The organism is Streptomyces sp. NBC_00354 (assembly GCF_036106915.1).
In the GTDB taxonomy this organism is placed as follows: domain Bacteria; phylum Actinomycetota; class Actinomycetes; order Streptomycetales; family Streptomycetaceae; genus Streptomyces.
In genome coordinates this window covers 7,213,789-7,268,664 of sequence record NZ_CP107983.1, presented here as the reverse complement: position 1 = coordinate 7,268,664, position 54,876 = coordinate 7,213,789, and the positions used below count along the sequence as shown (strand labels likewise).

53 protein-coding genes and 1 pseudogene (2 of these 54 cut by a window edge) are annotated in these 54,876 nt (G+C 73.2%); 25 read left to right on the top strand and 29 right to left on the bottom strand.

The window, feature by feature from the left end:
• Together lnt and OHT74_RS33375 are read right to left on the bottom strand one after the other, a co-directional pair.
• On the bottom strand, positions 1-641 hold the beginning of the coding sequence (gene lnt, locus OHT74_RS33380) for an apolipoprotein N-acyltransferase (protein WP_266669714.1). Its footprint begins 982 nt before the window's first position; only the first 641 of its 1,623 coding nucleotides appear in the window; its start codon is at positions 639-641; its stop codon lies beyond the left edge, outside the window.
• Between the two features lie 44 nt (positions 642-685).
• Complete coding sequence (locus OHT74_RS33375; protein WP_443047611.1) at positions 686-1,201, bottom strand: hypothetical protein; 516 nt, start codon at positions 1,199-1,201, stop codon at positions 686-688.
• 173 nt (positions 1,202-1,374) lie between these two features.
• Here OHT74_RS33375 and OHT74_RS33370 point away from each other — a divergent pair, with 173 nt between their 5' ends.
• Positions 1,375-1,851 carry a VOC family protein gene (locus tag OHT74_RS33370; RefSeq protein WP_328622241.1) on the top strand — a complete coding sequence of 159 codons (477 nt, stop codon included), beginning with the start codon at positions 1,375-1,377 and terminating at the stop codon, positions 1,849-1,851.
• A 27-nt stretch (positions 1,852-1,878) separates the two neighbouring features.
• On the opposite strand, the gene OHT74_RS33365 is transcribed toward OHT74_RS33370, so the two are convergent.
• A complete protein-coding gene (locus tag OHT74_RS33365; protein ID WP_443047610.1) occupies positions 1,879-2,700 on the bottom strand; it encodes an FAD-dependent monooxygenase in 822 nt (273 codons plus the stop codon).
• 69 nt (positions 2,701-2,769) lie between these two features.
• Here OHT74_RS33365 and OHT74_RS33360 point away from each other — a divergent pair, with 69 nt between their 5' ends.
• Both OHT74_RS33360 and OHT74_RS33355 read left to right on the top strand, forming a co-directional pair.
• Complete coding sequence (locus tag OHT74_RS33360) at positions 2,770-3,084, top strand: hypothetical protein (protein ID WP_443047609.1); 315 nt, start codon at positions 2,770-2,772, stop codon at positions 3,082-3,084.
• Positions 3,054-4,001, top strand: coding sequence for an ADP-ribosylglycohydrolase family protein (locus OHT74_RS33355; RefSeq protein ID WP_443047608.1), 948 nt, complete (start codon positions 3,054-3,056; stop codon positions 3,999-4,001). Before OHT74_RS33360 ends, OHT74_RS33355 begins: the two co-directional genes overlap by 31 nt.
• On the opposite strand, the gene OHT74_RS33350 is transcribed toward OHT74_RS33355, so the two are convergent.
• Together OHT74_RS33350 and OHT74_RS33345 are read right to left on the bottom strand one after the other, a co-directional pair.
• A complete protein-coding gene (locus tag OHT74_RS33350) occupies positions 3,977-4,366 on the bottom strand; it encodes a cytidine deaminase family protein (protein WP_328622240.1) in 390 nt (129 codons plus the stop codon). The two genes, OHT74_RS33355 and OHT74_RS33350, sit on opposite strands and share 25 nt — an antisense overlap.
• Before the next feature lie 7 nt (positions 4,367-4,373).
• Positions 4,374-5,174 (bottom strand): glutamate racemase, encoded by an 801-nt coding sequence (locus OHT74_RS33345; protein ID WP_266669706.1) that lies wholly within the window; start codon positions 5,172-5,174, stop codon positions 4,374-4,376.
• 1,856 nt (positions 5,175-7,030) lie between these two features.
• Here OHT74_RS33345 and OHT74_RS33340 point away from each other — a divergent pair.
• The 5 genes from OHT74_RS33340 to OHT74_RS33320 all read left to right on the top strand — a co-directional run bounded on the left by OHT74_RS33340 (position 7,031) and on the right by OHT74_RS33320 (position 13,286).
• The gene (locus tag OHT74_RS33340) at positions 7,031-8,200 is read left to right on the top strand and encodes a glycosyltransferase (protein ID WP_266669704.1); all 1,170 of its coding nucleotides are present in this window, start codon (positions 7,031-7,033) and stop codon (positions 8,198-8,200) included.
• Between the two features lie 246 nt (positions 8,201-8,446).
• A complete protein-coding gene (locus OHT74_RS33335) occupies positions 8,447-8,959 on the top strand; it encodes a DUF6643 family protein (protein WP_266669702.1) in 513 nt (170 codons plus the stop codon).
• Positions 8,960-9,013: 54 nt separating this feature from the next.
• Positions 9,014-9,838, top strand: a complete 825-nt coding sequence (locus OHT74_RS33330; protein ID WP_266669700.1) for an MOSC domain-containing protein — start codon at positions 9,014-9,016, stop codon at positions 9,836-9,838.
• Between the two features lie 259 nt (positions 9,839-10,097).
• The gene (locus OHT74_RS33325; RefSeq protein ID WP_266669698.1) at positions 10,098-10,703 is read left to right on the top strand and encodes an Rv1733c family protein; all 606 of its coding nucleotides are present in this window, start codon (positions 10,098-10,100) and stop codon (positions 10,701-10,703) included.
• 132 nt (positions 10,704-10,835) lie between these two features.
• Complete coding sequence (locus tag OHT74_RS33320; protein ID WP_328622239.1) at positions 10,836-13,286, top strand: right-handed parallel beta-helix repeat-containing protein; 2,451 nt, start codon at positions 10,836-10,838, stop codon at positions 13,284-13,286.
• On the opposite strand, the gene OHT74_RS33315 is transcribed toward OHT74_RS33320, so the two are convergent.
• Positions 13,228-15,771, bottom strand: coding sequence for a hypothetical protein (locus OHT74_RS33315; RefSeq protein WP_443047607.1), 2,544 nt, complete (start codon positions 15,769-15,771; stop codon positions 13,228-13,230). The two genes, OHT74_RS33320 and OHT74_RS33315, sit on opposite strands and share 59 nt — an antisense overlap.
• A gap of 228 nt (positions 15,772-15,999) precedes the next feature.
• Here OHT74_RS33315 and OHT74_RS33310 point away from each other — a divergent pair, with 228 nt between their 5' ends.
• Complete coding sequence (locus tag OHT74_RS33310; protein WP_328622238.1) at positions 16,000-16,497, top strand: SRPBCC family protein; 498 nt, start codon at positions 16,000-16,002, stop codon at positions 16,495-16,497.
• Positions 16,498-16,534: 37 nt separating this feature from the next.
• Here OHT74_RS33310 and OHT74_RS33305 read toward each other — a convergent pair whose 3' ends face one another.
• Positions 16,535-17,671 carry a PLP-dependent cysteine synthase family protein gene (locus OHT74_RS33305; RefSeq protein ID WP_266669693.1) on the bottom strand — a complete coding sequence of 379 codons (1,137 nt, stop codon included), beginning with the start codon at positions 17,669-17,671 and terminating at the stop codon, positions 16,535-16,537.
• A gap of 198 nt (positions 17,672-17,869) precedes the next feature.
• On the opposite strand from OHT74_RS33305, the gene OHT74_RS33300 reads away from it, so the two are divergent.
• Positions 17,870-18,418, top strand: coding sequence for an ATP-binding protein (locus tag OHT74_RS33300; RefSeq protein ID WP_266669691.1), 549 nt, complete (start codon positions 17,870-17,872; stop codon positions 18,416-18,418).
• 112 nt (positions 18,419-18,530) lie between these two features.
• Here the strand turns inward: OHT74_RS33300 and OHT74_RS33295 are convergent, their stop codons facing one another.
• Positions 18,531-19,766 carry an ROK family protein gene (locus tag OHT74_RS33295; RefSeq protein ID WP_266669689.1) on the bottom strand — a complete coding sequence of 412 codons (1,236 nt, stop codon included), beginning with the start codon at positions 19,764-19,766 and terminating at the stop codon, positions 18,531-18,533.
• Positions 19,767-19,810: 44 nt separating this feature from the next.
• The gene (locus OHT74_RS33290) at positions 19,811-20,506 is read right to left on the bottom strand and encodes an alpha-ketoglutarate-dependent dioxygenase AlkB family protein (RefSeq protein ID WP_328622237.1); all 696 of its coding nucleotides are present in this window, start codon (positions 20,504-20,506) and stop codon (positions 19,811-19,813) included.
• Positions 20,507-20,542: 36 nt separating this feature from the next.
• On the opposite strand from OHT74_RS33290, the gene OHT74_RS33285 reads away from it, so the two are divergent.
• From OHT74_RS33285 to OHT74_RS33275, 3 genes and pseudogenes are all read left to right on the top strand, one after another.
• Positions 20,543-21,289, top strand: coding sequence for a maleylpyruvate isomerase family mycothiol-dependent enzyme (locus OHT74_RS33285; protein ID WP_328622236.1), 747 nt, complete (start codon positions 20,543-20,545; stop codon positions 21,287-21,289).
• A 55-nt stretch (positions 21,290-21,344) separates the two neighbouring features.
• Positions 21,345-21,596 (top strand): DUF6332 family protein, encoded by a 252-nt coding sequence (locus OHT74_RS33280; protein WP_266669683.1) that lies wholly within the window; start codon positions 21,345-21,347, stop codon positions 21,594-21,596.
• A gap of 146 nt (positions 21,597-21,742) precedes the next feature.
• A pseudogene (locus OHT74_RS33275) lies at positions 21,743-22,333 on the top strand (phosphatase PAP2 family protein); the annotation flags it as partial.
• Between the two features lie 87 nt (positions 22,334-22,420).
• Here the strand turns inward: OHT74_RS33275 and OHT74_RS33270 are convergent.
• The 4 genes from OHT74_RS33270 to OHT74_RS33255 form a co-directional block, all read right to left on the bottom strand.
• Positions 22,421-23,167, bottom strand: coding sequence for a response regulator (locus tag OHT74_RS33270; RefSeq protein WP_443047745.1), 747 nt, complete (start codon positions 23,165-23,167; stop codon positions 22,421-22,423).
• A gap of 35 nt (positions 23,168-23,202) precedes the next feature.
• Entirely contained in the window at positions 23,203-24,645 is a 1,443-nt protein-coding gene (locus tag OHT74_RS33265) for a sensor histidine kinase (RefSeq protein ID WP_328623442.1), read from the bottom strand.
• Positions 24,646-24,728: 83 nt separating this feature from the next.
• A complete protein-coding gene (locus OHT74_RS33260) occupies positions 24,729-25,673 on the bottom strand; it encodes a spherulation-specific family 4 protein (protein WP_328622234.1) in 945 nt (314 codons plus the stop codon).
• 140 nt (positions 25,674-25,813) lie between these two features.
• Entirely contained in the window at positions 25,814-26,512 is a 699-nt protein-coding gene (locus OHT74_RS33255; protein WP_328622233.1) for a TetR/AcrR family transcriptional regulator, read from the bottom strand.
• A gap of 147 nt (positions 26,513-26,659) precedes the next feature.
• On the opposite strand from OHT74_RS33255, the gene OHT74_RS33250 reads away from it, so the two are divergent.
• Complete coding sequence (locus OHT74_RS33250) at positions 26,660-27,121, top strand: nitroreductase/quinone reductase family protein (RefSeq protein WP_328622232.1); 462 nt, start codon at positions 26,660-26,662, stop codon at positions 27,119-27,121.
• A gap of 152 nt (positions 27,122-27,273) precedes the next feature.
• Here the strand turns inward: OHT74_RS33250 and OHT74_RS33245 are convergent, their stop codons facing one another.
• Positions 27,274-28,497, bottom strand: coding sequence for a geranylgeranyl reductase family protein (locus OHT74_RS33245; protein ID WP_328623441.1), 1,224 nt, complete (start codon positions 28,495-28,497; stop codon positions 27,274-27,276).
• A 284-nt stretch (positions 28,498-28,781) separates the two neighbouring features.
• Here OHT74_RS33245 and OHT74_RS33240 point away from each other — a divergent pair, with 284 nt between their 5' ends.
• Both OHT74_RS33240 and OHT74_RS33235 read left to right on the top strand, forming a co-directional pair.
• Positions 28,782-30,146: a dipeptidase gene (locus tag OHT74_RS33240; protein WP_328622231.1), complete on the top strand. Its 1,365-nt coding sequence runs from the start codon at positions 28,782-28,784 to the stop codon at positions 30,144-30,146.
• A gap of 74 nt (positions 30,147-30,220) precedes the next feature.
• Complete coding sequence (locus tag OHT74_RS33235) at positions 30,221-30,922, top strand: MBL fold metallo-hydrolase (RefSeq protein WP_328622230.1); 702 nt, start codon at positions 30,221-30,223, stop codon at positions 30,920-30,922.
• Between the two features lie 47 nt (positions 30,923-30,969).
• Here the strand turns inward: OHT74_RS33235 and OHT74_RS33230 are convergent, their stop codons facing one another.
• Complete coding sequence (locus tag OHT74_RS33230) at positions 30,970-32,028, bottom strand: NUDIX hydrolase (protein ID WP_266669670.1); 1,059 nt, start codon at positions 32,026-32,028, stop codon at positions 30,970-30,972.
• Positions 32,029-32,200: 172 nt separating this feature from the next.
• On the opposite strand from OHT74_RS33230, the gene OHT74_RS33225 reads away from it, so the two are divergent.
• Positions 32,201-33,193 (top strand): LacI family DNA-binding transcriptional regulator, encoded by a 993-nt coding sequence (locus OHT74_RS33225; RefSeq protein WP_266673249.1) that lies wholly within the window; start codon positions 32,201-32,203, stop codon positions 33,191-33,193.
• Between the two features lie 616 nt (positions 33,194-33,809).
• Entirely contained in the window at positions 33,810-36,287 is a 2,478-nt protein-coding gene (locus OHT74_RS33220; RefSeq protein WP_328622229.1) for an ATP-binding protein, read from the top strand.
• A 73-nt stretch (positions 36,288-36,360) separates the two neighbouring features.
• Here the strand turns inward: OHT74_RS33220 and OHT74_RS33215 are convergent, their stop codons facing one another.
• The 6 genes from OHT74_RS33215 to OHT74_RS33195 form a co-directional block, all read right to left on the bottom strand.
• The gene (locus OHT74_RS33215; RefSeq protein WP_328622228.1) at positions 36,361-37,659 is read right to left on the bottom strand and encodes a DUF6986 family protein; all 1,299 of its coding nucleotides are present in this window, start codon (positions 37,657-37,659) and stop codon (positions 36,361-36,363) included.
• Between the two features lie 185 nt (positions 37,660-37,844).
• Positions 37,845-38,807, bottom strand: coding sequence for an electron transfer flavoprotein subunit alpha/FixB family protein (locus OHT74_RS33210; protein ID WP_266669666.1), 963 nt, complete (start codon positions 38,805-38,807; stop codon positions 37,845-37,847).
• A gap of 92 nt (positions 38,808-38,899) precedes the next feature.
• Complete coding sequence (locus OHT74_RS33205; protein WP_266669664.1) at positions 38,900-39,685, bottom strand: electron transfer flavoprotein subunit beta/FixA family protein; 786 nt, start codon at positions 39,683-39,685, stop codon at positions 38,900-38,902.
• A 203-nt stretch (positions 39,686-39,888) separates the two neighbouring features.
• Positions 39,889-40,422 (bottom strand): flavin reductase family protein, encoded by a 534-nt coding sequence (locus tag OHT74_RS33200; protein WP_328622227.1) that lies wholly within the window; start codon positions 40,420-40,422, stop codon positions 39,889-39,891.
• Positions 40,423-40,493: 71 nt separating this feature from the next.
• Positions 40,494-40,574, bottom strand: a complete 81-nt coding sequence (locus tag OHT74_RS42200) for a putative leader peptide (protein ID WP_353962368.1) — start codon at positions 40,572-40,574, stop codon at positions 40,494-40,496.
• Between the two features lie 98 nt (positions 40,575-40,672).
• Entirely contained in the window at positions 40,673-41,005 is a 333-nt protein-coding gene (locus OHT74_RS33195; RefSeq protein ID WP_443047606.1) for a thioredoxin family protein, read from the bottom strand.
• Between the two features lie 208 nt (positions 41,006-41,213).
• On the opposite strand from OHT74_RS33195, the gene OHT74_RS33190 reads away from it, so the two are divergent.
• Entirely contained in the window at positions 41,214-41,936 is a 723-nt protein-coding gene (locus tag OHT74_RS33190) for a lysophospholipid acyltransferase family protein (protein ID WP_267001163.1), read from the top strand.
• A gap of 88 nt (positions 41,937-42,024) precedes the next feature.
• Here OHT74_RS33190 and OHT74_RS33185 read toward each other — a convergent pair whose 3' ends face one another.
• Together OHT74_RS33185 and OHT74_RS33180 are read right to left on the bottom strand one after the other, a co-directional pair.
• Positions 42,025-43,236 (bottom strand): alginate lyase family protein, encoded by a 1,212-nt coding sequence (locus OHT74_RS33185; RefSeq protein ID WP_328622225.1) that lies wholly within the window; start codon positions 43,234-43,236, stop codon positions 42,025-42,027.
• A 125-nt stretch (positions 43,237-43,361) separates the two neighbouring features.
• The gene (locus OHT74_RS33180) at positions 43,362-43,934 is read right to left on the bottom strand and encodes a CGNR zinc finger domain-containing protein (RefSeq protein ID WP_328622224.1); all 573 of its coding nucleotides are present in this window, start codon (positions 43,932-43,934) and stop codon (positions 43,362-43,364) included.
• Between the two features lie 82 nt (positions 43,935-44,016).
• Here OHT74_RS33180 and OHT74_RS33175 point away from each other — a divergent pair, with 82 nt between their 5' ends.
• The gene (locus tag OHT74_RS33175) at positions 44,017-45,306 is read left to right on the top strand and encodes an MFS transporter (protein WP_328622223.1); all 1,290 of its coding nucleotides are present in this window, start codon (positions 44,017-44,019) and stop codon (positions 45,304-45,306) included.
• Here the strand turns inward: OHT74_RS33175 and OHT74_RS33170 are convergent.
• The 5 genes from OHT74_RS33170 to OHT74_RS33150 all read right to left on the bottom strand — a co-directional run bounded on the left by OHT74_RS33170 (position 45,242) and on the right by OHT74_RS33150 (position 50,568).
• Positions 45,242-45,841, bottom strand: coding sequence for a transglutaminase-like domain-containing protein (locus tag OHT74_RS33170; protein WP_266669651.1), 600 nt, complete (start codon positions 45,839-45,841; stop codon positions 45,242-45,244). The genes OHT74_RS33175 and OHT74_RS33170 overlap by 65 nt on opposite strands.
• 90 nt (positions 45,842-45,931) lie before the next feature.
• Complete coding sequence (locus tag OHT74_RS33165; protein ID WP_266631753.1) at positions 45,932-46,993, bottom strand: threonine aldolase family protein; 1,062 nt, start codon at positions 46,991-46,993, stop codon at positions 45,932-45,934.
• Positions 46,990-47,754 (bottom strand): SDR family NAD(P)-dependent oxidoreductase, encoded by a 765-nt coding sequence (locus OHT74_RS33160; protein WP_328622222.1) that lies wholly within the window; start codon positions 47,752-47,754, stop codon positions 46,990-46,992. Before OHT74_RS33160 ends, OHT74_RS33165 begins: the two co-directional genes overlap by 4 nt.
• A 26-nt stretch (positions 47,755-47,780) precedes the next feature.
• The gene (locus OHT74_RS33155; RefSeq protein WP_267001155.1) at positions 47,781-49,187 is read right to left on the bottom strand and encodes a DUF6421 family protein; all 1,407 of its coding nucleotides are present in this window, start codon (positions 49,185-49,187) and stop codon (positions 47,781-47,783) included.
• 259 nt (positions 49,188-49,446) lie between these two features.
• Positions 49,447-50,568 (bottom strand): LLM class flavin-dependent oxidoreductase, encoded by a 1,122-nt coding sequence (locus OHT74_RS33150; protein ID WP_328622221.1) that lies wholly within the window; start codon positions 50,566-50,568, stop codon positions 49,447-49,449.
• A gap of 49 nt (positions 50,569-50,617) precedes the next feature.
• On the opposite strand from OHT74_RS33150, the gene OHT74_RS33145 reads away from it, so the two are divergent.
• Together OHT74_RS33145 and OHT74_RS33140 are read left to right on the top strand one after the other, a co-directional pair.
• Positions 50,618-51,265, top strand: a complete 648-nt coding sequence (locus OHT74_RS33145) for a PadR family transcriptional regulator (RefSeq protein ID WP_328622220.1) — start codon at positions 50,618-50,620, stop codon at positions 51,263-51,265.
• A gap of 188 nt (positions 51,266-51,453) precedes the next feature.
• Positions 51,454-52,146 (top strand): glycerophosphodiester phosphodiesterase, encoded by a 693-nt coding sequence (locus OHT74_RS33140; protein WP_328622219.1) that lies wholly within the window; start codon positions 51,454-51,456, stop codon positions 52,144-52,146.
• Positions 52,147-52,174: 28 nt separating this feature from the next.
• On the opposite strand, the gene OHT74_RS33135 is transcribed toward OHT74_RS33140, so the two are convergent.
• Positions 52,175-52,714: a GNAT family N-acetyltransferase gene (locus tag OHT74_RS33135; protein WP_328622218.1), complete on the bottom strand. Its 540-nt coding sequence runs from the start codon at positions 52,712-52,714 to the stop codon at positions 52,175-52,177.
• Positions 52,715-52,859: 145 nt separating this feature from the next.
• Between OHT74_RS33135 and OHT74_RS33130 the strand changes: the two genes are divergently transcribed.
• The 3 genes from OHT74_RS33130 to OHT74_RS33120 form a co-directional block, all read left to right on the top strand.
• A complete protein-coding gene (locus OHT74_RS33130; protein ID WP_328622217.1) occupies positions 52,860-53,387 on the top strand; it encodes a DUF5134 domain-containing protein in 528 nt (175 codons plus the stop codon).
• A gap of 91 nt (positions 53,388-53,478) precedes the next feature.
• Complete coding sequence (locus tag OHT74_RS33125; protein WP_266669635.1) at positions 53,479-54,417, top strand: M56 family metallopeptidase; 939 nt, start codon at positions 53,479-53,481, stop codon at positions 54,415-54,417.
• 177 nt (positions 54,418-54,594) lie between these two features.
• On the top strand, positions 54,595-54,876 hold the 5' end (the start) of the coding sequence (locus OHT74_RS33120; RefSeq protein ID WP_266669633.1) for a TetR/AcrR family transcriptional regulator. It continues 348 nt past the right edge of the window; the window shows 282 of its 630 coding nt (coding positions 1-282); its start codon is at positions 54,595-54,597; the stop codon falls past the right edge of the window.

Here is a 54,876-nt window from a genome sequence, read left to right as displayed (position 1 = left end):
CGGCGGGGGTGGCTGCGGGCGATGCGCAGGGCCTCGTACAGCCCGAATCCGCAGAGCACGACGGCGAAGGAGAGCAGCGGGGTCCCGCCGAGGGCAGCGAGCGGCAGGAAGAAGCCGTCGGCCTGGCCGAAGGCGAGCTTGCCCCAGGGGAAGCCGCCGAACGGGGCCCGGGCGCGCAGCGCCTCGCCCGCGATCCAGACGGCCGCGCCCCACAGAGGCCAGGCGGGGAGCCGGCTGACGAGGGCGATCCCGAGGCCGGTGAGGCCGATCAGGAGGGCTTCGAGGGTGACGAGGGCGAGCCACGGGACCGGGCCGACGCCCTCGCTGGTCCAGACGAGCAGCGGCAGCAGGAAGCCCAGGCCGTGCAGGAGCCCGAGGCCGAAGCCGGCGCGGGCGCGGCGGCCGTGGAGGCAGCCGCCGAGCACGGCGAGGGCGACGGGGGCCAGCCACCACAGCGGGCGGGGCGGGAAGCTCAGGTAGAGCAGCACACCGGAGGCGGCGGCGAGCACGGCGCGCACCGGCCAGGAGGCCGCCCATCCCTTCCAGGGGGATGCGGCGGCTTCGGTTCCGGCGGTTCCGGCTTCCGCTCGGGCTTCCGCTTCGGCGGTGGAGCCGGGGTCTCGGGTGATGCTGCTGCTCATTTGGCGGAGTGTACGTCCCCACGCGCCGGGGGCGGGAGAGCGACTCAGCGGGCGAGGGCGCGCAGGTGGGCGCGGATGACCCGGACCGCGTTCTCCGCGTCGTCGACGGTGACGGTGAACACCTTCCCGTCGCCGAGCCGCAGCTCCACCCCCTCGCCGCGCCGGACGATGACCGCGGTGCCCTTGTCGGGGCGCCAGCGGTAGCCCCAGCCGCCCCACTGCTGGGGGGTGATCCGGGGGAGGAATTCGGCGGAGGCCACCTCCGCGAGCTTGATCTTCCGGCGCGGCACCCCGATGTGGCCGCAGCGGACCTCCAGCGCCTCGGCGTCGACGGTGACGGCGACGTGCACGAAGGCGAGGGTGCCGTAGAGGATCAGCAGCCCGACGGCGAGGCAGCCGATGACGGACATCAGCAGCGGGACGATGCCGGCGGTCCAGGACGAGTCGACGGCGAGCTGGATGCCGAGTGCGAGACAGGCCGCGCCGGCGGCGGCGAGCAGCCACTGCACGCGGTTGGAGGCCCGGCCCGTCCACAGCGGACCTGGGGGGTGACCCGTCATGTGTAGCAGCGTACTCACGTTCCGCATGTACGCCACCGCCTCTCGCCCACACGGCGCGGGCGCGTCGGACCTCGTGCGCTCTCGTGCGATCCCGTGTGGTCACGTCGGACCACGTCGGACCACGCCTGCCCGGCATTGACCTCAAGCAAACTTGAGGTCCTACGGTCGTCCGCATGACCACTCACGAGGCAGCACAGCACGCCGTACAGATCGTTCCGGAGCGCTACCGCACGGCGGTCGTCGCCCACGTCATGGTGTCCGACGGGGCCGCCGCGCTCTCCTTCTACGGGCGGGCCTTCGGCGCCGTCGAGGACTTCCGGCTCGGCCACCCCGACGGCGGGGTGATGCACGCCGAGATACGGATCGGCGGGGCCGTTCTGATGCTCGGCGACACCTCCGAGGGCCCGTTCACCGCACCCTCGGAGCTGGGCGGCACCTCGGTCGCCCTGCACGTGTACGTACCGGACGTGGACGCGCTCGTACGGACGGCGGTGGCCGAGGGCGCGGAGCTGGTCCAGCCGCCGGCGGACCAGTTCCACGGCGACCGGACCGCCATCCTCCGGGACCCCTTCGGGCATCTGTGGGTGTTCCTCACCCACCTGGAGGACATGTCCCGGGAGGAGCTGGAACGGCGGCTCGCGGGCGCGTAGCCCGAGGGCTCCCGAGCCTCCGGGGCTTCAGCCGGGCAGCAGGCCGAGGAGGGCGTCGCGCAGGGCGGGGCGCCGGGCCGTCATGAAGCGGTGCAGGTTCCGCGAGCCGAAGGCGACGCGCTGGGCGCTGCGGCGCCGCTCGCCGTCGTACGCGCGCAGGGCGGCGGGCAGGGCCGCCCGCCCGTGGGCGGCGACCGCACGGGCGAGGGCCTCGGCGTCGAGGAGGGCGGTGCAGGCGCCTGGCCGAGGTTGGGGGTCATGGCGTGGGCCGCGTCGCCGGACCAGGGCGGTACGGCCGCCGTCGACGAACGTGGGCAGCGCCGGATGGAGGTGGCGCAGCTCGTACCGGATCCAGGTCGCCGGATCGGTGTCGGCGAGGACCTGCGGGATGGGGTCGTGCCAGCCGGCGAACGCGGCACGCAGCTGTTCGGCGGCCGCCTCGGGCGTGGCGGCCGCCGCCGCGGCGGTCTCGGGGACGGTGGCATACCAGTTGGTGCGCCCTGGTTCGACGGGGGTCATCCCGAAGAAGCGGCCCGCACCCCAGGTCTCGCCGTACACACCGGTCCCGTATCCGGCGATGCCGATCCAGGCGACGGTGCCGACGGGGCGCGGGCCACTGGCCGTGCCGAAACGGGCGGTGCGCACGGCGCTGTTGATGCCGTCGGCGCCGACGACGAGGTCGGCTTCGAGCCCGTCCGGATCGGTCAGCCGCTGCCCGTACGCGATCTGCGTGCCGCCGAGCCGGTCGAGCTCGGCGAGCAGGGCGTCGATCAAGTACGGGCGGGAGATGAGGAGTTCGGGGCGGCCGGCCTTGCGCTCGATCCGTTCGAGCGGCAGGGCGGCCAGCACCTTGCCGTCGGGCCGGCGCCCACCGACCGGGCCGGGCTCGCAGCCCTGCTGGCCGGGCTGCTGCGTGACGTGGCCGGGCCCGGCAGGCCGCGCGTACTGGCCTATCTCGAGCTCCAGACCGAGGCGACGCGGCGGCCCTGGCTGGCCGCACTGCTGGACCCCATCGGCGCGGCGGACTTCGCTGCATACGCACACCTGCTCCACGCGGCCGGGCTGCCGGCCGGACCGGACCGGGCCCGCACCCTCGCGCTGCACGGCGCGATCCCGCACCTGCTGGCCGGGGCCCCGGACACCCTCGCCGCCGCCGGCCTCGACGACCTGGAAGACTTCGCACACGGTGTACTGGCCTGCGTATGCCCCGAACCGTCCGAGGAGGAACCGTGATCACTCGACTCGACCGCGCCGTGGGCGCCGTTCTGGGCTCGGCCGTCGGTGACGCGCTCGGCGCGCCCTACGAGTTCGGGCCCGCCGGCGAGTTGACCGCGCGCGCCGAGGAGATGCGCGGGGGCGGCGGCTGGGACCCGGGCGAGGCGACCGACGACACGCAGATGGCCGTGCTGGTCGGCGAGTCCCTGCTGGAGCACGGCGGTCTCGAACTCCCCGACATCTTCGAGCGGTTCCAGCGCTGGGCGGCCGGCGCGCCCAAGGACATCGGGCTCCAGACGGAGGACGTGCTGACCAACGGCGAGGCCTGGGACCTGGCCGCCGCACTGCACTTCCAGATCAACGCGCGGGCGGCGGGCAACGGTTCCCTGATGCGGGCCTCCACCTCGGCGGTGTACTTCGCCGCCGCCGGGCGGGAGGGCACGATGGACGCCGCCCGCCGGATCGCCGCGCTGACGCACGGCGACCGGGCCGCCTGGGAGGGCACGGCCGTGCTGCACGAGCTCGTACGGGTGACTCTCGACGGGGGCGATCCGCTGGCCGCCCTCCCCGAGACGCTCGCCGCGGTGCACGCCGACCACCGCGAGCGGTACGGGCTCGTCCTCGGCCCCGACTGGCATCCGGGGCTGGCCACCGAGTTCAACGGAGCGGTCTGGCCCTGCCTGGGCTCGGCCGTGTGGGCGCTGCGGACGACCACCGGGTTCGCCGAGGCTGTACGGGCCGCCGTGGACCTGGGCGGGGACACCGACACGGTGGCGGCGGTCACGGGCATCCTGGCGGGGGCGCGCTACGGGCAGGCGGCGATCCCGCCGGAGTGGACCGCGGCGCTGCACGTACCGCTGCCCGGGTTCGGGGACCGGGTGCTGGACGCGAACGCGCTGCGCGCGCTCGCTCAGTCGCTCGCGGGGCGGACGTAGCGCTCGGGGAGCAGATCCGCCACGGGCACGGCCCGCGGCGCCTCGCCGGACCCGAGGATCACCCGAAGCCGCGGGTGGAGGTCGAGGAGCACCTGGCGGCAGCGGCCGCACGGCGGGAGCACTCCGCGGTCGCGGTCCCCGACGGCGACGATCGTGCCGAGCTCGCGGATGCCCTGCGCGACGGCCGCGCCGAGGACGACGAGCTCGGCGCAGGGGCCTCCCGTGAAGTGGTACACGTTCACGCCCCCGACGGTCCGGCCGTCACGGGCGCGGGCCACCGCCGCCACGGTGTGGTCCTCGCCGTGACAGCGGGTCCGGGCCAGATCGGTGGCGGCCGCGACGAGCTCGAGGTCCTGCGGGGTCATCGCCCTTTCATCGCCCGACGGCCGCGCCCTCTTCCGCGAGCAGTCGCCCTTCGGCGTACCCGAGCGCGGCGGCGGGGAGCGCCCCCTCCTGCCCGCTGAGCAGGACGGTCAGGGTCCCGGTACGGGGCAGGCCCGGCTCGGGGAGGACCCCGAGGCGGCGCAGCGCCTGTACGGCGACGGGCTCGGCGGAGCCGTGGAAGCGGAGGTCGGCGCCGCCGGTCCGCTCGGCCAGGGCGGCCCGGATGGCGGCTTCGACGAGTTCGTAGTGCGTGCAGCCGAGGACGACGTCGGTGACGTCGACCGGGGTCAGCGCGGCGGCTGCGGCAACGGCCGCGGTGACGGCGACGGCGGTGCCGTCCCCCGCCTCGACGGCGTCGGCGAGTCCCGGGCAGGGCACCTCGGTGACCCGGGCCCCGGCGGCGAAGTCGCGGATCAGCCCGCGCTGGTACGAACTGCCGGTGGTGGCGGGTGTGGCCCAGATGGCCACGCGCCCGCCCGCGGCGGCGGCGGGCTTGATCGCCGGCACGGTACCGATCACCGGGATCCCGGGCTCGAGCTCGGCCCGCAGCGTCGGCAGGGCATGCACGGAGGCGGTGTTGCAGGCCACGATCAGCGCGTCCGGCCGGTGCCCGGCGGCGGCCTGGGCGACACCGAGGGCGCGCCCGGTCAGATCGGCGGGGGTACGCGGCCCCCAGGGCATGCCGTCGGGGTCGCTGGAGAGGACCAGATCGACGTCGGGCCGCAGCCGCCGCATCGCGGCAGCCGCCGCGAGGAGGCCGATTCCGGAGTCCATGAGGGCGATCTTCACCTGGTCACCTTAATCGAAGCCCCCCGGAAAACCCTTAATCCGGGGCGGGGGGTGGGGCGGGGGGCGGGGCGGGGCCAGGTGGGCGGGGGTGGCCGGCGCGGCGGGGTCGGAGCGGCGGAGCCCGCCAACCGGGGACAGCCACCGCGGCGGGCGAGGGCCGCAGGGACTGGCCGACCGGGGAGTGCCGGGCGAACCGGGGGTGTGGGCCGCAAGGACCAGGTGACCTGGGGTGCCGGGCGCGGCGGGACCTGAGCGGCTGGCTCCACGCACGCGGAGTCGACGTGCCGGTCGGGGACGTCGGCGGGCAGGACCCGCGGAGGCGGGATGGCCGGGGGCGGGGTGGGAAGCGGCGGGGCGGCGGGCGGCTGTCGAGTCGACGTCGGAAGCGTCGGGCGGGGCGTCGGGGGCAGGTTCCTGTGCTCGGCACCTGAGGTCGATCGGGACGCCAGGAGGCCGCGCAATCGGCGACGGAAAGATCGATCGGGAGGCCGGGGGCGGGGTCCGCGCACTCGGCGTCGGAGGAGTGTCCGGGGGCGTCCCGTCAGTCCACTGTCCTTCCGTGTCGTGCCGGTCCCTCAAGGGCGCTCCTTCGTCGCGTCGCTACGCGATGGCCTTCGGCCACCCTTGACCGACCGACCCGCCCCGGAAAGACAACAGACTGCCGGGAAGCCCCCGAAGGATGGCCGGGGGGGTTCAGGGTTCCGATCAGCCCCGATCAGAGATCCCGCCCGGCAGCCCCTGTCCATCCGGACCCAGCCCACCAGGAGCACCGATCCGGGCCGCCGGTGATGGGGGCGCGGGGAGGCCACGGCCCCCGGAAGGGCCCATAGGCACCCTTTCCGGACCCAGGGTGGGTCAACCCGCACCAGACAGCGATGAGATGGCCATGGGGTGAGGGGTGGACCCGCAGACGCCCCAGATCGCTACGCGCTTCTCTCCGCTTGGCGGCCGACGGCCGTCTGGGGCCGGACATAGGCCGCCCAGACGCCCCCCATGGGCGGGTTTCCGGGCGTCTGCACGCCGTTTGGGGCGAAAAGAGGGCGAGAAGGAGCCTGATGCCGGATTTCTCACCCTCTGACTCCGGTAGGACGTCTTCTGACACTCAGCAGGCCGACAAAAGGGACAAACAACCCGCAGTCGCATGCCTGGCCGCCCCTGTGCCGGTCGTGGGCGGCCTATGCCCAGCCCCAGACAGCCGCCGGACGCCTCGCAGGCAGGAGCGCGTAGCGATTTCGTGCGTCTGCGGCCCAACCGGCACCGCATCGCCATCTCATCGCTGTCTGGTGCAGGTTGACCCTGCCCGGGTCCGGAAAGGGCGCCCATGGGCCCTCGAGGGAGCCGTCCCCTCCCCGCGCGCCCATCGCCGACCCGGCTCGGTGGTCCTGGTGGGCTGGGTGCGGATGGACAGGGGCCCCTGCTCGGCATCTCTGTCGGGTCTGATCGGAACCCTGAACCCCCTGGCCATCCTTCGGGGGCTTCCCGACAGTCTGTTGTCTTTCCGGGGCGGGCCGGGCAGTCAAGGGTGGCCGAAGGCCATCGCGAAGCGACGCGACGACGAAGGAGGAGCGCCCTTGACGGCCCGGACCGCACCGGAAGGACAGTGGACTGACGGGACGCCCCCGGACCCACTCCGACACCGAGTCGGCAGACCCCGCCCCCGACCTCCCGACCGCCCCCTCCCGACGCCAACCGCACGAACCCCGCCCCCACACCCCCGCCCCGCCCCGCCCCTCCGACCCCGAGTCGACTGACCCCGCCCTCCCGACCCGCCTCCCCCACCCCGCCCTCCCGACCCCCGCCACCCCCACCGCGCCCGAATGCGGGACACGTTCCGCGGGGTTCGGCAGACTGCCCGTATGGGCCTTCTCTGCGCCGCCTGCGCATCCCTTGTCGTCTGGATCTGGCTCACGTTCGCCCAGGGCATGTTCTGGCGGACCGACGTCCGGCTCCCTCCGCGCAGCGCCCCCGCCCGCTGGCCCTCCGTGGCCATCGTCGTCCCGGCCCGGGACGAGGCCGGGGTGCTGCCGTGCAGCCTGCCCTCGCTCATCGCCCAGGACTACCCCGGCGAAGCCGAGGTCATCCTGGTCGACGACGGCAGTACCGACGGCACCGGCGCCCTCGCCCTGCGGCTGGCCCGGGAGCAGCCCGGGCTGCCCCTCACCGTCGTCTCCCCCGGCGAGCCGGAACCCGGCTGGACCGGGAAGCTGTGGGCGCTTCGGCACGGCATCGCGCTCGCCCGGACCGCTCACGCCACCGAGCCCGAGTACCTGCTCCTCACCGACGCCGACATCGCGCACGAGCCCGACAGCCTGCGTGAGCTGGTCGCGGCCGCGACGACCGCCGAGCTCGACCTCGTCTCGCTGATGGCCCGCCTCCGTGCCGTCAGCCTCTGGGAGCGGCTCGTCGTACCGGCCTTCGTCTACTTCTTCGCCCAGCTCTACCCCTTCCGCCGGATCAACCGCCCGACCGGCCGGACCGCCGCCGCGGCCGGCGGCTGCGTCCTGCTGCGTACCGAGGCAGCCGTACGGGCGGGCGTGCCGGAGTCGATCCGGCAGGCCGTCATCGACGACGTCTCCCTCGCCCGCGCCGTGCGGCGTTCGGGCGGCCGGATCTGGCTGGGGCTCGCGGAGCGGGTGGACAGCGTGCGCCCGTACCCCGCGCTCGCGGACCTGTGGCGGATGATCTCGCGCAGTGCGTACGCGCAACTGCGCCACCGGCCGCTGCTGCTGGCCGGGACGGTGGCCGGGCTCGTGCTCGTCTACCTCGTCCCCCCGGTCGCCCTCCTCGCAGGTCTGGCCACCGGGCACGCCGCCACCGCGTGGGCCGGCGCCCTCGCCTGGCTGCTGATGGCCGGAACCTACCTGCCGATGCTGCGCTACTACCGCCAGCCGGCCGTGCTGGCTCCGCTGCTTCCGCTCACGGCCCTCCTGTACCTCCTGATGACCGTCGACTCAGCCGTCCAGCACTACCGGGGCCGCGGCGCGGCGTGGAAAGGCCGAACCTATGCCCGTCCGAGTGATGCCTGAAACGGCGAACTGCCGCCCGTACCGATGTCATCCCAGGTCACCGTGTTGTGACGCTGCGTCAGCAGCAAGTCGGTGCAACACCCAACCGGTGAGTACGAGTAGGAACAACCCGGGGCGGAAGTGGCGAAACGTGCACATGAACGAGAAGTGAAGGGTGTGGCTCTGACCTGGGAATATGCAGGTCAGGGCGGTGTTCGTCACACCTCGCTATGGACCCGGTGAAGTCGTGGGCTTAACTTAGGTCCCATGACCTCCCCCCGCTCCACTTATGGCGGCGGTTACTACTCCGCGCCCTCCTTCCCGGACACCCCCATCTACGACTCCCTCGTCGCCGAACGCGGCACCCCGCAGATCGCCCCGATCCGCGTTCCGGCCGCGTACGACTCCCCGAGCGCCGGCTATTCGAGCGGTGGGTACCTCCCGGCCCTCGCCTCGTCCATGCCCGCGCTGCCCCCGGCCATGCCGCAGCAGCAAGCCCCGGCGTACGGGTACCCCCCGTACCAGCAGCAGGCGCCCGCGCCGATGCCGCTGCAGAACGCACCCGCTCCGTACATCCCGCAGCAGCAGCCCGCCGTGGCCCGCGCGGGCTACATGCAGCAGGCGCAGCAGCAGCCGCCGCGACCGATGGCCACGGGCACCGGGTATGAGGCGATGCGTCCGGCCGCACCGCGCCCGATGCAGGTTCCGGTTCCGGCTCCGGTTCCGGCCGCCTCGTACGAGGACCCGTACGGCCGCCCGTACCAGGGGCGTGGCTACTGAGGGCCCGCTGACGCTCGTCGGGGCGTGCGTGGGAGCTCCTGGCAGGATGCTCCCATGGCGAATTTGTATGTCCAGGCGCTCCACGTCCATCCCGTCAAGTCGGTAGCGGGGACAGCTCCCGACGAGGTGGTCGTGGAGCCCTGGGGTCTGTCCGGGGACCGGCGGTGGGCGCTCGTCGACACCGAGGGCACGGTCATCACCCAACGCCAGCAGCCCCGGCTGGCGTTGGCCGCGGCGCGTCCGCTGGGGGGCGGCGCCGTCGCGCTGTCGGCTCCGGGCATGGCCGAGCTGGTCGTGGAGGTGCCGGAGCCGGGTCTGCTGGAGCCGGTCGTGCTGTTCGGCAAGAAGGTCGAGACCGTGGTCGCCGCGAGCGCCGCGGCCGACTGGTTCAGCGCCTACCTGGGGGTTCCGGCGCGGCTGGTGCACATGGACGACCCTGCCGTGCGGCGGCCCGTCGACCCGGAGTACGCGCTGCCGGGCGAGACGGTGAGCCTCGCCGACGGCTATCCGGTGCTGCTCGTGACCCTCGCGTCGCTGGACGCGCTGAACTCGCTGATCGCGCAGGGGGACCATCCCGAGGAGGGTCCGCTGCCGATGAACCGTTTCCGCCCGAGTGTGGTGGTCGCCGGCGCCGAGGCATGGGCGGAGGACGGCTGGCGGCGCATCGCGATCGGCGACGCCGTCTTCCGCGGGGCCCGGGAGTGCGGGCGGTGCATCGTCACGACCACCGACCAGGCGACGGCGGAGCGCGGCAAGGAGCCGCTCAAGACCCTGGCCCGGCACCGGCGGATCGGCAAATCGCTGGCCTTCGGGCGGCAGCTGGTTCCGGTGCGGGTGGGCACGGTGCGGGTGGGTGACGAGGTCCGCGTCCTGGAATGAGCGTGCGGCGGCCCCTTGGAATGACACCTTCGAGGGGCTCTGGGGGAACGTTGGAACCAAGCACCGTGGGCGGGCCGTTGGTGCATTCGACAGGTGTGGCGGGAAGGTGCGGGAGTTCGGCTTCGGCTTCCGTGACTTCGTGCACCGGATCGGGTGACACGACTGCCGCGCGTCCCGGAATGCGCGTTGCCGGGGCATGCGGGAGGCTTGGACCGCAGGCAGACGGAGGCAAAGGGGGTGCCGGACCGTGTGGACAGCCATGGGTGTGTGGCGTTGGCGGCGCAATCCGCTGCGCCGGCCGACAGATCTCTTCGAGGCGTGGGTGGCGTTCGCCGCGCTGGTGTGCGTCCTGCTGGTGGCTCCGGCCGTCGGCACGGTCGCGGGCCTGGAGGTGGACGGCACGCTGCAGCGGGCCGCGCGCGAACAGCGGCAGGAGCGGTACCTCGTCCCTGCCGTGGTGGTGCGGCCGGCCGCCGAGCCGGCCTCGGGCGCGGGGGCGGGCGCCGATCCTTCGGCGCAGCGGCAGAGCCCGCAGCGCACGCAGATCGTGGCGTCGTGGACGGCGCCCGACGGAAGCAGCCACCAGGGCACGGTGCCGGCCGCGGAGGAACCGCCGCAGGCAGGCGACCGGTTCCGGATCTGGACCGATACGCAGGGCAGGCTCGTGGGGCGTCCGCTCGACGGGGCATCGGCGAGTGCCCACGCGGCGGTGGTGGGCCTGGCCGCCGCTCTCGGCGCGGCCGCACTGGTGGAGACGGTCCGCCGGCTCGTCGTACGAAGGCTCATACACCGTCGGTACATACGCCTGGACCGTGCGTGGGCGGCGGCGGGACCGGACTGGGGCCGGGCGGGCGCGGGCAGCTGACCTGGCATCTCACCAGCCCCGCGCGCGCTACGGTGGAGCGGCCGGAGTCGGTCACCGCCACTGCGGCGGGCGGCAGCGGTGGTTTCAGTCGCTTCGACAGCGCGAGTACGAGGGCGGGGGCACGACAGCACCATGGCACAGGGCGCGGTCCAGGTGACGCACGGCGGGGCTTCGCGGTGGCGGCGCCGCTCCGGTGAGTATCCGACGCTGGCCGCCGCGCTCGCCGTCGCGGGCGACGGCGACGTGCTGTCCATCGCCCCCGGCACCTACCGGGAGAACCTGGTGCTGCACCATGCCGTCACCCTGCGCGGACCGGAGGGCTCGGTCGGTTCGGTGCGGATCGCCCCGCTCGACGGGGTCGCGCTGACGGTGCGCGCCTCGGCCGTGGTCCAGGACCTGCACCTGGAGGGGCAGGACCGGGCGGCGCCCGCGCTGCTCGTCGAGGAGGGCTCCCCCGAGCTCACCGATCTGCGCGTGAGCACCCGGTCGGCGGCCGGCATCGAGGTGCGCGGCGGGGCCCGCCCCCTGGTGCGGCGGTGCACGGTGGAGAACCCGACGGGCGTCGGCATCGCCGTACTGGACGGTGGCGGCGGGGTGTTCGAGGAGTGCGAGGTGGTGGCCGCCGGACAGGCCGGGGTCTCCGTCCGGGGCGGCGGGCATCCGCGTCTGGAGCGCTGCCGGATCCACCATGCGTCGGGCGCGGGCATCGCGGTCACCGGTGAGGGTTCGGGGCTGGAGGCGCTGGGCTGCGAGGTGTACGAGATCAAGGGCACCGGTGTGCAGATCGCTGCGCGCGCGGCGGCCCGGCTCACCGACTGCGCGGTGCACCGCACCTCGACGGACGGGGTCACCCTCGACACGGACGCGGTGCTCACGCTTGCCGGCTGCGATATCCACGACATCCCGGAGAACGCGGTGGACCTGCGTTCCCGTTCGGTGCTCACGCTCAGCCGCACCACCGTCCGCCGGTTCGGCCGCAACGGTCTGTCGGTGTGGGATCCGGGTACCCGGGTGGATGCCGAGTCCTGCGAGATCCACGACAGCACGGGCGACTATCCGGCGGTGTGGATCAGCGACGGGGCCACCGCCTCGCTGAACTCGTGCCGGGTGCACGACGTGCCGGACGCGGTGTTCGTGCTGGACCGGGGCTCGCGCGCCGACGTCGTCGACAGCGATCTGTCCCAGGTGCGCAACACCGCCGTCTCGGTGAGCGACGGGGCGACCGCGCAGGTCGACGACTGCCGGATCCGGGAGGCGGCGACGGGGGCCTGGTTCCGCGACCACGGAAGCGGCGGCACCCTCGCCAACTGCACGATCGACGCGGTCCAGACGGGGGTGATCGTCACCAAGGGCGCCGATCCCGCGCTGGAGCGGTGCACGGTGAGCTCCCCGTCCGAGGCCGGGTTCTACGTGTCGGCGGGCGGTCGCGGAAGCTTCCATTCCTGCCGGGTGACGGGCAGCTCCGGCTTCGGCTTCCACATCATCGACGGCTGCCGCACCACGCTGACCGGCTGCCACACCGAGCGCTGCGCGCGCGGGGGTTACGAGTTCTCGGAGGACGGCCCCCTCGCCGAGCAGTGCACGAGCGACGAGTCCGGGTCGCGGCTCGCCGCCCAGTCGACCACGGCCGGGGCTCTCGCCGGTGAGCGCGCGGGCATCCGTACGGCCGGCGCGGTCCAGAGCCCTGCGGCGCACGCGGCGCAGGTGCCCGCTCCGCGCCCGGTGGAGGAGGCGGACCGGGGGTCGTCGGCGGCGCGTGGCTCCGGCGAGGTGCTGGGCCAGCTCGACGCACTGGTGGGCCTGGAGAGCGTCAAGCGCGAGGTGCGGGCGCTCACCGACATGATCGAGGTGGGCCGGCGACGGCAGCAGGCGGGCCTCAAGGCCGCCTCGGTGCGCCGCCATCTGGTGTTCACCGGCTCCCCCGGCACCGGCAAGACGACGGTGGCCCGGCTCTACGGGGAGATCCTGGCCTCCCTCGGGGTCCTGGAGAGCGGGCACCTGGTCGAGGTGTCCCGCGTGGACCTGGTCGGTGAGCACATCGGCTCCACGGCGATCCGTACGCAGGAGGCCTTCGAGCGGGCGCGCGGCGGGGTGCTGTTCATCGACGAGGCGTACGCGCTGGCGCCGGAGGACTCGGGCCGGGACTTCGGGCGCGAGGCGATCGACACCCTCGTGAAGCTGATGGAGGACCACCGGGACGCGGTCGTGGTGATCGTCGCCGGGTACACGGCGGAGATGGACCGCTTCCTGACCGTCAATCCGGGTGTGGCCTCGCGGTTCTCCCGGACCATCACCTTCGGCGACTACGGGCCGCAGGAACTGCTGCGGATCGTGGAGCAGCAGGCGGAGGAGCACGAGTACCGGCTCGGCGAGGGAACGGCCAAGGCGCTGCTCACGTACTTCACCGAGCTGCCGAAGGGCCCGGCGTTCGGCAACGGCCGCACGGCCCGGCAGACGTTCGAGTCGATGGTCGAGCGGCATGCGGGCCGGGTGGCGCAGCTGTCGGATCCGGGCACGGATGAGCTCACCCTGCTGTTCCCGGAGGATCTTCCGGCTCTGCCGGCGCTGCCGGCTCCTTGCTGACCCTGGGGGCCGGCACGGCGGGTGTGGCGGCTGCGGCGGGTGTGGCCGGTGTGTCGCCGCCCGCAGGCGTGGCTGCCGGTGCGGCCGACCGGGCGCGGCGGGCGGGCCCCGCCAACCGGGCCAGGAGGGCGTCGCGTTCGGCGGCGAAGGCGGGGTCGGCCTGGTAGTCGAAGTGGCCGAGGATCGGCGCGGGCAGCGGGTGGCGGGCGCTGCGCCCGTAGGCGAGCGGGTCGGCGAGCGGTCCCCGGTCCACGGAGTCGGCCGGGCCTGCCGGGCCGTCGGGCCTTGCCGGGCCGTGGGGGCTTGCCTCGCCCGCCGGGCCGTCCGCGCGCGTGGTGTCGCCGGCCTCGGCGAGGACCGGGCCGCCGATCGGGTCGGTGGCGCGCCAGAGGTTGCGCCAGCAGTCGACGTCGCCGTGCAGCGCGCCGAGCGGGCCCGGCCCGAAGTACGCCGGGAACCAGCGCCCGTACAGCCGCCGGAGCGGGGAGCCGTACGTGAGCAGGGCGACCCGGCGGCGGACCTGCGGCGGCAGTTGCCAGACGGCGGCCGCCGCGAGGACGCTGCCCTGGGAGTGGCCGGAGATCACCAGGCGGCCTCCGGTACGGCCGGTCCAGCCGGTCATCCGCCAAGTCAGGTCGGGGACGGCGCGCTCGGCGTAGCAGGGCGGCGCGAACGGGTGGGCGGCGCGCGGCCAGAAGGTGCCGACGTCCCACAGCACGCCGATGGTGCGGCGGGCTGCGGGATCCCGGTAGGCGCGGCGGCCCCAGGTGACGAACGCGGCGATGCCGAGGCCGATCAGCCAGGACCCGGCGTCCTGCGCGGCCCGCGCGGCGGACTCCAGCAGCGGGTGGGCGCCGCGGGCGGCCTCGCCCGGGACCCGGCCGCTGATCCAGGCTCCGGCGAGGGCGCCCGCGCCGAGCAGCAGGGTGATCCCGGAGACGGCGGCCACGAACCAGGGCGCGGAATCGGTGAGCGCGGCGGCGGCCCGGGCCCCGGCGATCCGGCGGCTGCGGTCCTCGTCGGGCGGCTCCCCCGGGTACTCGGCGGCCACCCCGGCGGCGAGCCTGCGCCGGGCGCGGATCCCGCGTACGGCGAACCAGGCGGCGAGCAGGGCCAGTACGAGCAGCAGCGGGGGCAGTACGGCGGCCTGCCAGGACAGCAGCACGGGCGGCGCGGGCAGCGGAGCCCCGGCCGGTCCGGGGGCTCCCGCTCCGTCCAGCCAGTCGGCGACCCGCTGCGCGACGCCGCCGGACATCACCCCGCCGAGGGCGCAGCCGAGCATGGCGATGGCGGGGCCGCCCAGGCCGTACAGGGCGGTCGCCGGGTCGGGGGCCAGCCGGTACAGGCGGACGGCGACGGCGGCGAGAAACAGGACGCAGCAGCCCTGGCCGAGCATGAGCGCGCCGAAAGTGAAGTCGCCCGGGAGCCGCCCGGCGGAGGTCCACCCGGGGCGCGACCAGCCGGCGTACAGCAGGGCGGCGGCGAGCAGGGCGAGGGCGGAGCCGGGCAGCAGGGTGACGGCGGCGCGGTCGAGACGATGGTCGGCGCGGGCCTCGGTGCGGCCGCGCCGGCAGACGACCCAGGCGACGGCGACGGCCCCGGCGGCGAGCAGCACCTCCACGCCCCAGCCGAGGGCCTCGAGCGCGGGGGCGCCGGCGCGGCGGTCGTAGCGGGCGGTGGGTACGGCGACGGCGGCCGCGACGGTGAGCAGCCCGGCGGCGGTGTGCGCGGCGCGCAGCCGGGCCACGATGCGCCGCCCGTACCAGAATCCGGGGCGGCCGAGGGCGGGTGCAGTGCCCTCGGCGGCCGCGGGGGCGGCCGTGTCCGCGGGCGGCGGCTGGGACTCGTACGCGCTCCACGTGCGGTTCGACAGGAACCACAGCAGCCCGGTCAGCGCGGCCGGGACCAGCGCGCCGAGGGCGAGCCGCCGCCCGGGCTGGCCCCACCAGCCGCCGGGTTCGAGGAACCCGAGCCAGGAACGGGAGCCGGTGCAGTGCGTGGATCCCGCGCACTGCCAGGCGAGGAGGTCGAGCGAGACCTCGCAGGCGGCCGCGATCAGCAGCAGGGTGAGGCTGAGGGCGAGGACCCGTACGAGGACCCCGTACGTCCGTACCCCGCGGGGCGCCGGACCGGTGGAGGGCGCGGCCGGCCGGGCCCAGTGGGCGAGGTTGACCACCATGAAGGGCAGGAGCAGCAGCCACAGGGCGCGGGCGCCGTTGCCGGAGGTGAGCCGGGACCAGCAGTAGGCCTCGACCACGGGCCGGCCGGCGTACCACTCGGGATGGTCCTCGGCGTCGGCGTCCGCGGCGCGGCGGAACACGGCGGCGGTCGAGTCACCGGTGATCCGGACGGTGCGCGGGTCGCCGAGCAGCTCGTCGGGGGGAGCACCGTGGACTCCGTGCACGCGGAGTTCCAGGGCCAGGGGCCGTGGGGGTGTGAGGAGTTCGAGGGCCAGGGGATGCGGGGGCTTGGGGGTGTCCGGCACGGCGGCCTCCGCTAGCGGGGCGAGATCAGCGCAGCTCCAGCATCCCGCGCAGCACGCGCCCTGCCTAGGCCCCCTCCGGGCGATCCTCCGGCCCGGGCCTTGCCACCGACCGGCCCGGGAGACGGGCCGCACGCGGGGGCCGTAGCGGACATCTGACGGGGCGCCAGCTATGGTACGCGCACCACATGCGCACGCAGGTTCCCCTGCACACCCCCAGGAGGTACCCCCATGGCACGCCGACTCCGCCCGGTGGGGCTGGACTTCATCGAGGACGCCCCGGTCCGCCTGACCTTCGTCGCGCGGACGGCGGCAGCGCCCGAGGCCGTGTACCGGGCCCTGGCCGAGGAGGTCGAGGGCTGGCCGCGCTGGTTCGGGGCGGTGACCCTGGCCCGGCCGACGCACGGGGGTGCGGGCCGGGAGATCCGGCTGGTGGGCGGGGCCCGCCTCCAGGAGACGATCATGGCGGCGGATCCCGAGCGGCGCTACGCGTACCGGGTCGACGAGGCCAACGTCCCCGGGGTCCGAGCCCTGCTGGAGGAGTGGCGGCTCGTCCCCGCCGAGTCGGGATCCGGCACCCTGGTCCGCTGGACCTTCGCCGCCGACGGCCCGGCGCTCTTCCGGCTCGCCCTCACCGGTGCCCGGCCGGGCCTGGGCCACTCGTTCCGCTCGGCGGTCCGGGCCCTGGACGCCCGCCTGTCGGCGCAGCGACCGACGGGCGGCGCATGACACGCCGCCGGCGCGGGCGCCGGGCGGTCCCCGCCGGTCAGGCCGTCGGCTCGCGCCAGACGCCCGTGGCCAGCAGGGTCTCGAGCGTCTCCGTGTACGGGGCGATGTCCAGGCCCTGCGAGGCCAGCCACTCGTCCGAGTAGTACTTGTCCAGGTAGCGGTCGCCCGGATCGCACAGCAGCGTGACCACGCTGCCCTTGCGCCCCTCGGCCACCATCTCCGAGATGATCTTCAGGGCGCTCCACACACCCGTGCCGGTCGACCCGCCCGCCTTGCGCCCGATGGCCTGCTCCAGCACCCGGCACGCGGCGACGCTCGCCGCATCCGGCACCTTCATCATCCGGTCTATGGCGCCCGGCACGAAGCTCGGCTCCATCCGCGGCCGGCCGATGCCCTCGATGCGCGAGCCGCAATCGCTGCTCGCGTGCGGGTCGTTGTTGGTCCAGCCGTCGAAGAAACAGGAGTTCTCCGGGTCCGGTACGCAGACGCGGGTGTCGTGCTGCATGTAGTGCACGTAGCGCGCGATGGTCGCGGAGGTACCGCCCGTGCCGGCGGTCGCCACGATCCACGCGGGCTCGGGGTACCGCTCCAACTGCAGCTGCTGGTACATCGATTCTGCAATGTTGTTGTTGCCGCGCCAGTCCGTCGCCCGCTCCGCATACGTGAACTGGTCCATGTAGTGCCCGCCCGTTCGGGCGGCGAGCTCCGCCGACTCCTCGTACATCTTCATCGAGTCGTCCACGAAGTGGCATTCCCCGCCGTGGAATTCGATGAGGCGGCACTTCTCCGGGCTCGTCGTGCGCGGCATGACGGCGATGAACGGGACGCCGATGAGCTTGGCGAAGTACGCCTCGGAGACGGCGGTCGAGCCGGACGAGGCCTCGATGACCGGGCGGCCGGGCCGGATCCAGCCGTTGCACAGCGCGTAGAGGAACAGCGAGCGCGCGAGGCGGTGCTTGAGGGAGCCCGTCGGGTGGGTGGACTCGTCCTTGAGGTAGAGGTCGATGCCCCATTCCTCGGGGAGCGGGAAGCGCAGCAGGTGGGTGTCGGCGGAACGGTTGGCGTCGGCCTGGACCTTGCGGACGGCTTCCTTCAGCCAGGCGCGGTAGTCCGCGTCGCTACGGTCGACGTCGATTGTCGTAGCCGTCGTACCGGAGGTACGGGTGGTGCTCATGCGCCTTGCTCCTTCGTGCGTTTCTTCGCCCCCTGCTTTCGCAATGTACCTCCCTCACCTGCACAAACAGTCACTTTGGGTATCTATGCGGATCGCTTTCGATCGCGTTCGGTTGCATACACGGGCACCGTGGGTGACCCTGGTGGAGCATTACCGAGGGTGCAGCACCCGTAACACTCATGTCGGGGAGTCGCAGCCGTGATCAGTCATTCCCGCAGGCACTGCGTCGTAGAACTGCAGGCCTTGCCGTCCCGGATCGGGCAGATCCGAAGGATCGTTTCAGCGCAACTGCGCCACTGGCAGCTCGATCCGCTCATAGACCGGGCTGCGCTCGGCGTGACGGAGCTGCTCAGCAACGTCCACCGCCATGCGCAGCCGGACAAGACGTGCACGGTCGAGATCGAGCTGCGGCTGGGGCGGCTCACGGTCTCCGTGTACGACAGCGATCCGCGGCTTCCCGTCCTGCGGGAGGCGGCCGCCGACGCCCTGGAGACCTGCGGGCGCGGGCTGGCACTGGTCGCGGCGGTCAGCGAGGCCTGGGGCGCGCGCAACCAGGCCGACGGCCCCGGCAAGGTGGTGTGGTTCTCGCTGCGCGCCGCCCCGGCGGCATCGGCGCAGCAGCGGCCGGTCGGCAACGGATCCATGCCCGTACGAGAACCCGTGCCGACGGTGGTCGTCGCCGTGGACCCGGGCGCCGTCCCGACCGGCATGTCGGTGGCCGCGTCGGTCGGCGCCAGGCCCGGGTGAGGGTTCCGCCGCCGCATCCCGCGCCCCGGCGGCGCCGGCGCTGCCAGGGCGCCGGCCGGCCGGGCGCCGGCCCGGCGGCGAGCCCGGCCAGGACGCCTTGGGGGTGTGTCTGCTACGCCGCCGCCCCCAGGGCCCCCAGTGGGTCGTCCAGCACCGGCTGCCAGGCCAGTTCCGCCGCGCCGACCAGGCTGTTGTGGTCCAGGGTGCACGGCAGGATCGGTACTCCGCCGCTGCGGCCCCACAGGCTGCGGTCCGCGACCACCGCGCGCAGCCGCTCAGGGTCCGCGTGCAGCAGCTCCCGGTGCAGGCCGCCCAGGATGATCCGGTCCGGGTTGAGGATGTTCACGAGCCCCGCGAGGCCGAGGCCCAGCCGGTCGATGAGCTCCTCGGCGGCCGCCCGGACCGCCGGCTCCGCGTACTCCTCGCGCAGCAGGTCGCGGGCCTGCTGGAGCAGCGACACCTCCGGGCCCGGGGTGCGGCCCGCCGCGGTCAGGAAGGCGAGCGGGTCCGCCTCCACGTCCAGGCAGCCGCGGCCGCCGCAGTGGCAGGGCCGCCCCTCCGGGTTGACGGTGAGGTGGCCGACCTCCAGGGCCAGACCCGAACTCCCGCTGTGCAGGCGGCCGTCCAGCACCAGCGCGCCGCCCACCCCGCGGTGGCCCGTGGCCACACACAGCAGGTGCTGGGCGCTACGGCCCGCGCCGTGCCGGTGCTCGGCGAGCGCAGCCAGGTTGACGTCGTTCCCGGTCAGTGCCGGGCCGTCGATCCCGGCCGCCTTCACGCACTCCGCGAAGACGGCCCGTACGGGAGACCCGGCCGGCCAGGCCAGGTGCAGCGGGTTGAGCGCCGTACCGTCCGGCTCCGCGACCGCCGACGGGACCGCGAGGCCCGCGCCGATGCAGCGGCGGCCGGTGTCGGCGAGGAGCGCTGCGCCCGCGTCGACGACGGCGCCCAGCACCTGCGCCGGGTCCGCGGAGACGGTGACCTTGCCCGGGGCGGTGGCCACGATCCGGCCGCCGAGGCCGACCAGCGCGGCCCGGAAGCCGTCGGGGTGCACCTGCGCGGCCAGCGCCACGGGGCCGTTCTCGTCGATGGAGAGCCGGTGCGAGGGACGGCCCTGGGTCCCGCCCGCGCCGCCGGGGCGGGAGTCCACGCGGATCAGGCCGAGCGCCTCCAGCTCGGCGGCGACGGCCCCGGCGGTGGCGCGGGTGACACCCAGCTCGGCCGTCAGGACGGCGCGGGTCGGGGCCCGGCCCGTGTGGACGAGCTCCAGCGCCGGGCCGAGGGCGCCGCGGCCCCGCTCCAGCTTGGTCCTCTCCCCCACCCGCGGTGGGGCCCCGTTGCCGTTCATGACAGGGATCCTCGCATGATCGGCGGTGTGCGCGGCGCCGCCGGTCAGTCGGGGGGTGTCCCCAGCCCGCCGACCCGCAGGGTGATGTTCAGCCGCCCGGTCAGCCCGAGCCAGGGCGGGGCGGTGCCGGGCAGGACCTTCGGCACCCCGTGATAGGCCAGCCGGGCCGGGCCGCCGAAGACGAACAGATCGCCGCTGCGCAGCGGCACGTCCCGGTACGGGCGGCCGCGTGAGGCGGTGTTGCCGAAGCGGAAGACGCACGTGTCTCCGAGGCTGAGGGAGACGACCGGTGCGCCGGACTTCTCCTCGGCGTCGCGGTGCATGCCCATGCGGGAGTCGCCGTCGTAGAAATTGATCAGCGCGATGTCGTACGCCTCGGCGGTGCCGGTTCCAGGTCCGGTTCCGGTTCCTGGCCGGCCCCCGGCCGCGGTCACCGCCTCGCGCCCCAGCTCCGCGAGCCAGCCGGGCATCGGCTTGACCGGGGCCCCGTCGCCGTCCACCGCGGTGCGGGCGTAACCGTACGGGTACCAGTGCAGTCCGAGGCACACCTGGCGGGCGGTCATCGTCCCGCCGCCGGGTGTCCGTACGGTGCGCAGCCCGGCGGGCGGGCGCGCCCAGGCGCGGCAGGCCTCGAGCAGCTCCCGCTGGCGCTCGGACGCGAGCCAGTCGGGCACGTGCACGGCGCCGGGGGCGATCTCGGTCCGCTCGCGCGGGAAGAGTTCCCCGGGTTCCCCGTCCATGGCCCCATTGTCACCGGTCGGTGGGACACTGCCCACATGAAGATCACAGAGTATGTGGAGACCCTTGCGCGGGAAGGCGAGTTGCTCGCCGACACGGCCGAACGGGCGGGTACGGACGCCCCGGTGCCCACCTGTCCGGGGTGGCGGGTTTCCGATCTGCTGCAGCACACGGGTGCGGTGCACCGGTGGGCCGCCGGGTACGTCAGGGACGCCGTCGTGGAGCCGGGCCCGTTCCCCGACGCCCCCGAGCTGGTCGGCTCCGAGCTGCTGGCCTGGTACCGGGAGGCGCACGAAGCCCTGGTCCGGACGCTGACCGAGGCTCCGGCCGATGTGCAGTGCTGGACCTTCCTGCCGACGGCCGCGCCGTCGCCGCTGGCGTTCTGGGCGCGCCGGCAGGCGCACGAGACGGCCGTGCACCGGATGGACGCGGAGACGGCGCTCGGCGTGGCCTTCGCACCGATGGCATCGGAGTTCGCCGAGGACGGGGTGGACGAACTGCTGACCGGCTTCCATGCGCGGCCGCGCAGCCGGATGCGGACCGAGGAGCCGCGGGTGCTGCGGATCCGCGCCGCCGACACGGGCGCGGTGTGGACCATGCACCTTTCGCCGGAGCCGCCCCGCACGGTGGCGGGCGACACGGGCGACCCGGCGGACTGCGAGATCACCGGCGAGGCGTCGTGGCTGTACGCGGCGCTGTGGAACCGGCTCCCGCTGCTGGGCCCCGGGGTGACCGGGGACGAATCGCTGGCGCGGCAGTGGACCGAGACGGCCGGCATCGGCTGACCGGAGCCCTGCGGCGCTCTTGTGACCGTACGGTACGAGCTGTGACACTGCGCGCATGGGGAGACGGACGCAGGCAGACCGCGACGCGATCACGATAGAGATCGGCTACGCCTTCGTCAGCGCGTGCTTCGCGGCCGCCCTCGTGTTCGGTGCGGTGTACGGCCCTGCCCTGGTCTTCGACGTCTCCCCCACCACCGATGCAGTCCTGACCCTGACGGGCGGGGTGCTGGCCGCGGCGGTGTTCCTGTTCCGGGTCACCCACGTCCTGTGGCGCTTCGCCCGCCGTCCGGAGAACGACGGTCGCTGACCCCCTCGTTCGGCTCGTGCTCGGACCACGGCCGGATCACGGCCGGGCGGGCGGGCGGGCGGGCGGCACAACCCTGACGATCGTCGGGGGTGCGGCCCGCCGTTCGGCGGGGGTGCCCGGCCGGCGGGATTCCTACCGTCGGCGCCATGGACATACTCATGCGATACGGATGGGGCCGGCGGGCCGTGACGGCGGGCGCGGCGGCTGCGGCGGGGGCCGGGGCCCTGCTCTGGCTGGCGCCCGGCGGCGGCCTCGGCACGGCCGAGGCGGTGCGCGTCTCCGGCGGTGCCTCGGCGACGGGGTACCGGGTACTGGCCCGGGGCGCGGCGGACGGGCCGTCATGGGCGGGGCCGGTCCTGGAGGCGGCGAGCGAGGGCACCCTGCTCGTCCTCGGCCTGCTGCTGGTGTGGGTGGGATGGACGGCCCTGCGGGGCCGCGATCCGCGGGCCCTGGCGGGGGCGGTGCTGGTGGCCGCCGGGACGGTCGTCGCGTATGCGCTCAGCGAGGCGTTGAAACTCGTCGTCGACGAGGAGCGGCCGTGCCGGGCCCTGTCGGGGATCCCTGCGCTCGCCGCGTGCCCCGGGGCCGGCGACTGGTCCTTCCCCAGCAACCACGCCACCCTGGCCGGCGCCCTGGCCGTCGGGGTGTCCCTCGTACGGCCCCGGCTCACCGGCTTGGCGCTGCCGGTGGCGGGTGCGGCGGCGCTGCTGCGGGTGCTGGTCGGGGTCCACTACCCGCACGACGTGCTCGCGGGTGCGGTGCTGGGGGCGACGGTGGCCCTGGTGCTGCCGCTCCTCGTCCTCGCCCCTGCCGTGCGGGCCGGGTCAGCGCTGCTCGGGCGGACGGCGGGCCCGGGGCGCGAGCCCGGGGCCGGACGCGGATACGAACGCGGACGTGGACGTGGACGTGGACGCGGACGTGGACGTGGACGCGGACGTGGACGCCGGGACCACGCCGGCCTCGTGGGCGACGACGGCCGCGGCGGCCCGGTTGTCGACGCCGAGGCCGGCCAGGATGGAGCTGACGTGGGCCTTCACCGTTCCCTCGGCCAGGTGCAGGCGGCGCGCGATCTGCCCGTTGGACAGTCCACTGCCCAGGAAGGCCAGTACGTCCCGTTCCCGGGCGGTCAGCGCGTCGACCGCTTCGCGGGCCGCGGTGCGCCGGCCGGCCAGGGTGCCCGCGTCGCCGGCGGCGAGGTGGGCGACGACCCGCGCGGCCACCTTCGGTGACAGGTAGGCGGCGCCGTCGGCGACCGCCCGAACCCCGGCGATCAGTTCCTCCGGTTCCCCCGACTTGATGAGGAAGCCGGTGGCTCCGCCGCCCAGGGCGCGCAGGATGTACTCGTCCTCCCCGAAGGTCGTGAGGATCACGACCGCTGTACCGGGTACGGTCCGGTGGATCTCGGCGGCGGCTTCGATGCCGTCGAGGCGCGGCATGCGGATGTCGAGGACGGCCACCCGGGGACGGTGGAGCCGGGCCAGTTCCACCGCTTCGCGGCCGTCGCCGGCTTCGGCGACGACGGTGATGCCGGGGTCGGTGGCGAGCACGGCCCGCACGCTGGCGCGGATCATCGGCTCGTCGTCGGCGATCAGTATCCGGATCTGTGTCACCGGGCTTCCTCTTCCTGGGAGTGGGTGTCGGGGCCGATGGCGTCGGCGGAGACCAGCAGGCCGGCCCGGAAACAGAGCCGGTAGATGTCCCCGGACCGGTCGTCAAAGGGGTCTGCGGTCTGTACGTAGAACTCGCAGGCGGCATCCGGCGGCCGGGGCACGGGAGCCGCCGGGCGGCGGGCCGTCTGCTGCTGGGGCAGGTGCGGCGCGATCTGCGCACGGGGTTGGCCGGGCCGCAGGCGGGCGTAGTCCTCGGGGGCGAACACCGACCGGCGGTCCGCCACCGTGTCCCACACCCGTACGCCGGTGACCAGCGCGGCCACGGTGAACAGCGGCACCAGGACGGCCGCGGCCGCGCTCCGGCCGAGCCTCCGGCGCGCCTGCCGGTGCTCCGGGGCGGCGGCCGGCAGCCGGTGCGGGAGCGTGGCCCGGATCCCGAAGCCGCCGCCTTCGGGCCCGGCGGCGAAGGTCCCGCCGGCCGCCCGGACCCGCTCCCCCAGCCCGACGAGCCCGAGCCGCCGCTCGTCGCCGGCCGGCGACCCCGCCCCGGCTGCCCGGGCAACCCCCGTTCCGGTCCCTGGGCCCGGCGCCGGATCCGGCGGCGGCGCGTTCGTCACGCGGACCTCCGTCCGGGCCTTCGTACGGCGGACCACGACGGTCGCCCGGTGGTCGGGAGCGTGCTTGGCCACGTTCGTCAGCGCCTCTCGGACCACGCGGTGGACCGCCCGCTCCACGACCGGCGGCACCTGCCCGGGTGCCGCGTCACCCTCCAGCCGGAGCCGTGCGTCCAGCCCGGCCCCGGCCGCACGGGCCACCAGGTCCTCGAGCTCTTCCGGCCCGGGACCCGGTTCGTCGCGCAGGACGCCGATCACCTCGCCGAGCCGGTCCACGGCCGCGCCCGCGCGGGCCCGGATGTCCCGGGCGGCGGCCCGGTGCTCGCCCGGCAGGCCGGGAGCCAGCTGGAGCGCGCCCGCCGACAGGGCGAGCAGGCTCAGCTCGTGGCCGAGGAGGTCGTGCATGTCCTGGGCGATCCGGGTCCGCTCGCGCAGCCGGGCCTGTTCCGCGAGCAGGTCCTGCTCCCGTTCGAGCTGTGCGGCCCGCTCCCACCCGGCCCGTACCAGCTCGCGGTACTGGCGCAGGAAACGGCCCGCACACCACGGCACCATGGCCGCCGCCACCAGACCCGTGAACCGGCTCGCCCATACGAGCCAGGCCGGTACGAGGGCCACGGCAACCACGGCGACCGCGACCACCGCGGCCAGCGCCAGTGCCGTGCTCCGCGCCCGCCCGGGCCGCCCGCCGGCGAGGAACGCGCAGCCCGCCTCGGGTATCACCCACCAGCCGCTGCCCGTGCCCGCGGCGGCGCCGGCCGCGGCCACGGTCCCGACGGCCAGAGCCACCGCCGAGACGGGTGCGGGCCAGGGGCATGTGTCGATCATTGCTCTCACGCCCGCGACCCTACGGAATCGCCCCGGTTCCGCGGCACTGCCGAAAGTCTGCCCCTGCGCCGCGGGCGACGGGGTCAGCCCACGGTGGCGGCGTACGCGGTCTGGCTGCGGAACCTCCAACTCGGCGACTCGTCCCACGGGTTCGGCATGAGCGTGCCCGTCGCGTACGCGTAGCCCGCGCCGCGGTCGAAGGCCGTGCGGAGGGTGATGCGCATGGCGGCGGCGTCCGGGACCGCGTGGACGAGGTGCCAGAACGCGGTGCCGCTCGGGTCGAGTTCCGTGCCGGGGCGGTAGGCGCCCGACGCGCCGAAGACGTTCCCGCCGAGCCAGCCGCCGCCCGTGTACGCGGCGTACGTGTCCTCGTAGGTGACGAAGACGTCCGCGGTGCGGTGGCCCGGTTCCAGGTAGCAGTCGGCGATTGCGGTGCCGGGGTTGTCGACCACGAGGTCCGGCGCGGTGGGGTCGGCGGCGTTCATGGTGTCCTGCACGTACGCGCGCAGCTGTGCGTAGTGGTCGCGGGTGGCGTTGCCGGGGCCGCAGTCGCGGCTGACCACGTCGAAGAAGATGCCGTCCACGTGCAGGCGGCCGTCGCGGGTCTTGAGGTAGTTGTCGACGGAGGCCTTGACGGCGGCGATGTCGCGGTTGCCGTGGTCGGTGTGGACGTAGCCGAGGACCTTGGTCTTCTCGCCGGTGGCGGTGGTCCCTGCCCGCAGCGCGTCGGCGTGGGCCTGCCAGGGCGCGTCGAAGGGGGCGTCCCCGTTACCGGGGTTGAGGACGACCACCGAGGCGGCGGGTGTGGTGGCGACGAGGTCGCCGAGCATGGGGTCGCCGGCCCATGCGTACGCGGGGACGCCGATCTCCAGGCCCCGCACGCCGGCTATCCGGGGTCTGGGGGCCGGGGCGGCATCCTCGGCCGCGGCCACTTCGCCCGTGCCGGCCGAGGCGGTCACGGCGGGCGCCGGGGCGGCCAGTAAGGAGGTGATCAGGACGGCGTACAGGGCCTTCACTGCGCGGGCCATGGCTGTTCCTCCGGCGAGGGGCGGGGGCAGGGGCACGACCCGACGAACACTAGACGGGCGCCCGTTCGGTGAAAGCCGAACCACTCGCATTGGTGTGAGGAACAGACAAGCGATCTGTCACCTCATCATGTGAGCCGCGGTCATACGGCGGGCAGCCCGACCCCGTGGGCCAGTTGGCCCACGGCGTGCGTGAAGAAGGTGGCGCGGTCCTCGACGACCCGGGTGAACTGGCCGAACAACTCGAAGGAGATGAGGCCGATCAGCTGGGCCCAGGCGGCGACGAGTGCGGCGGTGACCTCGGGCGGCAGCCCTTCGGCGAAGTCCGCGGTCATCCGGACGGCTTCGGGGCGCAGGTCGGCGGGCAGCGGCGGGAGGGCGAGGCCGCGGCCGGCGTGAGCGGCGCGGACGATGCCGATGAAGGTGTTGCCGACGCGGGAGGCGGGGCCGACGGTGTCCATGGGGGCGCTGTAGCCGGGGACCGGGGAGCCGTAGATGAGGGAGTACTCGTGCGGGTGATCCAGCGCCCAGGCGCGGACGGCCTCGCCGACGGAGACCCAGCGCTCACGGGGCGGGGCACCGGCGGCGAGGGTGCGCGCGTCGGCCTGCTCGGCGGCGGCGCCGATGCTGTCGTAGGCGTCGATGATGAGGGCGGTGAGGAGCTCGTCACGGCTGGGGAAGTAGCGGTAGAGGGCCGAGGAGACCATGCCCAGCTCTCGGGCCACGGCGCGCAGCGAGAGCTTGGCGGCGCCCTCGGCCGCCAGCATGCGGCGCGCCTCGTCCTTGATGGCGGCGGTGACCTCGATACGGGCCCGCTCCCGGGCCCCGCGCACGGTACTCATACGAGCAGTGTGCCATGGAGTCAGAGCAGTGCCCAAAAATGGGATCGCCGATCCATTTCGAGAGCGGTGCTCTTGCTTTGGCGCAGCGATCCGTGCACACTGATCTCAAGCGAGAGCACCGCTCTCCCACCACCGCCGGAGGCAGTCATGAGCAGCAGGCCCACCCCGTACTACGTCCAGGCCGGCGCGCTCGAAACCCGCTTCAACTCCCTCTTCGGGAAGCTGGCCCGGCTCGGCATCAGCCTGGCCGGCACCGCCGAGCTGTCGGTGCGCGGCCGCAAGTCCGGCGAGATGCAGCGGATCCCGGTCAACCCGCACACGTACGAGGGCGAGCAGTACCTGGTGTCGGCGCGCGGCCACTCCCAGTGGGTCCGCAACATGCGGGTGGCGGGCGGCGGCGAGCTCCGCGTGGGCCGCAAGGTGCGCACGTTCACGGTCACCGAGCTCACCGACCCGGTGCAGAAGGCCGCCGTGCTGCGCGCCTACCTGGAGAAGTGGGGCTGGGAGGTCGGCCGGTTCTTCCAGGGCGTGACCGCGCAGTCCACCGATGCCGAGCTCCAGGCGGCCGCCGGCGACCACCCGGTCTTCCGGATCACGATGTCGAGCTGACGGGCAGGGCGCACCCCGCGCAGCCCGCCACACCTGCACCGAAGCAGCGGCGGCCTTGCCCGCACGCCCGGCAAGACCGCCACCATCGTCCACGTACCGGCCCGGAAGAGGCCCGGCCCCCGGCCCGCTCCCCCGGCCCCGGCCGGGGACCCCTAGGCCTGCTCCATCTCCTGCCCCTGCCCCTGCCCCTGCGCCCGGTTCCGCGCCTGCCTGCCGTCCAGGGCGTGCAGCGCCTTGCGGGCCATCGGGTACGTCCGCACCAGGTCGGGCAGCGTCGTCGCACCCCGGGTGATCCGGGCGAAGGCCCGCCATGCCGGGCGGAAGCCGGTGATCGCCGCGTGCATCAGCCCCGGCCGGGCCTCGAAGGCCGTCAGCATCCGCTTGCCGACGCTCATCTCCACGCCCAGTCCGGCCTTGACCGCGAACGCGTAGTTGAGGGCCTGGCGGCGCGCGTCGACCGCGTCCTGCGCCTCGGAGATCTTCACGGCCCACTCCCCGGCCAGCCGGCCCGAGCGCAGCGCGAAGGAGATGCCCTCCCGGGTCCACGGCTCCAGCAGTCCGGCCGCGTCCCCCGCGACCAGTACCCGGCCGCGCGACAGCGGGGAATCGGGCTTGCGGCAGCGGGTCAGGTGCCCGGAGGAGACGGCGGGTTCGAACCCGGCCAGTCCGAGGCGGGCGATGAAGTCCTCCAGGTACCGCTTGGTCGCGGCGCCGTCGCCCTTCGCCGAGATGACCCCGACGGTCAGGGTGTCGCCCTTGGGGAAGACCCAGCCGTAACTGCCGGGCAGCGGGCCCCAGTCGAGGAGCACCCGCCCCTTCCAGTCCTCGGCGACCGTCTCCGGGACCGGGATCTCGGCCTCCAGGCCGAGATCCACCTGGTCCATCTCGACCCCGACGTGCGCGCCGATCCGGCTCGCGCTGCCGTCGGCGCCGACCACCGCGCGCGCCAGGACGGTCTCCCCGTCGCCGAGCACCACGGCGACCGTGCGCCGGTCGGGCACGGCCGCCCCGTGCTGCTCGACCCGCGCGACGGCCGTACCCGTACGGACGGTGGCGCCGGCCTTCTCGGCCTCGGTGACCAGCGCGGCGTCGAACTCGGGCCGGTTGATGAGCCCGAACAGCATCTGCCGCGAACGGCGGGTCCGGGTCAGCTTCCCGTTCAGCGAGAAGGTGACCGCGTGGATGCGGTCCTTGAACGGCAGGACGAAACCGGGCGGGAGGGCATCGCGCGACGGGCCGATGATTCCGCCGCCACAGGTCTTGTACCGGGGCAGCTCGGCCTTCTCCAGCAGCAGTACGCGCCGCCCGGCCGTCGCCGCCGCGAACGCGGCCGAGGCGCCGGCCGGTCCGGCCCCGACCACGACCACGTCCCACACCTCGCCGGTTCCCCCGGCGCTCCCTGCCGTCCCGTCCCCCGCCCCCTGAGCGGCCTGCCCTGCTGCTGAGTCGGGTCCCCCGACGGTGCTGTCGTCGCTGCTCACGATGTGCTGCTGCTCCTGATCATGCGGTTGCTCCGATGCAGGGAAATCCTACGGCGCGAGTCCGCCCCATCCTGCTGTGCGAGGATCGGGACTGTCTTTCGACGTACCCCGCATACGCCCACGACGCGGATGCGGACGGCGTACACGTACACAACGTCGCACCCAAAAGGAGCGTGCCCATGTCCCAGAATCCGATCGCCGAGACCATCGCCTCGCTGATGCCCCGCGCCAAGCAGGAGCTGACCGAGCTGGTGGCCTTCCAGTCGGTGGCGGACTGGGCGCAGTTCCCCCGGAGCGAGAGCGAGGGCGCGGCGAACTGGGTGGCCGACGCGCTGCGCGCCGAGGGCTTCCAGAACGTGTCCCTCCTGGACACCCCGGACGGCACCCAGTCGGTGTACGGCTTCCTGCCCGGCCCGGAGGGTGCGCCGACCGTTCTCCTGTACGCGCACTATGACGTGCAGCCGCCGCTGGACGACGCCGCGTGGATCTCCCCCGCGTTCGAGCTGACCGAGCGCGACGGGCGCTGGTACGGGCGCGGCGCGGCGGACTGCAAGGGCGGGTTCATCATGCACCTGCTGGCGCTGCGCGCGCTGAAGGCCAACGGCGGTGTGCCGGTGAGCGTGAAGGTGATCGTCGAGGGCTCGGAGGAGCAGGGCACCGGCGGTCTCCAGCAGTACGCAGAGGCGCACCCGGAGCTGCTGACCGCCGACACGGTCGTCATCGGCGACGCGGGCAACTTCCGGCTCGGCCTGCCGACCGTGACGGCCACGCTGCGCGGCATGACCCTGATCAAGGTGAAGATCGACACCCTCGGCGGCAACCTGCACTCCGGCATGTTCGGCGGCGTCGCCCCCGACGCGCTGGCCGCGCTGATCCGGCTGCTGGACTCGCTGCGCGCCGCAGACGGTTCGACCACGGTGGACGGCCTGGCCTCGGACGCCGTCTGGGAGGGCCTGCAGTACCCGGAGGCGGACTTCCGCGCCGACGCGAAGGTGCTGGACGGGGTCGAGCTGATCGGCGAGGGCACGATCGCGGACCGGCTGTGGGCCCGCCCGGCCGTCACCGTGCTCGGCATCGACTGCCCGCCGGTGGTCGGCGCCACCCCCTCGGTGCACGCGAGTGCCGGCGCGCTGATCAGCCTGCGCGTGCCGCCGGGCGTGGACACGGCTGAGGCCATCAAGCTGCTGGAGGCCCACCTCGTGGCGCACACCCCGTGGCAGGCGCACCTCGAACTCGAGGTCGTGGGCCAGGGCCAGCCGTTCCAGGCGGACACGAGCAGCCCGGCGTACGCGTCGATGGCCGCGGCCATGGAGGTGGCGTACCCGGGTCAGGAGATGCAGGTCGCGGGTATGGGCGGATCGATTCCGCTGTGCAACACGCTGACCACGCTCTACCCGGAGGCGGAGATGCTGCTGATCGGGCTGAGCGAGCCGGAGGCCCAGATCCACGCGGTGAACGAGAGCGTCTCCCCGGAGGAGCTGGAGCGCCTCTCGGTCGCGGAGGCGCTGTTCCTCGTCAACTACGCGGAGTCCAAGCGCGGCTGACCTGCGCTACGGGCGAACTCCGCTCCCGGTGAAAGGCGTGCCGGGGGCGGAGTCGCCGCACGTACGTTCGGGGTATGGATCTTGTAGAGGTACTCCCGCAGCGGCTCCACATGCTCCGTTTCCCGATCGGCCAGGCGTACCTGTGGCGCGACGGCGAAGCGCTGACCCTGATCGACTCCGGCCATGCCGGATCGGCGGCGGCGATCGAGCAGGCCGTCCGCTCCCTCGGGCTGAGCCCGGAACGGCTGGAGCGGATCGTCCTGACGCACTGCCACCGCGACCACATCGGCGCCGCGGACGAACTCGCCGCCCGCTGGGGCGCGGAGGTGGTGGCGCACCGGCTGGAGGCCCCGGTGATCCGGGGCGAGCTACCGGTGCCGGAGCCGGTCCTGCTGGACTGGGAGATCCCGCTGTACGAGCACGGCCTGACGGTCCCCGAGGCGCCGCCGACGCGGGTCGGGCGCGAGGTCGAGGACGGCGAGGTGCTCCCGTTCGGCGACGGCGCGGTGGTGGTCCACGCCCCGGGCCACACGCCGGGCAGCATCGGCATCCACCTGCCGCGCCACGGCGTGCTGTTCGCGGGCGACTGCATCGCGGGGGTGGGCCAGGTGATGCTGGGCGTCTTCAACGTGGACCGTGACGAGGCCCGGTCCTCCTTCCGCCGCCTCGCGGCGCTGTCCCCGTCGGTGGCCTGCTTCGGCCACGGCGACCCGCTGACGGAGGACACGGCGGCCACCCTCCTCACGGCAACGGAGTCGGAGCCGGTCCTTCCGTAGCCGTAACCCGACGGGGCCCGGGAGCGAAGCTCCCGGGCCCCGTCGGGTTACGGGGTGGGGCGGCCCGCCTCCAGGTACAGGGGGCGGGCCCGCTCCCGGGCCCGCAGGGCCCAGCGCAGCCGCTCGTAGCGCACCGGGGGCAGCAGCCCGGCCGCCTCCTCCTCCGTCACGAACCGCCAGGCCCGCAGTTCCGGGCCCGGCAGCCGGAGCCCGGCCGCGGCGGCGGCCGAGAGGCGGCCCCCGTCGAACAGCAGCCGCAGCCCCCCGTACGCAGGAGGCATCGGCGGCTCCCAGTCCACGACCAGCAGCCCCGGTACGGCATCCAGCGTCAGGCCCAGCTCCTCCGCGACCTCCCGCACCCCCGCGCACCCCGGCGCCTCACCCGCCTCCACGACCCCGCCCGGGAACTCCCAACCCGGCTTGTACGTCGGATCCACCAGCAGCACCCGGTCCTCGTCGTCGAAGAGCAGCACCCCCGCCGCCACCGTCTCCCGCGTCGGCTCCGGCGTCTGCACGATGTCGCAGACCCGGGCCGCGTCCGTGCGTACGGCTTCGGCGATCCGCTCCGCCGTCTCCCGTACGGTCAGGTCCCCGTTGTCGATGACGTGCGCGTCCGCCGCGAGCCAGCCGCCCAACGCCTGCTGGTACGCGGGGATGTGGTCGTACGCCCACTGCCGGACCCGCACGTCCACGTCGGCCGGGTCGCCCGGCTCCTCCCGCGTCGCGATCCGCTGCCGCAGGATCGTTTCCGCCGGGGCGAGCAGCACATGCCGCACCGGTATCCGGCGCGCAGCGAGCCCGCCGAAGATCTCGTCCCGGTACTCCTGCCGCAGCAGCGTCATCGGTACGACCAGCACCCCGCCCAGCTCCGCGAGCATCGCCGCGGCCGTGTCCACCACCAGGCGCCGCCAGCTCGGCAGGTCCTGGTAGTCGCAGACCTCCGCGAGGCGTTTGCGGGGCAGCAGTTGGCGTAGTGCGTCCCCGACGAGCTCCGGGTCGTACAGGGTGCTGTCCGGCAGGATCCCGGTCAGTTCGCGGGCCGTGCTGGTCTTCCCGGCGCTGAATGTGCCGTTGATCCAGACAATCACGTCTACCCCTCTCCCCATGGCTCGTCCGGAGCCCCCAGTGGCTTGCCCGCATCACCCTGCCACGGAAACCCGCTCATCGGCCCAGTGCTTATCCTCAAGGTCAGAGCCGTACCCCACCACTTCCGGAGGATTCCGTCCCGTGCCGCAGACCCGCCGCCCGTCCGACCCCCGCTACGGCAACCGGCCGACCATGAAGGACGTGGCGGCCCGCGCGGGCGTGGGCCTGAAGACGGTGTCGCGGGTGGTCAACGGCGAGGCGGGGGTCACCCCGGACACGGTGCGGCGGGTCCAGGAGGCCATCGAGGCACTCGGGTTCCGCCGCAACGACAGCGCGCGCGTGCTGCGCAAGGGCCGCACGGCCACCGTGGGACTGGTCCTGGAGGACCTCGCGGATCCCTTCTACGGGCCGCTGAACCGGGCCGTGGAGGAGGTGGCCCGGGCCCACGGGGCGCTGCTCATCAACGGGTCGAGCGCCGAGGACCCGGACCGGGAGCGGGAGTTGGCGCTGGCGCTGTGCGCGCGCCGGGTGGACGGGCTGATCGTGATCCCGGCCGGGGACGACCACCGCTACCTGGAGCCGGAGATCCGGGCAGGTGTGGCGACGGTGTTCGTGGACCGCCCGGCGGGCCGGATCGAAGCGGACGTGGTGCTGTCGGACAGCTTCGGCGGCGCCCGCGAGGGGGTGGCGCACCTGATCGGGGGCGGCCACCGCCGGATCGGCTTCATCGGGGACCAGCCGCACATCCACACGGCGACGGAGCGCCTGCGGGGCTACCGCGCGGCGATGGCGGACGCGGGCCTGCCGGTGGCGGAGTCCTGGGTCTCCCTCGGCCGGACGACCCCGGACCGCGTCGGGGAGGCGGCCCGGGCGATGCTCGCGGGCCCCGACCCCGTCACCGCGGTCTTCGCGGGGAACAACCGGGTGACGGTGACGGTGGTCCGGGTCCTGGCCGAACACCGGCCGCCGGTGGCCCTGGTCGGCTTCGACGACTTCGAGCTGGCCGATCTGCTGCGCCCCGGCGTGACGGTGGTCGCCCAGGACGCGGCGGCCCTGGGCCGGGTGGCCACCGACCGCCTGTTCCAACGCCTCGCGGGCGCCGCCCTCCCCCCGGCCCGCATCGAACTCCCGACCCGCCTGATCCCGCGCGGCTCGGGCGAACTCCCGCCCCCGTCGGGCGCCTGACGGGCACTGCCCCGCGCCGGCTCTGCCGCTGTCAGTGGCAGAGCCACGACCACCGGAAACCCGCTTCGAGTATCGATGTCAGTGGTGTGTGCGAGGCTCGGCCGGTAACGGCACGGACGAACGGCAGGGGCACTCTGATGGAACCACGAACCAAGCGCGCGCTTGCAGCCATCGCCGCGAGCTTATTGGCCGCCGCCGGCGGCGTCGTCACCAACGTGGTGACGGACAGTCCGTCCTGGGCCTGGGGAATCACACTGGCCGTCCTGGTCTTGGCCGGTACGGCCACCCAGGTCTGTCTGAGCAGTGGTCCGTCCGCCCAAGTGCCCTCCGTACGCGCCCAGGGACCGGGATCGATCGCCATCGGAGGATCCGCCCACGGGCCTGTCTCCGCCCGTAGTAGCGGTTCTGCGGCCGACGGCACCCCGTCCCCTCCCGGTCAAGGGATCACCGCGTCGGGGCCCGGGGCGGTGGCCATCGGCGGCAACGCCCTGAGTTCCGTCCGGAGTACGTCCGGCGGGCCCTCGTGAGGCCTCGCGTACCGGAGGTGCGGGCCGAGGGGGCTGCGTCCGTCGCGGTGGGTGGGGACGCACACGGCCCGGTTCTGGTGAACTCCCCGGTGCACGTCAGCATCACGCACGACCCCGGCCCCCTCCGCGTGACGCGTCCGAAGTCACTGCCGCCCGATGTGGCCGACTTCACCGGTCGTGACGAGGAGGTCGAGGGCATCGAAGGCATCTCCGTGCGGCGCCGCGGATCCACGGTCGCCGTCATCTCCGGAAAGCCCGGCGTCGGCAAGACGTCCCTCGCGGTGCGTGTCGCCCACCGCATCGAGTCGCACTTCCCGGACGGCGTGCTCTACACGGATTTACGGGGAGTCCAGCCGGAGCCGCCCGAACCCGCCGAGATCGCGGGCCGGCTCCTTCACGCCCTCGGTGTCCCCGATGACGAGATACCTGCCGACGTCCACCTGCGCCTCGATGTCTACCGCCGTCGTACGTCGGAACTCACGCTGCTGATCGTTCTCGACAACGCGGCCGACGAAAGGCAGGTACGCCCGCTCCTCGTCTCCGGCCCGGACTCCCGTGTCCTCGTCACGAGCCGGAACAAACTGGCCGGGCTGGAGTCCGCTCACCGGTTCGATCTCGAGACGTTTCCCACACGCACATCCCTCGAGTTCCTCCGGAACGTAACCGGCCGGAGGTTCGAGGGCCGTGACGCCCAGGCAGCACTGACCGTGGTGGAGCACTGCGGGCACCTCCCGCTGGCCCTGCGCATCGCCGCACACCGCATGCTCTCCCACCGGGGCCTCAGGATCGCGGACCTTGCCGCTGAACTCCAGAACGAGCACCACAGACTGGAGGCCCTAGCGGCCGGCGACCTGGCCGTGCGCAAGGCGTTCAACCTTTCCTACCGAAAGCTGGGAAAGGGCTGCAAGAACGCCTTCCGGGCGCTGTCCCACGTGCCTGCCTCCGACTTCGGCCCCGGTATCTGCAGGGCGTTGACCGGTGCCGGGGACGCCCAGTCGGCCAGAACGCTCCGGAAACTGGCCGAAGCGAACCTCATCGAGCCGTCGGCAGTCCCGGGGCGGTACAAGTTCCACGACCTTCTGAAGGAGTTCGCCCGCGAGAAGGCGCGGAAAGAACCTGCGGCCGAGTCCTCTGCGGGCACGAGGAGCATGATGCTCTGGCTCCAGCACTCCGCGTTGCGCGCGCAGTTCCGCATCGCCGGTGTCTTCGAGGTCGAGCAGCCCGCCGACAGCGGCGCGGCCATGCCGTCAATGGAGGCTGCCCTCACCTGGGTCGAGCACGAGCTCGAGAACGCGGTCGCCGCGCTCTGCGCGTCGGAATCCCTCGGCCATCCGACCGACCCGGTGCCTTTGGCCCTGTCCCTCTGCGTGGTCTGCGAGACCGTAGGCCGCTGGGACGAGTGGGCCACCGTGTGCGAGGCGGGCCTGAAGGCCTCGGCGGGCGAGGGCGCGGCCGGGCTGCGTGCGGCCTTCCTCGCCGGCAAGGCGAACATCGCCCGCTACCGACGCGAGTTCGCCCCCGCCCTCGCATACGCGAACCAGGCCTACGCCGAGGCCCGCACGGCACAGGAACCCCTGCTCATCGCGGACGCCGGTAATCTGCTGGGCTGCGTGCTGCGGGATACAGGACGTCATGACGAGGGCCTTCCGCTGCTGTTGCAGAGCCTTGAGATCTTCGAACGCCACGAGGTGAAGCACGAGGTCGGAAAGGTTCTCTACAACCTCGGAACGGTTCACCGGGCATCCGGCGAACTGGACCAGGCGATCGCGTACTTCACACGTGATCTGGCCGTCTGTATCGAGACGTCCGACGAGGCGGGCGCCGCGGAGACCCTGAACACGCTGGCCTTGACCTACACGGAGATGGGCAGGGCAGACGAGGCGGAAGAGCTCCAACGGCAGTCCCTGACCCGGTTCTCCAGGATCGGGAACCCGTACAAGGTCAGCATGGTCCTCAACGATCTGGCGCTCACCCTGCGGCGCCAGGGGCGCCATCAGGAGGCGCTGGCCCTGCACACGGAGGACGTGGAGATCTGCCGCTCCGTGCAACATGTGTCCGGTGAGGCTGTGGCCCACGGGAACGCGGCCGAGGTTCTTCTCCTCCTGGGGCGCCATCGCGAGGCGGCCGACCGTGCCGAACTCGCGCAGGCGCGGTTCGCCGAGCTCGGTGACGAGCAGCGGCTCGCCGAGGCGGTGGTGTCCCACGCCCCCATTCTGTTCAAGGACGGCCGGGTCGAGGAGGCCGAAACCAAAGCGGCCTGGGCCATCGAGGTCCTGGCCCGCTTCGGTGACGAAAAGAAGATCGCCGCAACCCATCAGGTGCTGGCATTCGAGTACGGCGAACGAGGGATGTGGCAGAAGTCCCTGGACCACGCCGAGGAGTCGCTGCGGGACGGGGGAAGGGTGCTTTCCGCGTACGCACGCGCCGCAAGCTGTCTCCTGGGCATCCGCGCCGCGGTCCGGCTGGGACGTGACGACCAGGCCCGACGGCACCGCGAACTGCTCCGTGACATCCACGCCGAGGACCCCGCGGTCGACCTGCCCCTGGCCGAGGACCTCGCTCTCTAGACCGTGGACCCGTGCGGGCCACAGCACCAGCGGCTGCGACCCGCACAGGTGCGCCCGGAGGCGCAGCGGACGCTCAGGCGGTCGCCGTCAGGGTTGCCGAGCGGCGGGGGATGGCGAAGGCGTCCAGTTCGGCGCGGGTCAGGCCCGTCAGGGCGGTGACCTCGTCGGTGCCCACCGCGCCGCAGTCCAGGCCGCGGACGAGGTAGCCGGCCAGGGCCTTGGCCGTGGCCGGCTCGTCCATCACGTCGCCCTCGATCTTCGCGACGTACGCCTTCAGGCGCGCGGCAGCCGTCTCGAGGCCCTCGCGGTAGAAGGTGAAGACCGCCGCGTAGCGGGTCGGGAGGTGGCCCGGGTGCATGTCCCAGCCCTGGTAGTAGGCGCGGGCCAGGGCCCGGCGAGTGAGGCCGTAGTGCAGCTTCCAGGCCTTGTGGACGTGCTCGGTGGTGCCGATCGGCAGGACGTTCGTCGAGCCGTCGGAGACGCGTACGCCGGTGCCGGCGGCCGCGACCTGCATGATCGCCTTGGCGTGGTCGGCGGCCGGGTGGTCGCTCGACTGGTACGCGGCGGAGACCCCGACGCAGGCGCTGTAGTCGAAGGTGCCGTAGTGCAGGCCGGTGGCGCGGCCCTTGGAGGCCTCGATCATCCGGGCCACGGTCGCGGTGCCGTCGGAGGCGACGATCGACTGGCTGGTCTCGATCTGGATCTCGAAGCCGATCCGGCCCGGGCGCAGGCCGCGGGCGGCCTCGAAGGCCTCCAGCAGCTTGACGAAGGCGCTGACCTGCTCGGCGTACGTGACCTTGGGGAGGGTGAGGACCAGCCCGTCGGGGAGGCCGCCGTGCTCCAGCAGCCCGGACAGGAAGATGTCCGTGGTGCGGATGCCTCGGTCGCGGACGTTGGACTCCATGCACTTCATGCGGATGCCCATGTACGGGGCGTTCGTGCCGTTGGAGAAGGCTTCGGAGACGAGGCGGGCGGCGCGGGCGGCCGCCTGGTCCTCCTCCTCGTCGGAGCGGACTCCGAAGCCGTCCTCGAAGTCGACGCGGAGGTCCTCGACGGGCTCGGAGGCGAGCTTGGCGCGGACGCGGTCGTAGACGGGTACGGCCAGTTCGTCGCTGATGCCGAGCACCTTGGCGAAGGTCGCGGCGTCCGGGGCGTGCTCGTCGAGGGCCGCGAGGGCCTGGTCGCCCCAGGAGCGGATGGTGTCGGCGGCGAAGACGTCACCGGGGACGTAGACGGTGTGGACGGGCTGGCGGGTGCCGGGGTCGCCCGGGTAGTGGCGCGCGAGCTCCGCGTCCACCGGCGCGAGGGAGGCGCTGATGCCCTCGCTGACCGCGCCTGCGAGGCTCGTCGCCACCTTCTCCTGCTGACCCATCGTGCACTCTCCTCTTTTCCGCTTCACGGAAGCTTAGATCCGCATAGCAGAATTTAGTGTCGGGGTTCCGCCCAGTCAATGGTCCCTCCAGCGACACGGGCAAACGACTCGGGGCCGTGCGGTGAGAAACACCACACGGCCCCGAGAAGGTCAGCCAAAGGTCAGGCTACGAAGAGAAGCGCAGGTCAGCCCTTGCGCGCCTTGATCTCCTCGGTCAGCTGCGGGACGACCGCGAAGAGGTCGCCGACCACGCCGTAGTCGACCAGGTCGAAGATCGGGGCCTCGGAGTCCTTGTTGATGGCCACGATGGTCTTCGAGGTCTGCATGCCGGCCCGGTGCTGGATCGCGCCCGAGATACCGGAGGCGATGTACAGCTGCGGGGAGACCGACTTGCCGGTCTGGCCGACCTGGTTGGAGTGCGGGTACCAGCCGGCGTCGACGGCGGCGCGCGAGGCGCCGACCGCGGCACCGAGGGAGTCCGCGAGCTCCTCGATGATGTGGAAGTTCTCGGCACCGTTGACGCCGCGGCCGCCGGAGACCACGATCGCGGCCTCGGTCAGCTCGGGGCGGCCGGTCGACTCGCGCGGGGTGCGGGCGACGACCTTGGTACCGGTGGCCAGGGCGCCGAAGGTGACGGCGAGGGCCTCGACGGCGCCGGCGGCCGGGGCGGCCTCGACCGGAGCCGAGTTCGGCTTGACGGTGATGACCGGGGTGCCCTTGGAGACACGGGACTTGGTGGTGAAGGACGCGGCGAACGCGGACTGCGTCGCGACCGGACCCTCGTCACCGGCCTCCAGATCGACGGCGTCGGTGATGATGCCGGAGCCGATGCGGACGGCCAGGCGCGCGGCGATCTCCTTGCCCTCGGCGGAGGACGGGACGAGCACGGCTGCCGGGGAGACGGCCTCGTACGCGGCCTGGAGCGCGTCCACCTTCGGTACGACGAGGTAGTCGGCGAACTCGGGGGCGTCGGCGGTGAGGACCTTGACGGCACCGTGCTCGGCGAGCACGGCGGCGGTGTCGGCGGCACCGGCGCCGAGGGCGACGGCGACGGGCTCGCCGATGCGGCGGGCCAGCGTCAGCAGCTCGAGGGTGGGCTTGCGGACGGCGCCGTCCACGTGGTCGACGTAGACGAGAACTTCAGCCATGGGACTGCTCTCCTGCTATTGCGAAGTGTCTGGGGGCTAATGAGGGGGTGGCCGAAGGTCTTGGATGGACTTCTGGCCGGCCAGGCTGCCTCTTAGATGAATTTCTGCTCCGCAAGGAAGGCGGCCAGCTGCTTGCCGCCCTCGCCCTCGTCCTTGACGATCGTGCCGGCGGTGCGGGCCGGGCGCTGCGCCGCGGAGTCGACCGCGGTCCAGGAGCCCTCGAGACCGACCTCGTCGGCCTCGATCTCGAGCTCCTCGAGGTCCCAGGACTCCACCGGCTTCTTCTTGGCGGCCATGATGCCCTTGAAGGAGGGGTAGCGGGCCTCGCCCGACTGGTCCGTCACGGAGACGAGCGCCGGGAGGGAGGCCTCCAGCTGCTCGCTCGCGGAGTCGCCGTCGCGGCGGCCGGTCACGGTGCCGTCCTCGACCTTGACCTCGGAGAGCAGGGTGACCTGCGGGACGCCCAGGCGCTCGGCCAGGATCGCCGGGAGCACGGCCATGGTGCCGTCGGTCGAGGCCATGCCGGTGATGACCAGGTCGTAGCCGGCCTTCTCGATCGCCTTGGCGAGCACCAGCGAGGTGCCCATGACGTCGGTGCCGTGCAGGTCGTCGTCCTCGACGTGGATGGCCTTGTCGGCACCCATGGACAGCGCCTTGCGCAGCGCGTCCTTGGCGTCCTCGGGGCCCACCGTCAGGACGGTGATCTCGGCGTCGTCGGCCTCTTCGGCGATCTGCAGCGCCTGCTCGACGGCGTACTCGTCGAGCTCCGACAGCAGACCGTCGACGTCGTCGCGGTCGACCGTCAGGTCATCGGCGAAGTGCCGGTCGCCGGTGGCGTCGGGCACGTACTTCACACAGACAACGATCCTCAGGCTCACGCCGGCTCTCCTACCGCATCGTCTTTTTTCTGATACCGCCTTGTGCAGGCAGCATAGGCGCCTTGTCGGGCGGATCCCGGTCGGGGCGGCCCGCGCTCCGAAGGGAATGTTACTCGTCAGTACACCGTGGGTCCCGCACGGTTGCAAGGCCGGTGAACTGTGATCTGTCCAACGCCGCCCAGACCCGCCCCAGCAGGGACGATTCAGTCGCGCAACGCGTTGAAGCGACCCTGGTGGTACAGCAGGGGGCGGCCCTCGCCCGCCGGGTCCCCGGCCACCGCCTCCGCGATGATCACCCGGTGCGCCCCGGCCGGCACCCGCGCCACGACGCGGCACACCAGCCACGCCAGAACGCCGTCCAGCAGCGGAACCTCGTGCGGACCCGGGGCCCAGCCCGTGGCCGGCCCGAACCGGTCGGCACCGCTGCGGGCGAACAGACCCGCCAGCTCCGTCTGGTGCTCGCCGAGTATGTGGACGCCGAGGTGCTCGGAGTCGCGTATCGCGGGCCAGCTGGACGCCCCGGTGGCGATCGTGAAGGACAGCAGCGGCGGATCGGCCGAGACCGAGTTGAGCGAGGTCGCGGTGAACCCGACCGGCCGGCCGCCGTCGGCGGCGGTGATCACGGCCACTCCGGCGGCATGCCGGCGGAAGACGGAACGGAGGAGGTCGGGCGAGCCCGGCTGGGCGGTGCCGAATCGTGCGGACTGGGCCGTCGGGATTGCCGGCGGGGCTGTCATCGAGGAGCTTCCTTCTGCCGCACAGGCGGCGGGCACGGGCGCGGTCGGATCGGGTCGGAGGCCGGGGTCGTTCAGTGGCTCCGACAACGCGCGCTCGCGTAGCGGACGAGGTCCACGTGGACCCGCCCGTAAAGCAGGAGTTCATACCGCATGCGGCCAGCCTGGCGATCTCTCGTGTACACAGTCAAGCCGCACGGGGCAGATGCGAGGCGCGTCACGCTGCGTGCGGGCGTGCGTACCGGCGCGCCGGTCATAGCGCGGCACCCAGCGCGGCGATCACATCCGCCTTGCGGGGCATTCCCGCCGCGCGCCGCACGATCCGGCCCGCGGAGTCCAGGACGAGCACGGTCGGCGTCTTCTCGATGCCCAGGGCGCGCACCAGTTCGAGGTGGGCTTCGGCATCGATCTCGATGTGCGCGACGCCCTCGACCAGCTCCGCCACCTCGGCGAGGATCCGCCGCGTGGCCCGGCAGGGCTGACAGAACGCGCTGGAGAACTGCACCAGGCTGGCCCGCTCCCCGGGCTTCGCACCCAGTTCCGCCGCACCCAGACGCCCGACATCCGCCGTCACCGCGGACCTCATTCCTGCATCATTGAATGTGTTCGTACGGTGATCCGAGCGCCCCGGACACGCGCCGCATTCCCGGCGTGACGAGAATCTCCTCGGGCACACACGTCTGGGCTGGCCAGCAGCGCGCGTATGGGGCACGATCCCCAAGGGCCGCGTACCTACGCAGCCGTAACTTCCGGCCGGGAGCACCTCCCCAGGCAGAAAGCGGGGTCTCCCCCTCATGGCTGAGCTCGTCTACCCTCCGGTGATCGGCGCCGCCCACACCCTGTTCAGGGCGCTGGACATCCGCATCGACATGAAGGGCACGGAGAACATCCCGCGCAAGGGCGGAGCGGTTCTCGTGTCGAATCACATCGGCTACCTCGACTTCATCTTCGCCGGCCTGACCGCGCGGCCGCAGAAGCGTCTGGTCCGCTTCATGGCGAAGGAGTCGGTTTTCCGCCACAAGGTGTCCGGCCCGCTGATGCGCGCGATGAAGCACATCCCGGTGGACCGCAAGCAGGGCGAGACGGCCTACCAGCACGCCCTCGACTCGCTGCGCGCCGGCGAGATCATCGGCGTGTTCCCGGAGGCGACGATCTCCCAGTCGTTCACGCTCAAGAGCTTCAAGTCGGGTGCCGCGCGCATGGCCCAGGATGCCGGCGTCCCGCTGATCCCGGTGGCGCTGTGGGGCACCCAGCGGCTGTGGACCAAGGGCCGTCCGAAGAACCTCAAGCGCAGCCACATTCCGGTGACGATGCGCGTGGGCGAGCCCATCGAGGCGCCGAGCGACCAGTACGCCGGGGCGATCACCCGCCGCCTGCGCGAGCGGGTGCAGGAGCTGCTGGATGCGGCGCAGCGCGCCTACCCGGCCGCCCCCAAGGGTCCCGAGGACTCCTGGTGGCTGCCGGCGCACCTGGGCGGTACCGCGCCGACGGCCGCCCAGGTCAAGGAAGCGGGCTGATCCCGCACCACCGGGTCGGGTGATCCTGCGGCCCCGCTGTTCACGGCGGGGCCGCAGTACTGAGCCTGCCGAGTGGCGCGCCTGCCCGTCAGTTGGGGTTCTCGGCGTGGGTCAGGGTCTCCCATGCCTCGAAGTGGTTCTCGGTGCCCGCGGGGCGCCGCCCCTCGGTGAGCTTGCGGGTGTTCTCCATGCCGATGCCCAGCCGCGTGTGCAGGGCGTTGTAGCCGACCTCGGTCGCCGGGCCGATGCCCTTGGTCAGGCTCCCGCCGCACAGCCAGGAGGGCACCGGTGCGCCGAGCTCGTACGCGGCGTGGAAGCCGAGCGCGTGCCGGAAGCGGTCCTTCAACTCCGGGTAGAGGTCGCGGCCCTGGATCCGCGAGGTCTCCGCGACGTGCATGGTCGCGGCGATCGCCATGCCGGTGTGGCCGAAGTCCCGGCAGGTCTCCTGGGCGAGGCCGTCCACGAACGTGTTCTGGCCGTGCCAGTAGTCGATCAGCTCGCTCTTGGTGTCGATGCTAGAGCGCGGCGGGTACTTCGGCTGCGGGCCGTCGGAGGCCAGGTAGAAGTACGCGGGGACCCGGCCGAGGTAGATGGCCATGGCCTTGTCGTAGCTCGTGCGGTCGTCGAGATGGACGGAGATGCCGACTGCGGCGTCCATCATGATCAGTTCCCAGTTGCCGTTGCTGTTCGGCTTGCCGTTGATGACCTCGGGCAGGTAGACGTCGCGCAGCATGGTCGCGAACCGCCCCTGGTTCGGCCAGCCGCCGGTGTACGTGTGCTTGATGATCTCGGCGGCGCGCGGCCAGGTGGATCCCGCCCAGCCGCTCTGCAGCGGGGCGTTGCTGTTGGTGTGGTCCTTGATCTTCGCGGACCAGGCGTCCATCAGCTCGATCGACTTCTTCGCGTACTTCGCGTCGCGGGTGATGTACCAGGCGAGTGCGTCGCTGTACGCCGCGATGGCGTCCTCGCGCTCGTCGGAACAGCCGATGTCCGGGTTCGAGTACGAGCCGCACTCGACGACCGCGCGCGGCTTGGGCGTGCGCGACAGGGAGCCGTACTCACTGGCGAGCATCGCGTCGAACGCGCCCTTCCACGGCTGCTGTCCGGCCTGCACCTTGGTGCGTACGAAATCCAGCTGGGCGCGGCTGTTCAGGACTCCGGGGTGGGCGAACTGCGCGGGGGCGGCCGCGGCGGAGGGGGCCGGCCGTGGAGGGCCGGCGTGGGCGGTGGGGGCGAGGGTCAGGGCCGCGGTTAAGCCGAGTGCGAGGGCGGCCAGCCCCGCGGGGACTCCGTAACGCATGAAGCGCCTTCCGGTCGGAGGTGGGGGAACGGGGGATTCCTGCCGCCGAAAGTACCCATGGGCACGCCAAGTTGACAACGTTGTCCGACAGGAAACTTTCCTATTGCTTCCGCGGACCGGCCCGCCTACGCCCCCACCTGCCCGGACGCCTCGGCGCGCTTGCGTCTGCGGTGCGCGGCGACCCGCGCGCGCGTCGCGCAGGCGGTGGAGCAGTAGCGGCGGGCGCTGCCGGGCCCGGCGCCGAGGAAGAACCGCCCGCAGCCCTCGGCGGCGCAGGCACCCCACGCGATCCGCCCGTACTCGGTGAGCAGTTGGGAGAGCGCCAGGGCCCCGGACGCCAGGAACCACTCGCCCCAGCCGGCCTGCTCGCCCCGGTCCACGTGCAGGTGCCAGGGGTGGCCGTCGTGCCGGGTCAGCCGGGGCCGGGTGCCGTACTGCGCGAAGAGCGCGTTCAGGGCCTCCGCGGCGCGACCCTCGTCGGTCTCGGCGAGCACCGCCCCCATCCGCCGTGCGGCGGCGCGCAATTCGGCCGCGCCCGCCTCCGTGAGGGCCTCCTCGGTGAGGTCTCCGGGGTGCTCCCCGTGCCGCGCGAGGAGCACTGCCAGCTCGGCGCGCGGGAGTTCGGGGTCCACGCGGACCGCCTCGGAGAGATCGATCAGCCGCCGGCCGACCGAGAATCCCTGCGCGGAATCGGTCATCTCCGGATCCTTTCGCACTACACCCGTATGGCGTAACGTCTTGTGCCGCTATCACGTTACACAGCTCGAGGGGGCTCCGGGGATGCACGGGTTCGGACGGTACCTGGCCGCCGCGCTGGCCGCGCGGTTCGCCTCGGAGGGCATGAGCCTCGCGGTGGTCCTGCTGGCCCTCGAGCGCACCGGGAGCGCCGCGCACGGGGCCTTCGTCCTGACCGCCTGGCTGGCTCCGCACATCCTGGCGGCCCCGCTCGCCGGAGTGGCCGCTTCCCGGACCCGCCGGCCGAGGCTGTTCCACGTGGGCGCGCTGGCCGGGTTCACCTGCGCGGTGGCGGCCCTGTCCGTGCTGCTGGGCCGGGCCCCGGCGCCGCTCGTCCTCGCGGTGGCGCTGCTGGGCGGCAGTTGCGGGCCGATGGTGACGGGCGGGATGTCCAGCCTGGTCGCCGGTCTGGTCCCGGCGGGGGCCGGGCGCGACCGGGCGTACGCGTGGGACGCGTCCACCTACAACGCCGCCGCGGTCACCGCCCCGGCAGTGGTGGGCCTGGCCGCCGCACTGGGCTCGGCCGCACCCGCGATGGCGGCGCTCGCGCTGGCCGGCGCACTCGCCGCGGCACTGGCCGCGACCCTCCCGTACGGAACCCCGCAGCCGGCCCCGGTGACCAACCGCGGGGCCGCCGCGGGTACGAGCCCGGGCAAGGCCCGGACGGGTCCTCCCCCGGCCGGTCTGGGCGCCGGGCTGGCGGCCCTGTGGCGGATCCGGGAGCTGCGGGCGATCACCTCGGCCACGACGCTGGCCTTCGTCGGCATCGGCACGCTCACCACCACCTCGGTGCTGCTGGCCTCCCGGCTCGGCAGCCCGGGCGCCGGAGGCGTGCTGATGACGGCCTTCGCGGTGGGCGCGCTGGCGGGGTCCCTGACGCTGGGCCGGATCACGGCGTTGGAGCCGGGGCGGCTGGCGCGCTGGGCGATGGCGGGCACCGGGGCCGCCCTGGCGGTGGCCGCCTTCGCCCCGTCCGTCACCCTCGCGGCGGTGCTCTTCGCCGCCGCCGGGGTGTGCGACGGGCCGCTGCTGACGGCCACCCTCCGGATCCGCTCGGAGTACGCGCCCGACGCCGTACGGACCCAGGTGTTCACCCTCGGGGCGGGGCTCAAGCTGACCGCCGCATCGGTCGGCGCCGCCCTCGTGGGCTTCGCCGCGGCCGCGCCGCCACAGGCGCTGCTGGCCGGGATCTCCGTACTGATCCTGGCGGCGGCCCTGCTGCACGCACTGGTGGCGCGGCAGGCCCCGGCGCCGGCCGGCGGGGCGGCGGCTACAAAGCCGTCGGGAGATTCCGCCACAGCTCCGTCCGGTCGGCGGACTCCCGGAGGGCCTTGAGCGCGGCCGGGTGCGGGGTGGCGTACAGATCGGGGTAGTCGACCTCGCCGAGCTCGGGGCGTACGGGGAAGGCGAGTCGCTCGGCGTCCAGGGTGAACCGGGCGTCCACGCCGGGCTTGTTGCCGCGGGGGTCCTGGCGGGCCCAGTCCGCGGCGCCGGGCAGCCGGAGGGCGATCAGTCCGTGGACGACGGGGTTCGAGCCGTCGTCGTCGGCGAGCCTCTGGTAGCAGAGGCCGGCCGGGACGCCCTGGGCGCGCAACAGGGCGACCAGCGCATGGGACTTGGCGTAGCAGATGCCGTTGCGCGTGCCCAGCACGTCCGAGGCGCGCCAGGAGACGCGCAGGTCCCCGGAGTCGCCGGAGTGCGGGATGGTGTCGCGGACGAACTCGAAGGCGACCTTGGCGTATGAGTATGCGTCGCCGGTGGCGGTCCAGAGGGCGTCGGCGGTTTCCCGGACGAGCGGGTGGTCGTGGTCGATGACCTCGTCCGCCGCCAGATAGGCGTGACTGTCTGGGCTTTGCGGGATCAGCTGCATGGCCCGGAGCATAGGCATACCCCCGACCGAGGATCAATAGATTTACGGTCGGGGGTATATTTATTCAACTATCGAAGGGGGCTGACACCCTTAACGGGCGAGCTCCTCCTTGAGCGCCTGGAGGAAGCCGTCCACGTCCTCCTCCTGGGTGTCGAAGCCGCACATCCAGCGCACGTGCCCGGCAACCTCGTCCCAGAAGTAGAAGCGGTAACGCTTCTGCAGCCGCCGCGACACCTCGTGCGGCAGCTTCGCGAACACCGCGTTGGCCTGCACCGGGTAGAGGATCTCCACCCCGTCGGTCTCGCGCACGCCCGCAGCCAGCCGCTGCGCCATCGCATTGGCGTGCTGGGCGTTGCGCAGCCACAGGTCCTTGGCGAGCAGCGCTTCCAGCTGCACCGACACGAACCGCATCTTCGACGCGAGCTGCATCGACATCTTGCGGATGTGCTTCATCTGCCGGACCGCGTCCGGGTTGACGACCACCACGGCCTCGCCGAACATCATGCCGTTCTTGGTGCCGCCGTACGACAGCACGTCCACGCCCACCGTGTTGGTGAACGTGCGCATCGGCACGTCGAGCGAGGCCGCGGCGTTGGCTATCCGGGCCCCGTCGAGGTGGACCTTCATGCCGTGGCCGTGCGCGTGCTCGCAGATCGCCCGGATCTCGTCCGGCGTGTACACCGTGCCCAGCTCGGTGTTCTGGGTGATCGAGACGACCTGCGGCATCGCCCGGTGCTCGTCCTCCCAGCCCCACGCCTGCCGGTCGATGAGCTCAGGGGTGAGCTTGCCGTCCGGAGTCGGGACGGTGAGCAGCTTGAGCCCGGCCATCCGCTCCGGGGCGCCGCCCTCGTCGACGTTGATGTGCGCCGTCTCGGCGCAGATCACCGCACCCCAGCGGTCCGTCAGGGCCTGGAGGGCCGTGACGTTCGCGCCGGTGCCGTTGAAGACCGGGAAGGCCTCCGCGTACGGGCCGAAGTGGCTGCGGATGATCTTCTGCAGGTTCTCGGTGTACTCGTCCTCGCCGTAGGCGACCTGGTGGCCGCCGTTGGCCAGGGCAAGGGCCTCCAGGATCTCTGGATGGACCCCTGCGTAGTTGTCGCTCGCGAAACCGCGTACCGCCGGATCGTGGTGGCGGCGGGCATCGGTTTTCACGGTTGCGGAGTGAGCCACAGACGCTGTCCGTTCACATCGATGGCGGGCCGCTCCCACACGCCGGCGATGGCCTCGGCCAGCTCCTTGACGTCGGTGAAGCCCGCGAACTTCGCATTGGGGCGCTCGGCGCGCATGGCGTCGTGCACCAGTGCCTTGATCACCAGGATCGCAGCCGCGGCGCCCGGGCCCTCCTCGCCCCCCGCCTTGCGGAAGGAGTCGGCGAGGGAGAGCGTCCAGGCCTCGGCGGCCGCCTTGCCGGCGTTGTACGCGGCGTTGTTGGCGACCGGCTTGTGCGCGCCGGACTGGCTGACGAGGACGAAGCGGCCGCGGTCACTGCGCAGCAGCGCGTCGTGGAAGGCGAGCGACGTGTGCTGGACGGTGCGGATCAGGAGCTTCTCCAGGAAGTCCCAGTCCGCGAGGTCCGTGTCGGTGAAGGTGGTGCTGCCGCGCCAGCCGCCCACGAGGTGGACGAGCCCGTCCACGCGGCCGAACTCCTTCTCGGTCCGCTCGGCCCAGGCCTTGGTGGCCTCCAGGTCGAGCAGGTCCACGGTGTCACCGGTGACGGTGGCGCCGCCGTGCGCGTAGCGGGCCGCGTCAACGGACTCCGCGAGACGCGTCGGGTCGGCGTCGGCCGCCACGACCACTGCACCGGCCTCGGCGAGGCGGAGCAGGGCGGCGTGGCCGGCGGGGCCGCCGGCCCCGGCCACCGCGACGACAGCCCCGTGGAGCTTGCCGTTCCCGGTCTTCCCAGCGCTGTTCATCTGTGCAGCCTCCTGTGGGCGAGTGCTCACGCGGCGACCCGCTCGGCCGAATCGGCATTCACTGCAGTGATGCCCTTCGTGGAGGCGATCACTCCCTTGAGCTTCTTGGCGAGCGCCTCATAGAACATGCTCAGCGGAAACTCGTCGGGAAGCACGTCGTCGACGAGCTTGCGCGGCGGCTGCGTCAGGTCGAGGGCGTCGGGGCCCTTGGCCCACTTGGAGCCCGGGTGCGGGGCGAGGTACGTGGAGACGAGCTCGTACGCCTTGAACCAGTGGACGAGCTTCGGGCGGTCGATGCCGGCCCGGTAGAGGTCCTCGATCTCGGCGCACAGCTGGTTGGTGACCTGCGGGGCACGCATCCAGTCGATCTTCAGCGTGTTGTCCGTCCAGCGCACGACGTCGTGCTTGTGGAGGTACGCGAAGAGCAGCTGGCCGCCGAGGCCGTCGTAGTTGCGGTTGCGGTCGCCCGACACCGGGAAGCGGAACATCCGGTCGAAGAGGACGGCGTACTGCACGTCACGGCCGTGTTCGTTGCCCTCGGACTCCAGCTTCACGGCCTCCTTGAAGGCGGTGAGGTCGCAGCGCAGCTCCTCCAGGCCGTACATCCAGAACGGCTGGCGCTGCTTGATCATGAAGGGGTCGAACGGCAGGTCGCCGTGGCTGTGGGTGCGGTCGTGGACCATGTCCCACAGGACGAAGGCCTTCTCGCAGCGCTCCTGGTCCTCGACCATGCGGGCGATGTCCTCGGGCAGCTCGATGCCGAGGATGTCGACGGCGGCCGCGGTGACCTTGCGGTACCGGGCGGCCTCGCGGTCGCAGAAGATGCCGCCCCAGGTGAAGCGCTCGGGGGCCTCGCGGACGGCGATGGTCTCCGGGAAGAGCACGGCGGAGTGGGTGTCGTAGCCCGGGGTGAAGTCCTCGAAGGTGATGCCGAGGAACAGCGGGTTGTCGTACCGGGTGCGCTCCAGCTCGGAGAGCCACTCGGGCCACACCATCTTCAGGACGACGGCCTCGAAGTTGCGGTCGAGGTTGCCGTTCTGCGTGTACATGGGGAAGACGACCAGGTGCTGGAGCCCGTCGGCGCGCTCGGCGGCCGGGTGGAAGGCCAGCAGGGAGTCCAGGAAGTCCGGCACCTTGAAGCCGTCCGCGACCCACTTGCGGAGGTCGGAGACGAGCGCACGGTGGTACGCCGTGGCGTGCGGCAGCAGCGGCGACAGCGTCTCGACGGCACCGATCGCCCGCTCGACGGCGGCCTCGGCATCGACCGGGACGGGGGCGCCCGCGGCCTCGAAGTCGATGGAGCCGTCCTTGGACTGCCAGGGGCGGATCTCCTCCACGGCGGCCTTGAGCTCGGGCCACGCCGGGTGGTCCACCACCCGCGCACCGGCGGTTATCACCGCACCGCCAGAACCCGGCACAAGAATTTCCGTCATGTCACTTCCTCCACAGGAGAACCTCGCGTCAACACAGCGTATGTGTGCAGACCTCTCCCGCTCAAGAGGTTGCTCGGGAAATTGTCCTGCGAGACCCCTACCGACACCGTAATTCTTCCCGCCGTCCACCCTTCGAGCGACGGCTTCGCCCCTTTCGCGTACCGAGGTTCACGCCTGCCCGGCCCTGCGGGCAGCCCGCGCCCGCCCGGTGCGTGACGTCCGTCACCCACCGGGCGGGCGCATGCTCGGGCGGCGGCTCTCACACGTCGCGGAAGTGCGGGACGACCTTCTCGCCCCACTGCCGCAGGGTCTCCAGGCAGGCCTCCTGCGGCACGGTGCCCATCTGGATCAGGCACATGATCTCGTCCGCCCCCGCCTCCTTCAGCCGCTGGACGTACGCGATGGCGTCGTCGGCGCTCCCGTACGCGTGGTCGGCGCGGAACGTGGCCGTCGACGTGGGCCGCACCGGGATGTCCTGCTCGTTCAGCCGGGCCACCACCTGCTCGGCCGCCCTGTCCATCTCCGCCGCCTCGTCGGCGCCCGCGACCACGGCCTCGTCCGGGATGCCCGTCCCCCCGTACCAGTGGCCGATGGACTGGGCGAAGAACCGCTGGCCCCGGATGCCGATCCGGCGCGCCTCGGCCGGGTCGTCGAGCACGATGGTGGGGCAGAGCACCGAGAAGTGGTCGTTGACGGCGGTGGAGACGAAGCGGGCGCCGTCCCGGCCGGCGACCGCCCCGTCGTACACGGCCCGCATCCCGGCGATGGACTCCGGCCCGGCGAAGCCCATCACCAGGGCCCCGACGCCCAGTTCCGCGGCCTGCACAAGGGTCTCGGCGCGGCTGCACGCCAGGAAGAGCGGCGGATGCGGGGCCTGCTTCGGCCGCGGCAGGATCGGGTGCGGGGCGATGTCGATCAGCTCGCCGTGGTACTCCAGCTCCTCCTCCTGCCAGGCCTTGCCGATGATCCGCAGCGCCTCCTCGACCTCCTGGGTGGTCCGCTCCCTGTCGACCCCGCACAGGGAGGTCTCCTGTTCGGTGCCGCCGCGCCCGGCGCCCAGGTCGAGGCGGCCGCCCGAGAGCAGGTCGAGCATGGCGGCCCGCTCGGCGACCCGGACCGGGTGGTTGAAGTTGAACGGCATGCAGACGACCCCGTGGCCGATGCGTATGGTGTGCGTCCGGGCCGCGACCCAGGTCAGGAAGATTTCCGGGGCGGACATGTGTGCGTACCACTTCAGCGAGTGGTGCTCGACGGCCCAGATCCGGTCGAAACCCATGCGCTCGGCGAGCACGGCCTGCTCCACGCAGTCGTGGATGACCTGGTGCTCCCGCTCCACGGTCGGGTCGGCGAGCTGAGCTTCGAAGATCACGGAGAATTTCACGATGCCTCCAGGGTTGCGTCCCGTGCCCGGCCACACTTCAATTCGGAATATGACTAGTAGTCATACGTCGAAGAAGCAAGACCTTCCGCCGACCGCATGGGCGGTACTCGGGCTGCTGTCCTTCCCCGGGGAGCGCACCGGGTACGAGCTGAAGAAGTGGGCGGACTCCTCCCTGCGCTTCTTCTACTGGTCCCCGGCCATCAGCCAGATCTACGCCGAGCTGCGCCGGCTCGAGGAGCTGGGGTACACGGCCTCCGCGCGTTCGGGCCCCGAGGAGGCCCGGGCCAAGCGCCGCTACGCCATCACCGACGCCGGCCGCGAGGCCCTCGCCGGCTGGGCCTCGGACACCGCGGAGGCCGGTCCCCCGGTGCTCAAGCACGGGCTGCTGCTGCGGGTCTGGCTCGGCCACCTCGCCGAGCCCGAGCGGCTGCGCGCGATGGTCGGCGACCATCTGGAACGCACCCGGGGCGAACTGACCGCCGTACGGGAGGCGATGGAGCAGGCGGGCGAGGTGCCGGAGTGGGCCTTCCCGGCACTCGCGCTGCGCTGGAGCGAGCGGCAGCACCTGGCCGAGCTGGAGCTGGGCGAGGCCCTGCTGGCGGATCTTGCGGAGCTGTCCGGGACCAGGGCGGGGGCCCGGAGCGGAGCCGCGGACCCGGATCGTCAAGGCGGCGGGGACGCGCCCACGCCCGGGTGACACGGCAGGGCCGCCCCGGGGCCCGTGGCGGCGTACAGCCCTGGCGGGAACCGGCCGGCGGCCTCGTTCCGGGCGCTGCACGGGCGGTCTCATCGCATCCCCGGCGCACTAGCATGCGTCCTCACCGCGCGGCCGGTAGGGACACCGCGACCGCGCGGGGAGCCGCCGTCGACGGAAGCGAGAGAACCTTGACTTTCCTCACCATCGGTCACCGCGGGGTCATGGGTGTCGAACCTGAGAACACCCTGCGGTCGTTCGTCCGCGCGGAACGTTCCGGGATGGACGTCATCGCTCTGGACGTGCAGCTGAGCAAGGACGGCGTACTCGTCGTCCTGCACGACGCCGAGGTGGACCGGACCACCGACGGCGCCGGGGCCGTCGCCGATCTGACCCTGTCCGCACTGCGCGAGCTGGACGCCGGCCAGGGCGAGCACGTGCCGGCCTTCGAGGAGGTCCTGGACGCGGTCCGGACCCCGCTCCAGGTGTCGGTCCACGACGGGGCCGCCGCGGCCGCGCTGGCGGAGCTGGTCCTGCGCCGCGACCTGAGCGCACGGGTGGAGGTGGCCTCCCTCCACGACGAGGTGCTCGCGGAGACGGCCCGGCTGGTGCCCGGGGTACGCAGCTGCCTGTACGCGGACCGGCACCTCGCGCACCGCAGGACCATCGTGGACCGGGCGCTGGCCGTCGGCGCGAAGACGGTCGCCCTGAACATCCGCGAACTCACCCTGGACACAGTGGAGTCGGTCCACGCGGCCGGGCTGAAGGTGACCGGCTGGACCGTCAACACCCTGCAGCAGCTGCGGCTGGCCCGGGCTCTCGAACTGGACGGCGCGGCCACCGACTTCCCGGAGATCCGCAGTACGGGCCGGTTCCTGGCCTGACGGCCGCGCGCGGCCCCGGGCTCCCGCGCTACAGCGGCTTGACCAGCAGCTCGAAGGCCAGGTCGTCGCGCAGCGGGACGCCGAAGCGCTCGTCGCCGTACGGGAAGGGGCTCAGCTCGCCGGTGCGCCGGTAGCCGCGGCGCACGTAGTAGGCGATGAGCTCCTCCCGTACGTTCACCACCGTCATGCGCATCTCCTTGGCGCCCCAGGTCTCGCGGGCGCGGCGCTCCGCCTCGGCGAGGATCTCCTTGCCGAGGCCGCCGCCCTGCAGCCCCGGGCGGACCGCGAACATCCCGAAGTAGACGTGGTCGCCCCGGTGTTCGAGCTGGCAGCAGGCGACGAGCTCGCCCGAACGCTCGACGACGAGCAGGACGCCGTCGGTGGAGTCGATGATCGCGCGGACCCCTTCGGGGTCGGTCCGCTGCCCGTCCAGGACGTCCGCCTCGGTGGTCCAGCCGGCGCGGCTGGCGTCCCCGCGGTAGGCCGACTCGACGAGCGCCACCAGATCCGGGACGTCCGCTTCTAGGGCACTGCGGAAGTTCAGAGCGGTGGGGTGGGCGGTCGGCATCGGGGGCTCCGTTCAGCTCGGCGGCATATGACATGCCCGGTGCGGCAAGCAGAGCCTAACCCGGGGCGGCGTGCGGGCGTCCGGGCCGGGGCATCTCTTCCGGTGACGCCGACGAACCGGGGGTTGCGCCGTGCACGGTCCCGCGATGTCCCTTCCCGCCTCCCTCCCCGCCTGGCTGCTCGTGCTGCTGTGCGCGGTGAGCGGTGCGTACTGCCTGCGGCGGGTGCGCAGATCGGGCCGGGAGGCGCGCGGCGGGGCGGCGGGCGAGGCGCTGATGGGATTCGGGATGGCGGCGATGGCCGTGCCGTCGGGCATCGGGCTGTGGGGGCCCGGGATCCTGCTGGCCGTCTTCTGCGGGGCCGCGCTGCACGCCCTGTGGCTGCTGCGGGGCGGGGTGCACCACGCCCACCACCTGGTCGGTTCGCTGGCCATGGCGTACATGGCGCTGACGATGACCGCCGGCCACGGGCACGGCGGGGGCCTGCCGCTGGTCACCGGGGCGCTGCTGCTGTATTTCGCGGGGTACGTGCTGCTCGGCGGGGCGCGGCTGGTGACGGCGGGCGGAGGTGCGCAGCCGGTCCCGGGCGGGCCGCAGGCGCCGCCCACGGAGCTGACACGGGCGTGCCGACTCGCCATGGGGATGGGCATGTTGGCGATGCTGCTGAGCCTGTGACGCTCTCGGACGCGGCGGGCAAACGTGTCCTGCGTCACCAATGCCGAAAGCCCGTACCCGCAGGTAGCCCCGCGCTCATAGGCTGGCGGGCATGATGGTCCCCGCCGCACTCCTGTTGCTCGGCGCTCTGACCGCGGTGCTCGCCCCCCGTCTGCTGGCCCGGGCCGAATGGCCCGACCGTGAGCCCGTCGTCGCGCTGTGGGTGTGGCAGTGCGTGGTGGGCGCGGTGCTCCTGTGCTTCGCCCTGTCGATGGTGCTGAGCGCGGCCGCCGCCTGGCTGGCGGTCCGGGGCCGGCTCTTCGCGGCCGCGCCGCACGGGGTGGTCGACGCGTACGCGCTGGGCCCGACCGGTGGCCCGTGGGCCGTGGGCACCGCGCTGGCGCTGGCGGGCGGCGGGCTGTGGACCGGGGCCCGGCTGACCCGGGAGGTGCTGCGGGCCCGGGCCCGGCGGCGCGCGCGGGGCGCCGAGCTGCTCGTACGCGCGCCGCTGCTGCCCGGGGAGGACCCGGCCGGGGCGCGGCTCGTCGTACTGGAGGGAACGCGGCCCGACGCGTGGTGGCTGCCGGGTGCGGCCCCGCAGCTGGTGGTGACCACGGCCGCGCTCGGGCGGCTCAAGGGGAGCCAGCTGGACGCCGTACTGGCACACGAGCAGGGGCACGCGGAGGCCCGGCACGACTGGCTGCTGCACTGCTCGCGGGCGCTGGCGGGGGGATTCCCGCAGGTGCCGGTGTTCGCGGCGTTCGAGGCGGAGATGCACCGGCTCGTGGAACTGGCCGCCGACGACGTGGCCTCGCGGCGGTACGGGAGGCTGACGATCGCGCTCGCGCTGGTCGGGCTCAACGAGGACCGGGGGGTGTTCGGGCCCTACCCGAGTCCGCAGCCGCACGTCTCGGAGCGGGTGCGGCGGCTGCTGTCGGCGGCGCCCCGGCTGTCGGCGGGCCGCCGGCTGCGGCTGACGGCCCTGGCCGCGCTGGTCCCGGCTGTACCGCTGGTGGTGGCCCTGATGCCGGGCCTGAGCGCGCTCACCTGATCCGGCCGGTCCGGTCCCACCGGCCTGATCCCGCCCTCCCGGGTGCGGACAGGCCGAAACTCGTCGTTCCCTCGAGGTGTGGAAGTCCCTGCTCTGGGCGATCCCCCGCGTCGCCCAGAGCAGGCGACCCCGTGCGCTGAGTATATTGGCTGGGAGCCAGTCAACGCAGGAGTAAGCATGTCCCCGCGCAGCGCATCGGTCAATGAAGAATTGCGCAGACGTTCCCGGGAGCGGCTGCTCCAGGCCACGGTCGATCTCGTCGCCGAGCGCGGCTACGAGGCCACGACGCTCGGCGACATCGCCGATCGGGCGGGCACGGCCCGCGGCCTGGTCTCGTACTACTTCCCGGGCAAGCGGCAGCTGCTGCAGTCGGCGGTGCACCGGCTGATGCACCTCACGCTGGACGCGGCCCTGGAGCGCGAGCCGCGCAGCGACGACGGCCGCGAGCGGCTCGCCCGT

Excerpts from the sequence above, each read along its gene's own strand:
- OHT74_RS33190 (WP_267001163.1), top strand. The coding sequence starts at position 41,214 with ATGGCTGAGCTCGTCTACCCTCCGGTGATCGGCGCCGCCCACACCCTG.
- OHT74_RS33225 (WP_266673249.1), top strand. The coding sequence starts at position 32,201 with ATGAAGGACGTGGCGGCCCGCGCGGGCGTGGGCCTGAAGACGGTGTCG.
- OHT74_RS33270 (WP_443047745.1), bottom strand. The coding sequence starts at position 23,167 with ATGATCCGCGCCAGCGTGCGGGCCGTGCTCGCCACCGACCCCGGCATC.
- OHT74_RS33320 (WP_328622239.1), top strand. The coding sequence starts at position 10,836 with ATGGCACAGGGCGCGGTCCAGGTGACGCACGGCGGGGCTTCGCGGTGG.
- OHT74_RS33175 (WP_328622223.1), top strand. The coding sequence starts at position 44,017 with ATGCACGGGTTCGGACGGTACCTGGCCGCCGCGCTGGCCGCGCGGTTC.
- OHT74_RS33240 (WP_328622231.1), top strand. The coding sequence starts at position 28,782 with ATGTCCCAGAATCCGATCGCCGAGACCATCGCCTCGCTGATGCCCCGC.
- OHT74_RS33265 (WP_328623442.1), bottom strand. The coding sequence starts at position 24,645 with ATGATCGACACATGCCCCTGGCCCGCACCCGTCTCGGCGGTGGCTCTG.
- OHT74_RS33260 (WP_328622234.1), bottom strand. The coding sequence starts at position 25,673 with ATGGCCCGCGCAGTGAAGGCCCTGTACGCCGTCCTGATCACCTCCTTA.
- OHT74_RS33155 (WP_267001155.1), bottom strand. The coding sequence starts at position 49,187 with ATGACGGAAATTCTTGTGCCGGGTTCTGGCGGTGCGGTGATAACCGCC.
- OHT74_RS33310 (WP_328622238.1), top strand. The coding sequence starts at position 16,000 with ATGGCACGCCGACTCCGCCCGGTGGGGCTGGACTTCATCGAGGACGCC.
- OHT74_RS33125 (WP_266669635.1), top strand. The coding sequence starts at position 53,479 with ATGATGGTCCCCGCCGCACTCCTGTTGCTCGGCGCTCTGACCGCGGTG.
- OHT74_RS33255 (WP_328622233.1), bottom strand. The coding sequence starts at position 26,512 with ATGAGTACCGTGCGCGGGGCCCGGGAGCGGGCCCGTATCGAGGTCACC.
- OHT74_RS33330 (WP_266669700.1), top strand. The coding sequence starts at position 9,014 with ATGGCGAATTTGTATGTCCAGGCGCTCCACGTCCATCCCGTCAAGTCG.
- OHT74_RS33280 (WP_266669683.1), top strand. The coding sequence starts at position 21,345 with ATGGGGAGACGGACGCAGGCAGACCGCGACGCGATCACGATAGAGATC.
- OHT74_RS33305 (WP_266669693.1), bottom strand. The coding sequence starts at position 17,671 with ATGAGCACCACCCGTACCTCCGGTACGACGGCTACGACAATCGACGTC.
- OHT74_RS33335 (WP_266669702.1), top strand. The coding sequence starts at position 8,447 with ATGACCTCCCCCCGCTCCACTTATGGCGGCGGTTACTACTCCGCGCCC.
- OHT74_RS33350 (WP_328622240.1), bottom strand. The coding sequence starts at position 4,366 with ATGACCCCGCAGGACCTCGAGCTCGTCGCGGCCGCCACCGATCTGGCC.
- OHT74_RS33180 (WP_328622224.1), bottom strand. The coding sequence starts at position 43,934 with ATGACCGATTCCGCGCAGGGATTCTCGGTCGGCCGGCGGCTGATCGAT.
- OHT74_RS33185 (WP_328622225.1), bottom strand. The coding sequence starts at position 43,236 with ATGCGTTACGGAGTCCCCGCGGGGCTGGCCGCCCTCGCACTCGGCTTA.
- OHT74_RS33160 (WP_328622222.1), bottom strand. The coding sequence starts at position 47,754 with ATGAACAGCGCTGGGAAGACCGGGAACGGCAAGCTCCACGGGGCTGTC.
- OHT74_RS33290 (WP_328622237.1), bottom strand. The coding sequence starts at position 20,506 with ATGGACGGGGAACCCGGGGAACTCTTCCCGCGCGAGCGGACCGAGATC.
- OHT74_RS33210 (WP_266669666.1), bottom strand. The coding sequence starts at position 38,807 with ATGGCTGAAGTTCTCGTCTACGTCGACCACGTGGACGGCGCCGTCCGC.
- OHT74_RS33130 (WP_328622217.1), top strand. The coding sequence starts at position 52,860 with ATGTCCCTTCCCGCCTCCCTCCCCGCCTGGCTGCTCGTGCTGCTGTGC.
- OHT74_RS33370 (WP_328622241.1), top strand. The coding sequence starts at position 1,375 with ATGACCACTCACGAGGCAGCACAGCACGCCGTACAGATCGTTCCGGAG.
- OHT74_RS33215 (WP_328622228.1), bottom strand. The coding sequence starts at position 37,659 with ATGGGTCAGCAGGAGAAGGTGGCGACGAGCCTCGCAGGCGCGGTCAGC.
- OHT74_RS42200 (WP_353962368.1), bottom strand. The coding sequence starts at position 40,574 with ATGCGGTATGAACTCCTGCTTTACGGGCGGGTCCACGTGGACCTCGTC.
- OHT74_RS33295 (WP_266669689.1), bottom strand. The coding sequence starts at position 19,766 with ATGAACGGCAACGGGGCCCCACCGCGGGTGGGGGAGAGGACCAAGCTG.
- OHT74_RS33200 (WP_328622227.1), bottom strand. The coding sequence starts at position 40,422 with ATGACAGCCCCGCCGGCAATCCCGACGGCCCAGTCCGCACGATTCGGC.
- OHT74_RS33285 (WP_328622236.1), top strand. The coding sequence starts at position 20,543 with ATGAAGATCACAGAGTATGTGGAGACCCTTGCGCGGGAAGGCGAGTTG.
- OHT74_RS33340 (WP_266669704.1), top strand. The coding sequence starts at position 7,031 with ATGGGCCTTCTCTGCGCCGCCTGCGCATCCCTTGTCGTCTGGATCTGG.
- OHT74_RS33235 (WP_328622230.1), top strand. The coding sequence starts at position 30,221 with ATGGATCTTGTAGAGGTACTCCCGCAGCGGCTCCACATGCTCCGTTTC.
- OHT74_RS33135 (WP_328622218.1), bottom strand. The coding sequence starts at position 52,714 with ATGCCGACCGCCCACCCCACCGCTCTGAACTTCCGCAGTGCCCTAGAA.
- OHT74_RS33375 (WP_443047611.1), bottom strand. The coding sequence starts at position 1,201 with ATGACGGGTCACCCCCCAGGTCCGCTGTGGACGGGCCGGGCCTCCAAC.
- OHT74_RS33355 (WP_443047608.1), top strand. The coding sequence starts at position 3,054 with ATGCCCCGAACCGTCCGAGGAGGAACCGTGATCACTCGACTCGACCGC.
- OHT74_RS33170 (WP_266669651.1), bottom strand. The coding sequence starts at position 45,841 with ATGCAGCTGATCCCGCAAAGCCCAGACAGTCACGCCTATCTGGCGGCG.
- OHT74_RS33145 (WP_328622220.1), top strand. The coding sequence starts at position 50,618 with ATGACTAGTAGTCATACGTCGAAGAAGCAAGACCTTCCGCCGACCGCA.
- OHT74_RS33230 (WP_266669670.1), bottom strand. The coding sequence starts at position 32,028 with ATGGGGAGAGGGGTAGACGTGATTGTCTGGATCAACGGCACATTCAGC.
- OHT74_RS33325 (WP_266669698.1), top strand. The coding sequence starts at position 10,098 with ATGGGTGTGTGGCGTTGGCGGCGCAATCCGCTGCGCCGGCCGACAGAT.
- OHT74_RS33250 (WP_328622232.1), top strand. The coding sequence starts at position 26,660 with ATGAGCAGCAGGCCCACCCCGTACTACGTCCAGGCCGGCGCGCTCGAA.
- OHT74_RS33195 (WP_443047606.1), bottom strand. The coding sequence starts at position 41,005 with ATGAGGTCCGCGGTGACGGCGGATGTCGGGCGTCTGGGTGCGGCGGAA.